At 39.7% G+C, this 57,671-nt stretch carries 61 protein-coding genes and 2 tRNA genes (1 of these 63 running past the window's edge); 19 read left to right on the top strand and 44 right to left on the bottom strand.

Annotation, left to right across the window (positions count from 1 at the left end):
- The 12 genes from CQA63_RS03835 to CQA63_RS03890 form a co-directional block, all read right to left on the bottom strand.
- A partial coding sequence (locus tag CQA63_RS03835; protein WP_115511826.1) for a glycosyltransferase occupies positions 1-2,125 on the bottom strand: 2,125 nt, incomplete at its 3' end.
- Between the two features lie 150 nt (positions 2,126-2,275).
- The gene (locus tag CQA63_RS03840) at positions 2,276-3,091 is read right to left on the bottom strand and encodes a glycosyltransferase family 2 protein (RefSeq protein WP_115511827.1); all 816 of its coding nucleotides are present in this window, start codon (positions 3,089-3,091) and stop codon (positions 2,276-2,278) included.
- Positions 3,092-3,147: 56 nt separating this feature from the next.
- Complete coding sequence (locus CQA63_RS03845) at positions 3,148-4,140, bottom strand: glycosyltransferase family 2 protein (protein WP_104699920.1); 993 nt, start codon at positions 4,138-4,140, stop codon at positions 3,148-3,150.
- Positions 4,130-6,127, bottom strand: a complete 1,998-nt coding sequence (locus tag CQA63_RS03850; RefSeq protein ID WP_170128361.1) for a glycosyltransferase family 4 protein — start codon at positions 6,125-6,127, stop codon at positions 4,130-4,132. The genes CQA63_RS03845 and CQA63_RS03850 overlap by 11 nt, the downstream gene beginning before the upstream one ends.
- Entirely contained in the window at positions 6,067-7,116 is a 1,050-nt protein-coding gene (locus tag CQA63_RS03855; protein WP_115511828.1) for a glycosyltransferase family 2 protein, read from the bottom strand. The genes CQA63_RS03850 and CQA63_RS03855 overlap by 61 nt, the downstream gene beginning before the upstream one ends.
- The gene (locus tag CQA63_RS03860) at positions 7,106-7,636 is read right to left on the bottom strand and encodes a glycosyltransferase family protein (protein ID WP_233706606.1); all 531 of its coding nucleotides are present in this window, start codon (positions 7,634-7,636) and stop codon (positions 7,106-7,108) included. The genes CQA63_RS03855 and CQA63_RS03860 overlap by 11 nt, the downstream gene beginning before the upstream one ends.
- On the bottom strand, positions 7,633-8,583 hold the full coding sequence (locus CQA63_RS03865) for a hypothetical protein (RefSeq protein WP_115511829.1): 951 nt from the start codon (positions 8,581-8,583) through the stop codon (positions 7,633-7,635). The genes CQA63_RS03860 and CQA63_RS03865 overlap by 4 nt, the downstream gene beginning before the upstream one ends.
- A gap of 64 nt (positions 8,584-8,647) precedes the next feature.
- Positions 8,648-9,121, bottom strand: coding sequence for a class I SAM-dependent methyltransferase (locus CQA63_RS10180; protein WP_233706605.1), 474 nt, complete (start codon positions 9,119-9,121; stop codon positions 8,648-8,650).
- Between the two features lie 22 nt (positions 9,122-9,143).
- On the bottom strand, positions 9,144-9,623 hold the full coding sequence (locus CQA63_RS03875; RefSeq protein ID WP_104699916.1) for a hypothetical protein: 480 nt from the start codon (positions 9,621-9,623) through the stop codon (positions 9,144-9,146).
- Between the two features lie 32 nt (positions 9,624-9,655).
- Complete coding sequence (locus CQA63_RS10185; protein WP_244916268.1) at positions 9,656-10,690, bottom strand: glycosyltransferase; 1,035 nt, start codon at positions 10,688-10,690, stop codon at positions 9,656-9,658.
- Between the two features lie 2 nt (positions 10,691-10,692).
- Entirely contained in the window at positions 10,693-11,709 is a 1,017-nt protein-coding gene (gene pyrC, locus CQA63_RS03885; protein WP_104699914.1) for a dihydroorotase, read from the bottom strand.
- Positions 11,710-13,116 (bottom strand): phosphomannomutase/phosphoglucomutase, encoded by a 1,407-nt coding sequence (locus CQA63_RS03890; RefSeq protein WP_170128362.1) that lies wholly within the window; start codon positions 13,114-13,116, stop codon positions 11,710-11,712.
- Positions 13,117-13,559: 443 nt separating this feature from the next.
- Here CQA63_RS03890 and hisC point away from each other — a divergent pair, with 443 nt between their 5' ends.
- The 7 genes from hisC to CQA63_RS10365 all read left to right on the top strand — a co-directional run bounded on the left by hisC (position 13,560) and on the right by CQA63_RS10365 (position 20,418).
- Positions 13,560-14,681: a histidinol-phosphate transaminase gene (gene hisC, locus CQA63_RS03895; protein ID WP_104699913.1), complete on the top strand. Its 1,122-nt coding sequence runs from the start codon at positions 13,560-13,562 to the stop codon at positions 14,679-14,681.
- A gap of 8 nt (positions 14,682-14,689) precedes the next feature.
- Positions 14,690-16,402, top strand: coding sequence for a flagellar basal-body MS-ring/collar protein FliF (gene fliF, locus CQA63_RS03900; protein WP_104699912.1), 1,713 nt, complete (start codon positions 14,690-14,692; stop codon positions 16,400-16,402).
- Between the two features lie 25 nt (positions 16,403-16,427).
- On the top strand, positions 16,428-17,459 hold the full coding sequence (gene fliG, locus CQA63_RS03905) for a flagellar motor switch protein FliG (RefSeq protein WP_104699911.1): 1,032 nt from the start codon (positions 16,428-16,430) through the stop codon (positions 17,457-17,459).
- Positions 17,446-18,261 (top strand): flagellar assembly protein FliH, encoded by an 816-nt coding sequence (fliH, locus tag CQA63_RS03910; protein ID WP_104699910.1) that lies wholly within the window; start codon positions 17,446-17,448, stop codon positions 18,259-18,261. Before fliG ends, fliH begins: the two co-directional genes overlap by 14 nt.
- Before the next feature lie 12 nt (positions 18,262-18,273).
- Positions 18,274-20,133, top strand: a complete 1,860-nt coding sequence (dxs, locus tag CQA63_RS03915) for a 1-deoxy-D-xylulose-5-phosphate synthase (RefSeq protein ID WP_104699909.1) — start codon at positions 18,274-18,276, stop codon at positions 20,131-20,133.
- Positions 20,134-20,168: 35 nt separating this feature from the next.
- A tRNA-Leu gene (locus tag CQA63_RS03920) sits at positions 20,169-20,253 on the top strand.
- 30 nt (positions 20,254-20,283) lie between these two features.
- Positions 20,284-20,418, top strand: a complete 135-nt coding sequence (locus CQA63_RS10365; protein WP_280524188.1) for a hypothetical protein — start codon at positions 20,284-20,286, stop codon at positions 20,416-20,418.
- A gap of 118 nt (positions 20,419-20,536) precedes the next feature.
- Here the strand turns inward: CQA63_RS10365 and CQA63_RS03925 are convergent, their stop codons facing one another.
- The 9 genes from CQA63_RS03925 to mltG all read right to left on the bottom strand — a co-directional run bounded on the left by CQA63_RS03925 (position 20,537) and on the right by mltG (position 28,866).
- Complete coding sequence (locus CQA63_RS03925) at positions 20,537-21,301, bottom strand: DUF815 domain-containing protein (RefSeq protein ID WP_104699908.1); 765 nt, start codon at positions 21,299-21,301, stop codon at positions 20,537-20,539.
- Positions 21,282-23,540: an AAA family ATPase gene (locus tag CQA63_RS03930; protein ID WP_104699907.1), complete on the bottom strand. Its 2,259-nt coding sequence runs from the start codon at positions 23,538-23,540 to the stop codon at positions 21,282-21,284. The genes CQA63_RS03925 and CQA63_RS03930 overlap by 20 nt, the downstream gene beginning before the upstream one ends.
- Positions 23,541-23,554: 14 nt before the next feature.
- Positions 23,555-23,863, bottom strand: a complete 309-nt coding sequence (locus CQA63_RS03935; RefSeq protein WP_104699906.1) for an ATP-dependent Clp protease adaptor ClpS — start codon at positions 23,861-23,863, stop codon at positions 23,555-23,557.
- A 132-nt stretch (positions 23,864-23,995) separates the two neighbouring features.
- Positions 23,996-24,553 carry a 2-oxoglutarate:acceptor oxidoreductase subunit OorC gene (locus CQA63_RS03940; RefSeq protein WP_199770691.1) on the bottom strand — a complete coding sequence of 186 codons (558 nt, stop codon included), beginning with the start codon at positions 24,551-24,553 and terminating at the stop codon, positions 23,996-23,998.
- Entirely contained in the window at positions 24,550-25,389 is an 840-nt protein-coding gene (locus tag CQA63_RS03945; RefSeq protein WP_104699905.1) for a 2-oxoglutarate ferredoxin oxidoreductase subunit beta, read from the bottom strand. Before CQA63_RS03945 ends, CQA63_RS03940 begins: the two co-directional genes overlap by 4 nt.
- Position 25,390: 1 nt before the next feature.
- Positions 25,391-26,515: a 2-oxoglutarate synthase subunit alpha gene (locus CQA63_RS03950; protein WP_104699904.1), complete on the bottom strand. Its 1,125-nt coding sequence runs from the start codon at positions 26,513-26,515 to the stop codon at positions 25,391-25,393.
- 9 nt (positions 26,516-26,524) lie between these two features.
- Positions 26,525-26,836, bottom strand: a complete 312-nt coding sequence (locus CQA63_RS03955; RefSeq protein ID WP_104699903.1) for a 4Fe-4S binding protein — start codon at positions 26,834-26,836, stop codon at positions 26,525-26,527.
- 33 nt (positions 26,837-26,869) lie between these two features.
- Positions 26,870-27,826 (bottom strand): malate dehydrogenase, encoded by a 957-nt coding sequence (locus CQA63_RS03960; protein ID WP_104699902.1) that lies wholly within the window; start codon positions 27,824-27,826, stop codon positions 26,870-26,872.
- A gap of 110 nt (positions 27,827-27,936) precedes the next feature.
- Complete coding sequence (gene mltG / locus CQA63_RS03965; protein WP_104699935.1) at positions 27,937-28,866, bottom strand: endolytic transglycosylase MltG; 930 nt, start codon at positions 28,864-28,866, stop codon at positions 27,937-27,939.
- Between the two features lies 1 nt (position 28,867).
- Between mltG and CQA63_RS03970 the strand changes: the two genes are divergently transcribed.
- The 7 genes from CQA63_RS03970 to CQA63_RS04000 all read left to right on the top strand — a co-directional run bounded on the left by CQA63_RS03970 (position 28,868) and on the right by CQA63_RS04000 (position 35,464).
- The gene (locus tag CQA63_RS03970; protein ID WP_244916269.1) at positions 28,868-31,975 is read left to right on the top strand and encodes a DUF3971 domain-containing protein; all 3,108 of its coding nucleotides are present in this window, start codon (positions 28,868-28,870) and stop codon (positions 31,973-31,975) included.
- A 93-nt stretch (positions 31,976-32,068) separates the two neighbouring features.
- Complete coding sequence (locus CQA63_RS03975) at positions 32,069-32,305, top strand: FeoA family protein (RefSeq protein ID WP_104699900.1); 237 nt, start codon at positions 32,069-32,071, stop codon at positions 32,303-32,305.
- Positions 32,306-32,316: 11 nt separating this feature from the next.
- Positions 32,317-32,982, top strand: coding sequence for an endonuclease III (gene nth / locus CQA63_RS03980; RefSeq protein ID WP_104699899.1), 666 nt, complete (start codon positions 32,317-32,319; stop codon positions 32,980-32,982).
- Between the two features lie 50 nt (positions 32,983-33,032).
- Positions 33,033-33,437, top strand: a complete 405-nt coding sequence (locus tag CQA63_RS03985) for a chemotaxis protein CheX (protein WP_104699898.1) — start codon at positions 33,033-33,035, stop codon at positions 33,435-33,437.
- Between the two features lie 32 nt (positions 33,438-33,469).
- Positions 33,470-33,820 (top strand): flagellar motor switch protein FliN, encoded by a 351-nt coding sequence (gene fliN, locus CQA63_RS03990; protein ID WP_104699897.1) that lies wholly within the window; start codon positions 33,470-33,472, stop codon positions 33,818-33,820.
- A gap of 13 nt (positions 33,821-33,833) precedes the next feature.
- Positions 33,834-34,727, top strand: coding sequence for a flagellar biosynthetic protein FliO (locus tag CQA63_RS03995; protein WP_233706603.1), 894 nt, complete (start codon positions 33,834-33,836; stop codon positions 34,725-34,727).
- A complete protein-coding gene (locus CQA63_RS04000; RefSeq protein ID WP_104699896.1) occupies positions 34,724-35,464 on the top strand; it encodes an energy transducer TonB in 741 nt (246 codons plus the stop codon). The genes CQA63_RS03995 and CQA63_RS04000 overlap by 4 nt, the downstream gene beginning before the upstream one ends.
- Before the next feature lie 286 nt (positions 35,465-35,750).
- Here CQA63_RS04000 and CQA63_RS04005 read toward each other — a convergent pair whose 3' ends face one another.
- Positions 35,751-36,047 carry a YciI family protein gene (locus CQA63_RS04005; RefSeq protein ID WP_104699895.1) on the bottom strand — a complete coding sequence of 99 codons (297 nt, stop codon included), beginning with the start codon at positions 36,045-36,047 and terminating at the stop codon, positions 35,751-35,753.
- Between the two features lie 10 nt (positions 36,048-36,057).
- Entirely contained in the window at positions 36,058-37,413 is a 1,356-nt protein-coding gene (gene thiC, locus CQA63_RS04010) for a phosphomethylpyrimidine synthase ThiC (protein WP_104699894.1), read from the bottom strand.
- A gap of 191 nt (positions 37,414-37,604) precedes the next feature.
- On the opposite strand from thiC, the gene CQA63_RS04015 reads away from it, so the two are divergent.
- From CQA63_RS04015 to CQA63_RS04025, 3 genes are read left to right on the top strand one after another with little or no spacing between them, the layout of a single operon-like run.
- Complete coding sequence (locus tag CQA63_RS04015) at positions 37,605-38,819, top strand: bifunctional 2-C-methyl-D-erythritol 4-phosphate cytidylyltransferase/2-C-methyl-D-erythritol 2,4-cyclodiphosphate synthase (RefSeq protein ID WP_104699893.1); 1,215 nt, start codon at positions 37,605-37,607, stop codon at positions 38,817-38,819.
- Between the two features lie 12 nt (positions 38,820-38,831).
- Entirely contained in the window at positions 38,832-39,737 is a 906-nt protein-coding gene (locus CQA63_RS04020; protein ID WP_104699892.1) for a response regulator, read from the top strand.
- Positions 39,738-39,758: 21 nt separating this feature from the next.
- Positions 39,759-40,253, top strand: a complete 495-nt coding sequence (locus CQA63_RS04025) for a phosphatidylglycerophosphatase A family protein (protein WP_104699891.1) — start codon at positions 39,759-39,761, stop codon at positions 40,251-40,253.
- Here the strand turns inward: CQA63_RS04025 and CQA63_RS04030 are convergent.
- From CQA63_RS04030 to secG, 7 genes are all read right to left on the bottom strand, one after another.
- The gene (locus tag CQA63_RS04030) at positions 40,224-41,387 is read right to left on the bottom strand and encodes a metallophosphoesterase (protein WP_104699890.1); all 1,164 of its coding nucleotides are present in this window, start codon (positions 41,385-41,387) and stop codon (positions 40,224-40,226) included. The two genes, CQA63_RS04025 and CQA63_RS04030, sit on opposite strands and share 30 nt — an antisense overlap.
- 125 nt (positions 41,388-41,512) lie before the next feature.
- Positions 41,513-41,869 carry a 50S ribosomal protein L20 gene (gene rplT / locus CQA63_RS04035; protein ID WP_104699889.1) on the bottom strand — a complete coding sequence of 119 codons (357 nt, stop codon included), beginning with the start codon at positions 41,867-41,869 and terminating at the stop codon, positions 41,513-41,515.
- A 75-nt stretch (positions 41,870-41,944) separates the two neighbouring features.
- Positions 41,945-42,139, bottom strand: coding sequence for a 50S ribosomal protein L35 (gene rpmI, locus CQA63_RS04040; RefSeq protein ID WP_104699888.1), 195 nt, complete (start codon positions 42,137-42,139; stop codon positions 41,945-41,947).
- A 20-nt stretch (positions 42,140-42,159) separates the two neighbouring features.
- Positions 42,160-42,684: a translation initiation factor IF-3 gene (gene infC / locus CQA63_RS04045; protein WP_104699887.1), complete on the bottom strand. Its 525-nt coding sequence runs from the start codon at positions 42,682-42,684 to the stop codon at positions 42,160-42,162.
- Entirely contained in the window at positions 42,681-44,495 is a 1,815-nt protein-coding gene (gene thrS / locus CQA63_RS04050) for a threonine--tRNA ligase (protein ID WP_104699886.1), read from the bottom strand. The genes infC and thrS overlap by 4 nt, the downstream gene beginning before the upstream one ends.
- A gap of 2 nt (positions 44,496-44,497) precedes the next feature.
- Positions 44,498-45,055: a ribosome recycling factor gene (frr, locus tag CQA63_RS04055; RefSeq protein WP_104699885.1), complete on the bottom strand. Its 558-nt coding sequence runs from the start codon at positions 45,053-45,055 to the stop codon at positions 44,498-44,500.
- Positions 45,056-45,069: 14 nt separating this feature from the next.
- Positions 45,070-45,438: a preprotein translocase subunit SecG gene (secG, locus tag CQA63_RS04060; RefSeq protein WP_104699884.1), complete on the bottom strand. Its 369-nt coding sequence runs from the start codon at positions 45,436-45,438 to the stop codon at positions 45,070-45,072.
- 172 nt (positions 45,439-45,610) lie between these two features.
- Here secG and CQA63_RS10190 point away from each other — a divergent pair, with 172 nt between their 5' ends.
- Complete coding sequence (locus tag CQA63_RS10190) at positions 45,611-46,318, top strand: hypothetical protein (protein ID WP_244916270.1); 708 nt, start codon at positions 45,611-45,613, stop codon at positions 46,316-46,318.
- Between the two features lie 34 nt (positions 46,319-46,352).
- Positions 46,353-47,603 (top strand): hypothetical protein, encoded by a 1,251-nt coding sequence (locus CQA63_RS10195; protein ID WP_104699882.1) that lies wholly within the window; start codon positions 46,353-46,355, stop codon positions 47,601-47,603.
- Here the strand turns inward: CQA63_RS10195 and CQA63_RS04070 are convergent.
- The 14 genes from CQA63_RS04070 to atpA all read right to left on the bottom strand — a co-directional run.
- Positions 47,600-48,385 (bottom strand): UDP-N-acetylmuramate dehydrogenase, encoded by a 786-nt coding sequence (locus CQA63_RS04070; RefSeq protein WP_104699881.1) that lies wholly within the window; start codon positions 48,383-48,385, stop codon positions 47,600-47,602. The genes CQA63_RS10195 and CQA63_RS04070 overlap by 4 nt on opposite strands.
- A gap of 3 nt (positions 48,386-48,388) precedes the next feature.
- The gene (gene fliQ / locus CQA63_RS04075) at positions 48,389-48,655 is read right to left on the bottom strand and encodes a flagellar biosynthesis protein FliQ (protein WP_104699880.1); all 267 of its coding nucleotides are present in this window, start codon (positions 48,653-48,655) and stop codon (positions 48,389-48,391) included.
- Between the two features lie 27 nt (positions 48,656-48,682).
- A tRNA-Sec gene (locus tag CQA63_RS09730) sits at positions 48,683-48,781 on the bottom strand.
- Between the two features lie 42 nt (positions 48,782-48,823).
- On the bottom strand, positions 48,824-49,381 hold the full coding sequence (locus CQA63_RS04080) for an FKBP-type peptidyl-prolyl cis-trans isomerase (protein WP_104699879.1): 558 nt from the start codon (positions 49,379-49,381) through the stop codon (positions 48,824-48,826).
- Positions 49,378-50,241: a tetratricopeptide repeat protein gene (locus tag CQA63_RS04085; RefSeq protein WP_244916271.1), complete on the bottom strand. Its 864-nt coding sequence runs from the start codon at positions 50,239-50,241 to the stop codon at positions 49,378-49,380. The genes CQA63_RS04080 and CQA63_RS04085 overlap by 4 nt, the downstream gene beginning before the upstream one ends.
- Positions 50,242-50,248: 7 nt before the next feature.
- Positions 50,249-50,740 (bottom strand): OmpA family protein, encoded by a 492-nt coding sequence (locus CQA63_RS04090; protein ID WP_104699877.1) that lies wholly within the window; start codon positions 50,738-50,740, stop codon positions 50,249-50,251.
- A 63-nt stretch (positions 50,741-50,803) separates the two neighbouring features.
- Positions 50,804-52,060 carry a Tol-Pal system protein TolB gene (gene tolB / locus CQA63_RS04095; protein WP_104699876.1) on the bottom strand — a complete coding sequence of 419 codons (1,257 nt, stop codon included), beginning with the start codon at positions 52,058-52,060 and terminating at the stop codon, positions 50,804-50,806.
- A gap of 23 nt (positions 52,061-52,083) precedes the next feature.
- A complete protein-coding gene (locus tag CQA63_RS04100) occupies positions 52,084-52,785 on the bottom strand; it encodes an energy transducer TonB (RefSeq protein ID WP_104699875.1) in 702 nt (233 codons plus the stop codon).
- 2 nt (positions 52,786-52,787) lie between these two features.
- A complete protein-coding gene (locus CQA63_RS04105) occupies positions 52,788-53,189 on the bottom strand; it encodes an ExbD/TolR family protein (RefSeq protein ID WP_104699874.1) in 402 nt (133 codons plus the stop codon).
- A gap of 9 nt (positions 53,190-53,198) precedes the next feature.
- Positions 53,199-53,762, bottom strand: coding sequence for a MotA/TolQ/ExbB proton channel family protein (locus tag CQA63_RS04110; RefSeq protein ID WP_104699873.1), 564 nt, complete (start codon positions 53,760-53,762; stop codon positions 53,199-53,201).
- Positions 53,763-53,771: 9 nt separating this feature from the next.
- Complete coding sequence (gene atpC / locus CQA63_RS04115) at positions 53,772-54,176, bottom strand: ATP synthase F1 subunit epsilon (protein ID WP_104699872.1); 405 nt, start codon at positions 54,174-54,176, stop codon at positions 53,772-53,774.
- 8 nt (positions 54,177-54,184) lie between these two features.
- Positions 54,185-55,585, bottom strand: coding sequence for a F0F1 ATP synthase subunit beta (atpD, locus tag CQA63_RS04120; RefSeq protein ID WP_104699871.1), 1,401 nt, complete (start codon positions 55,583-55,585; stop codon positions 54,185-54,187).
- An 18-nt stretch (positions 55,586-55,603) separates the two neighbouring features.
- Positions 55,604-56,497: an ATP synthase F1 subunit gamma gene (atpG, locus tag CQA63_RS04125; RefSeq protein ID WP_104699870.1), complete on the bottom strand. Its 894-nt coding sequence runs from the start codon at positions 56,495-56,497 to the stop codon at positions 55,604-55,606.
- 15 nt (positions 56,498-56,512) lie between these two features.
- Positions 56,513-57,671, bottom strand: partial view of a F0F1 ATP synthase subunit alpha gene (gene atpA, locus CQA63_RS04130; protein WP_104699869.1) — the 3' portion only. 356 nt of this gene lie beyond the right edge of the window; 1,159 of the gene's 1,515 nt are visible here — the last part of the coding sequence; the start codon falls outside the window, past its right edge — the gene reads right to left on this strand; its stop codon occupies positions 56,513-56,515.

Raw genomic sequence — 57,671 nt, forward strand, 5'->3', positions numbered from 1 at the left:
AGCTAGGGAGCACCACACAGCAAGCAGAGGCGATAAACTCTCGCACATCTTCAACCTGCCCTAAATAATGCACAATCCCTGCTTTTTCCCATATATCAATTTGAGCTTTGCTTATGCTACTAGGATTAGGCACATCACATGCCCCAAGGAGATAGAATCTTAATCTTTTCTTATGCCCCCCCCCCATTGCTTCTTGCTGCAAGATTCTCGCCGCTTCTACAAACTCACCCACGCCCTTATCCCATAACATACGCGCGATAAGCAAAAACGCAAATTCCTCATCTTCCTTGATTTTATTTTGCTGGATTTTACTTTCTTTAACTTTGGGGCGCTCTCTTGGGGAGAAGTAATCACAATCCACCCCCTCACTATGGAGTAAAAATGCCTGCTCTTGGGTAATGAGCTTGCGGTTTAAAAATTCGCCCATATCATCATTATTTAGAAACCACACCTTTTTTGTACCTTTAAGGGCGTGCTTATACATAGAGCATACGATGGCACGCAAGAGGGCTTTTCTCCAACTACCTTCGATAAACACATAGCCTAGCCCCGTGATAAGAGTAATATTTGTAATGCCCTTAAGATTGCAAAGCCAAGAGCTATAGATGGCAGGTTTAATCGTGTAGTTAAAAACAAGTTTAGGCTGGAGTGTGTTTAGGAGTTTATGGAGACTATAAAGCGTGCGCATATCTTTAAAGGGGTTAAGCGAGCGCGCATTAAGGGGGAGATGATAGATAGAAAATCCCTCTTTTTGTAGCTTTTCTTTACTCTCATCAAAAGGGGCGATAATAGCGATATGAAAGTCCTTTGAGAGGGCGCGGAGTACTTGCAAGCGGAAGTTGTACATCGCTTGGGCGGTGTTACTTACAAAGGCTATAGTGGGCTTACAAATTTGTAAAGATTTCTCATAATGCTTGGAGTGGGAATTTGAATTTTCTTGAGAGTGATTAAATGTGGTATGTGTGGGGTTATTGTCAGCTCTAGCGGGAGCATAAACGACTGAAGAATTGCTTTTTGGATTACGAGTAAAAGTTGTTAGCTTGTCATATCTAGTGCGAAGCGAAGAATTGCTACTTGGATTTCTAGCAGATTCTATCCCGTTGTCATTCTGAGGGCTTGTAAAGCCCGAAGAATCTCTGTCCGAGTCACTAGTCGTGCTTTTTGGTGTTTTTGAAAGCAATTCTTCGCCCTTTATTGAGGGCTCGTGATGACAAAGTGGCAGATTTTCTAGCGATTCCTTTAAGGAGTCTTTAGTAGATAAGAGAGATTCTTCGCTTTCTTGCGAAAGCTCAGAATGACAAACTAACTTCCTTTGCAAGGTAATTTTGTCTTGCGGATTGGACTCATTGTCATTCTGAACCCCTGCAAGGGGTGAAGAATCTCTGTGGGTTTTCTGTGAAGCATTGCTTTTTGGATTTCTAGTAAATGTTGTTATTTTGTCATTCTGAGGGAGTGAAACGACCGAAGAATCTCTCTTAGCGACTAGTGACTCGGGTAGAGATTCTTCGCTACGCTCGTGATGACAAAGTAACGGAGTCGCTAGTAATTCGGGCTGAGTTTCTTCACAATGCTCAGAATGATAAACTAACGGAGTCTTTGGTGATTCTAAGGAAGATTCTTTATGCTCACAATAAGGGGCTGGGAGGGTGCATTCTTGGATAGCTTGTATATATTGGGTGATAGTGTGCTTGATATGAAAGTGCTTGAGTGCGTAGATTCTGCCTCTTTTGCCCATTTCTCTTATACGTGCCTTTGTTAAGAGGCAAATAGCATTTGTGAGACTTTGGGTATCCTTTGGAGGGATAAGTATGCCATTTTGCCCCACAAGGAGGTTTTTATAGGCTTTAAGCGGTGGGGCTACGCATTCTCTTGCTCCAGCTATATTGGTAGTAATGATAGGTTTTCCCATAGCCATAGCCTCTAATAAAGAGCGAGGCACGCCCTCTTTATAAAAGCTAGGGAGCACCACACAGCAAGCAGAGGCGATAAACTCTCGCACATCTTCAACCTGCCCTAAATAATGCACAATCCCTGCTTTTTCCCATATATCAATTTGAGCTTTGCTTATGCTACTAGGATTAGGCACATCACATGCCCCAAGGAGATAGAACTTGCGTCTTTTCATACTATAGCCTTAGCCATAGTTTTACCTTGAGCTATGTAAGAGAGAAGATAAGCCAAAAGCACAAGAGGGGCAAAAGCGGTTTGTTTAAAAAAAGCAAGAGTAAGATTATAAAAATAATGAGTGTTGATGGAGGGAGAGTAGATTAGACCTTTATATGCCCCCCCCCCCACTGCTATTTGTAAAGAGCATAGTGCATTTGTCTTTAAGCTTTCTTAATACCTTAAATGCGATAAACACAGGGAATATACTTAGATGATTCACTCTCCATGCCTTAGCGCATTGGATATTAGCCTTTAAGATATTTTTAAGATTAAGGTTTGAGGCACCCCCGGTGCGCATTTTTACAAAACACTTATCAATATAAAAGCTCCTTAGTGTGTGTTTATATAAAAATCGCAGCATAAGCTCATAATCCGCGGCAATGTCAAAGGCAAGATTAAAGTTTCCATATTGCTCATAGATATGCCTTTTGACATAAAAGCTCGGGTGTGGGGGATGGTATCCACAGAGAAAGGAGAGCTTGCTAAAAGGCTTACCTTTAAGCTCCCTTAGGGGCTTGTCTTTGGCATTTATATATATAATATTTGCATAAATAGCCTCTATATTATCTGGTCTATCAAATCCCCATGCCACAAAGGCTAAAATATCCCCACAAGCAAAGAAGTCATCAGCATTTAAAAAGCCTATAATCTCGCCTTGTGCGTGTGCTAAGCCTTTATTCATACCATCATAAATGCCCTTATCTTTTTGACTTATAAGGAGGAGTTTAATGCCCTTTTTTACATAAAGTGGGCGGTAAGATTCTATAATTTGGAGCGTTTCATCACTGCTTTTTGCATCAATAATAATATGCTCAAAGTCCAAATAATCCTGCAAAAGCACAGAATCTAAAGTTTGCGCTATGGTCTTTTCAGCATTAAAGGCTGTAGTGATAAGCGAGATTCTAGGTTTAGCGTAGTGCTGCATTTGTGTGCCTTGGGAAGTGATTTTACGCACGATTATAGGAAAAATTGCTTAATAGACTATAAGCGCACAAGCCCAAAGCTACAGATAAATATAAGCCCACGTACGCAGTTTTGCCACCGAAAAGCATAGCAAAGTGAGAGGATGGTGGATTTAAGATAGGGCGAGAAATCACAAGTTTTATTGAAACCATGCTTATGGAGAAGTTGCAATGAGCTATAGAGCTCAAAGCTGCTAAAATCTCTACTCTCTATCATTAAAGTACTAGCGATTTTATGCTGGTATTTCTCAATAAGCTTTGCATGAGCGGGGTAAAGGGTGCGGAGATGGGAAGTTACACTTAAAAGCTTATCTAAATGGCTTTGCTTTTGTGCAAATCTTGCTATGCTCTTATCTTTAGTAATAGAATGTATATTGGTGTAATAATAATACAAATCTTGGTTTATCCCAAAGTAGCTTTGAGATTCAAAGCTTGCTACGAGCACCAATAAGCCATCTTCAAGCATATTTAATGGCGGAGGCATAAAAGAGAGCATAGAGAGGGCTTGGAGGAGATGTTGTCTTTTATAGATTTTATCACACAGGCTTTGGGTGTTATTTCTAGCGCTTAAAAAATAGCGCATTCTCTCTCCCTCTAGCCTGCCTTTATGCACGATAGGCTTAATGCGTTTGAAGGTTTTAGGCATATAGCTCATACCAAAATGCACAACATCAACATTATGCTTTACTATAGCCTTATATGCTATTTCACAGGCATTGGTATGGAGATAATCATCAGGGTCTAAAAACATACAATACTGCGAGCTTGCTTGAGTTATGCCCCTTTTCCTTGTGTGGAATGTCCCTAAGTTTTTGGGATTTTCAATGATTGTGATACGCCTATCATTAGTGGCAAATGTTTTGGCAATGTGGAGTGAGTTATCCCCTCCGCAATCATCAATAATGAGTATTTCAATTTCTTTCAAACTTTGATGTATGCAAGAATTGAGTGCGCGCTTTAAAAAGTCTTGTGCCTTATACACAGGGATAATGATAGAGACTTTAGGCAGCATATGCTTGCCTTAAACAATGTGGGTAAAAGAAGCGGAAATATATGTATTTTTGAATAAAAATGTTTAAAATAAGCACATAAAAATGCGCAAACTTAAGAAGACATCTTATGCCCCCCCCCCCGTTATATATCTCTATAAGCCCTTGTATATAGGCATTTTCCTGCATTGATAGGGCTTTAGCTTGGCTTAATATGGGGTAGAAATAGGATTCAAAATGCTCTAAAATATCTAAAAGTGCGCTTTGAAGTGATATAACATTTAAATCCCAATTTTCATAATACCGAAAGCTCTTCCCGCCAAAGCGCTCTATACTCTCTTGCAGTGCTCCATGTGCTGAGGCAAGCGGGATCGCCCCGGCTAGGAGTGATTCCACAATAGTAAGCCCAAAGGTTTCATACAAAAGTGAGGGCAGGGCAGAGATTTTAGCTATTTTAAGGATTTGCCTTAAATGCCCTGGGCTTTGATAATCTAAAAATTCTACTTGATTAGCGGATAGAAGCGCTTGGGCTAGCTGCATACAATGAAGCTTATCATCTCCCTCTCCTATTAAAAGCAGCTTATAATGACTAAATTTTGGTAGTGCTATGAGCTTAGCAAAGGCGCAAATAAGCAAGGGGACATTCTTTTCTGGGCTTAATCGCCCATAAAAAACAATCACATCTTGTTTATCTTTTACACTCACATGCGGGTTAAAAAAGCGCAAATCAATGGGGTTAGGGAGAATCCTTAACTTTTCTTTAGGGTAGTTGTCTTGGAGGTGTTTTTGGTATTGGAATTGCCCTACACAAATAATGCAAGAAAAGAGTGTTTTTTCATTCAGTAAAAAACTTTGGTAAAACACACTGCGCGCGGCTTTGAGGAGGGAGTAGATTCTACCGCGTCTATCGCAGTTACGCCACGCTATGGCAAATTTCGTGCTGCCTATGCAAGATTCACAAATTTTGCCTTTAGCATAGTTATATAGCCCACCATTGGCACAAGAGCCAAAGCCATGTTGGGTGTAAATAAGCTTTACATTGCCTATCTTGCGTTGGTAAGCTTTTAGCGCATAAAGCACGCTAGGGCTAAGGCGGGAGAGATAATTTTGCGTATGGATAATATCTGGCTTATGGGTAAATAAAAAGGCTTTAAGTGCAAAGTAGTTTTTGAGGTTGAAAATATATTTGAGTGCGCCTTTATATTTAGGGTAATCTCCCCAATCATCAAGCTTGATAAAAGCCTTTATGCCCTTTGGTAGGTCTTTTGGTGTATCACAGCTTGCTACATAGACATCATAGTATGGAAGGCTTTGGGCTATGGTGTTAGCAAATACGCGCTCCGCTCCCCCTTGCACGCAATCTGAGGCAAGGTGCAAGAGTTTTAGTCTTTTTGCTTGAGGGCTGGGGGTTTGCGATTCTTCATTTTGTTTATGATGAGGATTTAATACTCCTGTGTGGGTAGTAATTTTGTCGCCTCTAGAGTGGGGGCGTGAGCTTAAAAAATCTCCACCTTGAATGACTAGAGTCTCTTTTAAATTGTCAGCTCTAGCGGGAGCATAAATGACTGGAGAATTGTTTTTTGGATTACGAGTAAAAGTTGTTAGCTTGTCATATCTAGTGCGAAGCGAAGAATTGCTGCCGGAATTACTAGTAAATGCTATTAGTTTGTCATTCTGAGGGAGTGAAACGACCGAAGAATCTCTCTTGGCGACTAGTGACTCGGGTAGAGATTCTTCGGTCGGGCGTTGCCCTCCCTCAGAATGACAAAAGGATTGGGATTGTCTAGTGGCTTTGTGAAGAGTTTCTTCGCTTCGCTCAGAATGACAAACTAACGGAGTTGCTGGTAATTCGGGCGAAGTTTCTTTACAATGCTTGGAATAACAAGGGGTGGGATTATCTAGCGATTTAAATAAAGCATATATGCAATGTTTAGCATAATAAAAGGGGGTTAGATTTTTATTTTCCCTAAGGTGAGGAGTGCAAGGGCGATTCTTACATAAGTTTGCCACTTGCGATGAAAGGCAAGAGAGCCAAAGCATGAGGCAAGATAGAGGCTTAAACATCTTATGCCCCCCCCCCCGTTGCTTAATAGCCCATCATAGCGATGCTCTAATACCCGCACGCTTTTTAGGATATTTATGGTGTGTGTTTGGGCGTCTTTAAAGGCGGGGTTCGCCCTTAATATAGGCACTTCTTTGAGATTTACTATCTCATCAATCACGCGTGAAATATCTGCGATTTTTTTATCTCTTGTGTGTTGGTCAATTTTACGCGTGATAGAGACATTACTTGCGCAATATACATAAAGTTTGTCTTTAATGCCTATGCTTTTTTGCGCTAACGCGCAGAGCCAGAAGCTTTGGAGTGCATCTTCTGCCATACTTAGGCGTACATTTTCGCCCATATGTGCCACGATCAACTCGCACACAGCCACCATGTGCGAAGCTTTATAAAGCTTCGCACATATGTGCCACGGAGGTGTGGCACAATGGGCGAAAACTCTATAGAGTATCTCCTCTTGGTATAAAGGCTCGCATATCACCGGAGGAGCCATACGTTTAAAGCTTTTAGGCTCAAAGCGCATACCAAAAAACACTATATCAGGTAGGCTTTTTTCTATAACGTGGTTATTTAGAGAAGTGCTGCTAGGGTTATTAAGGCTTTGAGTTAGTGCATTTAATGCCAACTTGCAGGTATCTTGCTCTAAATAATCATCTGCATCTAAATAGCAAATATATAAGCCCTTTGCATACTTAACCCCGCTTATGCGCGCCCCAAATGTCCCAAGATTGCGTTCATTATGGATAATGTGTATGCGCTCATCAACTTTTGCATAGGCTTTAGCTATCTCTATAGCTCCATCATTGCCGCAATCATCAATAATGAGTATTTCGATTTCCTTTATGGTTTGGTTTATGCAAGATTCTAATGCACGTGAGAGATAAGGGCGGACATTATACACAGGGATAATGATAGAGACGAGCACTTTATTTGGCATTATACACACTCTGAATCTTATAGGCTAAGGTTTGAGGCAAAAGGCATTTAATGCCAAATTTAAGGAGCATAAAAAGGTATTTACATAAAAAGGGCAGGGCATAGTATGTATTGACTTTAGCAATAATCCTTAGCTCTTCTTTAAGGTAAGTGAGACTGGGCTTAGAGCTAAGCCCATGGGCGTCATATATGCTTACAATGCTATCTATATAGCAAAAGCGCACACCTGCTTTGTAAATGCTGGTAAAGAACGCATTGTCTGCACAGATTTTAAAGCTTGTATCAAAATGGTGCTGCTTTAAAAGAGCGGTTTTGACAAATACACTTTGATGACAAAAGGGCATGCGGTAGGCGGGATTTGTCTTTACTTGCACTCTTTTGCTGTGTTTGGGGCTGATGTGAAGCAAGGTATCGCCATAGATTGCACCTATATTTTGGGTGGAATGTGGGTGTTGAATAGAGCTGTGGCTTTTTATAAAAGATAAGGGATTGTTTTTTGTTGTTTGTTGTGTGTCAGTCATATTCTCACCTCTAGGAAATTGGGTATGGAGTGGAGAAATGCTATTTGATTTACTAGCGACTTTGTTAAGTTGTTATGTCTTAGCAAAGCCGAAGCATTGCTTTTTGGATTACGAGTAAATGCTGTTAGTTTGTCATTCTGAGGCTTTGTAAAAGCCGAAGAATCTCTGTGGGCGACTAGTGATTCCTTTAGAGATTCTTCGCTTCGCTCAGAATGACAAGCTAACTTCCTTTGCAAGGTAATTTTGTCTTGCGGGTTGGATTCATTGTCATGTCTTTGGGCTTCAGCCCCGAAGAATCTCTGCGGGCTTTCTAGTGATTCGTTTAAGGAGTCTTTAGTAGATAAGAGAGATTCTTCGCTTTCTTGCGAAAGCTCAGAATGACAAAATAATTTCCCTTGCGGGTAGCTAAGTTTGTCAGCTCTAGCGGGAGTGGAAACGACCGAAGAATCTCTTAAAGAATCACTAGTCGTGCCTTTTAGTGTTTTTAAAAGCGATTCTTTGCCCTTTATTGGAGGCTCGTGATGACAAACTAACTTCCCTTGTGAGGTAATTTTGTCTTGCGGGTTGGATTCATTGTCATTCTGAACCCTCGTAGAGGGTGAAGAATCTCTGTGGGTGACTAGTGATTCGTTAAGAGATTCTTCGGTCGGGCTCTGCCCTCCCTCAGAATGACAAACTAACAGAGTCGTTAGTAAATCTAAAAGAGATTCTTCGGGCATAAAGCCCTCAGAATGACAAAGGAGTTGAGTTGTGTGTGGATTTTGCAGAGATTCTTCGCCTCTACTTCGTGCTCCTAAGACGTGATAACCTAACGGAGTTGTTAGGAAATCTAATAGGGATTTTTCACAAGGCTTGTGAATATAGGAGGTGAGAGATGCTTCACTCGCTTTTTGCTTAGAATCACAAGAGGGGTAAGATATGTTCTTTGTATGTGTTTTCTCTCTCATGCTACCTCCCCTTTGAGTTTGAAGCGATTATAGCATGAGGCGTTAAATGGTCTTTAAGTCACTCTTAGAGCTTTCTTAGCCAAATGCTCCCCCCTGTGTTTTTCTGGCTTAGAGGCAGGGCTTGGGCAAATTCTTTAGGGTAGAGGTAATTTAAGCAGGTGTTGAAAAACACTATTTCAAAGGCGCTATTAAAGCTTAAAAACGCCCTTAAAAGATAGGTTTCATTCCATGAGTTTTTATCTCTAAGCCAAGAGTTTGGGTAGCTAAAAGGATAGAAAATATCGTGGAAATGCACATACACACCGCTTTTGAGATTGGGGAGAATCTCAAAGAAAATCATATTTACATCGGAATTAATTTTGCTAATATGGGTAGAATCAATAAATAAAATATCATTCGCCTCTAAATGTAAAAAGAGCTCTAAAGGCACATCTTGCAATCGCTTAGGCAAAAGCGTGGTGTTGGGTGAGGTGAGGTCTTGCTTTTTAAGGAGGCTTTGTAAAAGCGCTGGGTAGGGCTCTATATGGGTTATGTGCATAGGGTTTGCACAGAAGTTTGTGTTATGCCCCCCCCCCCATTAATACATCTCTTTGTGTAGAATCTGCCCCAAAGAAGCGCTCATTGACATCATGTATAAGTGCTGAGCTAAAGCCCGAGCCCACTTCAATAATGGATTTGGGTTTAGCATATAAAAGCATAGAAAAAAGGCAGATTCCATCGCTATGGCAATATGCGGGGTTATTGAAGTAATAGCGCAGGTTGGGGGATTTCTCCTCGCTAAAGGGTAAAAGCGCATAGAGCTTTGAGAAGTGCTCTAAGAGCGAGAGTTGGGCTTTGAGATTTAAATCTATGCCATATAAAAGTGCGGGGTCAAATTTGCGCTTTGCAATGCCCTCTTCTATCTCCTTACTATTAGCGATAGGAGAGTAGAAATGCCCGCTTGGCACGAAGTCTATTTGAGCAAAAATACTCTGAATCTTGCGATAGATTTTACGTAATTTGTCTTTGAGGGTTTTTGGCTGGTTTTGGTTAAGATACATAAAAACTCCTTGTGTGTGGTGGTTTAGCCATATTAGCTTCTTTTAGCACTAAGGCTTATTCTAGCTTTATTGCGCAAAGGCTTTGGTATGAGATTACGGATACATACGCGTGGAATGATATAAAAGCCATATTTTAGACTTAAATACAGCGGGAAGAGGTAGTTATATTTATAGCCGATTATGCAGTCTTCTTTAAACATCTGCCAAGAGAGCCGCGAGCTTACCCCAGCGATAGTAAAGCTTGAGACAACTAAGGGGATATAGGCAAAGCCTAAATTTGTCGTGTTGTATGCTTTGGTGAAAAAGTCCGTATCGCCCGCGATTTTAAAAGATGTATCATAATGCAAGGTTTTGAGCAAAAGTGATGAAATAAAGGCAGATTGATGAATGAAATGGTGGTGGTATTTATGCGAGGTAGCCTTAGCATAGAGGATTTTAGAGTGGGTGCTATCATAGATGATATGCGTATCACCATAGATAACTCCAATCCTATCCCCCCCCCCATGCCTTAATAAAAAGCCCTCAAAAAGGGCTTTTATGCTATTACTTGCATAGAATCTATCTCCACAATTCATAAAATTGCACCATGGGGCAGTGCTTAGGTCTATGCCTTTATTCATCGCGTCATAAATCCCGCTATCACTTTGGCTTAAGAATTTAAAAGAAAAGTTGGGCAGGGTTTTATGCGTAGCTTGGATATAAAGCCCGCTTTTATTCATAAGATTTGGCGGCAAGGGCGAATCTTGCGTGGGCGAATCTTGCAATGAAAAATCTTGCCTATTGCAATCTAGAGAGCTTTGCAGAGGAGATTCTAGGCTTTGGGGTGTAATCTCAAGTCTAAGGGTGATATGAGCTAGCTCTTGTATATAAGAGAGGATAAACTCTTTTGTGCCATCACTACTTGCGCCATCAATAATGATATATTCAATAAAGGGGTAATCTTGGGAGATTATAGAATCCATTGTCGCCTTGATATGCGCTAAGTCATTATAGACAATAGTAACAATGCTTACAGGGGGAAAGGTATTGTTAGGTAGGGGGGCATTGTGAGAGGTATTATCTTGCATAATTATCCTTGAATGCGCCAAGGTAAGCTATCACCTGCTAGGAGGGGTATAAGCTTGCCTAAAGGGGTATCAATATATTCAGGCACATTGTAGGGGACTCTCTTAAGGGTAATGGACTTTTGCGGGAAGTCTTTAAGCCCATAGATTGCTTGTGCATTTTGGCTAATAAAGCTCTGCACATACTCTAAGGCATTGTGAGATTCAAAAAGTGCTACTAATGAGGGGAGCAAAATAGGGCTAGAGAATATCCCCGCAGCCCCGCTAAGCTTAGCGCTCTCTGTATGAGGCGCGCTATCTGAGCCAAAGCTAAGCTTTTTATGTGCTTTGAGTGCGGCTTGGAGTAGGGCTTGCTGGTCTTTTTTGGTCTTTAGCATGGGTTTGCAGAAGAGATGAGGTTTAAGCATACCTCCGCAGAGGTCATCAAGACTAAGCGTGATATGGTGCAAAGTAAGCGTGCCATAGAGGTTATCATACTTTTCAATCAAGTCAAGCGAACGTCTATCGCTCATATGCTCAATAATCACCTTTAAACGTGGGAACATCTCTGCGATAGAGGCAAAAATGGGTAAAAACTCATATTCTCTCTCCATACAAAAGCCATTACTTTCCCCATGTATGGAGAGGATAAAGCCTAAGTCTTGGGCTAGCTCAAAGATATGCAAGGTTTTATCACAAAGTATATCCTTTACCCCATTCTCACTTCCTGTGGTAGCACCTTTGGGGTAGAGCTTTAATATCTTAATACCCGCCTTTTTTGCAAGCAAGAGCTCCTCTTTATTGAGGCTTGGCGTGAGATAAATGCTCATAATAGGCTCAAATGTGCCTTGGCTTAAGCGCAAGATTTGCTCTTTATATGAGAGGGCTAGCTCTGTTGTGGTAATAGGCGTTTTAAGATTAGGCATAACTACCCCCGCACTAAATGGAGTAGCACTAAAGGGAAGCACAGATGCTAACATCTCTGCTTCTCGCAAATGCAAGTGCATATCTAAGGGGTTTAAAAGGGTGATAGATTCAGACATTTATATATCCTTTTGTGCTTGCAAGAGTGCTAAAAGAGCCTTTTTATAAAGCTCGCAATACTCCTTGCTTGTAGCTTCAAAGCGCGTAACAAGCACGGGCGTGGTATTACTTGCCCTTATTAATCCCCAACCATGTTTAAAACACACGCGCAAGCCATCAATATCGATAATTTCTTTTAGCTCGGGGAAGTCTTTGGGCGGGTGTTGGAGTGCGGATTTTAGCTTGGAGATAAGCTTAAACTTCTCTGCCTCTGTGGTGGGGATTTTCTCTTCATCTGTGCTATAGAGTTTAGGGAGGGCATTTATGGTAGATTCTAAAGCTTCTGGGGTGTGAGTTAAGAAAAGCTCTAAAGCCCTAAAAGAGGCATAAATCGCATCATCATAGCCAAAATATCTATCATTAAAAAAGAGATGTCCGCTCATTTCTGCCCCCAAATGCGCATTGAGCTCTTTTAGCTTTGTTTTGAGATTGCTATGCCCTGTTTTATACATAATGGCTTTACCAATTTTATTAATCTCATCATACATTACAGATGAGCATTTCACTTCGCCAATGACAATGGGGGTGAGAAAATGCGCTTTCATATCTTGTGCAAATAAAATGGCTAACTCATCGCCTTTGTAGTGGTGATTACTTGTCAGTAGGGCTAGTCTATCTGCATCGCCATCAAAGGCAATGCCTATGGGGATATGTTTAGCCCTCATGCATTCTTTAAGCTGGAGGAGGTTTTTCTCTTCGCTTGGGTCAGGGTGGTGATTAGGGAACGTGCCATCTGGTTCAAAAAAAAGTGGTGTGTATTGGATATTAAGATTCTTTAAAATCTGCTCTATGCCTACGCCTCCCACGCCATTACCGCAATCATACACAATAGGATAGGGGAAGTCTTTAAGCGCGGCAAAATGCTCACTTAAATAAGCGATATAGGCTTCTTTTGCCTTTAATGGTTGCGTTTGAATATGCTGGGATTTGGGCGGAGTGAGGGTATGAATGCGAGCAGTGAGTTGCTCCCCTAATGTGCGGATTTGCTCTCCAAAAAAGGGCGCGCGGTTGCAAGTGATTTTAAAGCCATTATATTGGGGTGGATTATGCGAGCCTGTAATCATCACAGAATTTGGGCAAGTGATAGAATCTATGCTGTTAAAGGTAGCAAAATAGGCTATAGGCGTGGGGATAAGCCCAAGATTATATACACCAACCCCTGCAGATATAAAGCCTTGTGATAGCCATGTAAAAAGTGTAGGTGAGTGTGTGCGTGCATCATAGCCGATATGCACATACGGAGGGAGATTGTTTGATGTAATATACTCCCCCAATGCCTGCCCAATGCCAAAAACGACTTCATGGGTTAAATCTTGCTCAAAAATACCCCGAATATCATATTCACGGAAGATATGTTGTATCTGCATATATTGCCTTAGTGTGTGGATTGTTTGGCTTGTATTGTAGCAAATTTTCTGCAAGTTTGGCTTAGAGGCTTTAAGGCTTTAAATGGGCAGATTCTAGTGATTTGGGTAGAGACTCTTCGTGCCTAAAGCCCTGCAAGAGGCGACAAACTAATTGGGATTTTCTAGTGAATTTTTTGTGAATTCTTCGCCCTCTGCAATGAGGGCTTTAGATATGACAAAAGAACTTTCGTTACGGGTAGTTAAGATTGGTATCACAAACCATCGCTAGGGTGTGAAGAATCCCCGTGAGCTTATGTTTGCAAGCAATGTATAAGGGCAAGTTATTCTATGAAGAGCTTTTCTATAGAGTTGGCACTTTAGAAAATCTTTAAGACTTTTAAGATAGAATCATTTCTTACACACAAAGTTATATTTATTCTATAAATTCTCTCAAGGAAAAATTGGTGTTTAGAAAGGCATTAGAGCAGGTTGTAACTTATGAGGCGGGTAAGCCTATTGAGCTTGTTATGCGTGAATATGGCATAAAGCAAGAAGATGTAATTAAGCTTGGAAGTAATGAGAATCCATACGGGAGCTCCCCAAAAGTGATTCAATCCTTGCAGGAGAGCGCCCATAAAGCATATTTATACCCCGATGATTCGATGTATGAGCTTAAAAATGCCCTTGCTTCGCGCTTTAATGTAAGAAGTGAGGAGATTATTATTGGTGCGGGGAGTGATCAAATACTTGAATTTTGCATGCAGGCATTAGAGCACAAGAATGCGCGAGTGATTATGGCAAAGACTACTTTTGCTATGTATGAGGTTTATGCAAGGCTTGCAGGTGTGGAGATTTGCAAAACTCCAAGTGATGGGCATAATTTAGATGAGTTTCTTTCACTTTATAATGCAAACAGGGGAGAGAAAGATTATAAACGCGTAAGTGCGGTGTTTTTATGCGTGCCTAATAATCCTTTGGGAGAATGCTTAGATACCCAAGATGTGGAGGAGTTTATAAAAAAGCTTGATAGGGATACATTGGTCATTATTGATGGGGCATATCAAGAATATGCCGCCTTTAAAGATAAAAAGAAGGCATTTAATCCAGCAGATTTGATTAAAAAGTTTGAGAATGTGATTTATTTAGGGACATTTTCAAAGGTATATGGATTAGGCGGTATGCGTGTGGGGTATGGGATTGCAAGTAAGGGCATTATTGCTATGCTTTATAAAGTGCGCCCGCCCTTTAATGTAAGCACATTAAGCCTGCAAGCAGCCCTTGTGAGCTTAGAAGATAGTGCATTTATAGAGCAATGTATCCAAAGCAATGCCTCTGAAATGCTACGTTATGAGGCAATGGCAAGGGATAATGCCCTAGCTTTTATCCCCTCTTATGCTAATTTTATTACACTCTCTTCTCCAAGGATAGAATCTACGCATTTAGCTCAATGGCTTTTAGCTCGCGGGTTGATTGTACGTAATCTTGCCTCTTATGGGCTAAATGCCCTGCGTATTACTATTGGCACACCTTCGCAAAATACACGTGTATTTGAGTTGATACAAACATATTTAGGACTCAGTAATTAGGGGTTGGCGTGGATTTGCAGCAGTTTTTAAATCAAGTTACAAAGATTCTTAATAAACTCAACAAACGTCAACGTATCATCATACTTACGACTTTTGTTGTGCTTATTAGCTTTTTGACTTATTTAATTTTGTTTCGCGTGGAGACAAAAGATGAGTATGAGAATTATGAAGTGCTTTTTAGCAATCTTAGCCCAGAAGATAGTGCTTCAATCCTCCAAAAGCTCCAGCAAGACAAAATACCCTACAAGATTCCACAAGATAATATTATCCTTGTGCCAAAAGATAAGGTGTATGAGCAACGCATTAGTATGGGTTCGCTGGGCTTACCAAAGACAAGCAAGAATGTAGGTTTTGATATTTTACTTGAAAATAATGTGGGAGAAACGCCTTTCACGCAAGATATGAAATACCTTATAGCCAAGCAAAATGAGCTTGCAAGGACTATTGAGAGTTTAAACCCCATAGATAAGGCTATTGTGAATATATCTATGCCTAAAGAATCCCTTTTTGTGCAAGGGGGGCATCCGCCTTCTGCTTCGGTAAAGCTAAGTGTGCGTGATAATATGTTTCTCTCTCCCGAGCAGGTTATAGGGATTAAATATCTTGTAGCCGCTGCGGTAGAGAGGCTTACCCCTGAAGCGGTGAAAATTATTAATCAAGATGGTGAGCTATTAGGAGAGGATAATGAAGTAGCACAGCAGGGTGCGCGCGCGAGACAGGCGGCATTTCAAAGGAAATTCCAGCAAAATGCAGAGCATGCTATGGAGGCAAAGATTATTAAATTTTTGCAACCTAGTGTGGGCGATGGCGTGCAGGCTCAAGTAACGATGGATTATGACTTTAGCGTGCGTAAATCCACTCAAGAGGAGTTTGACCAAAATCCCGTTGTACGAGGGACAAGAGAATATGAAAAAGAGCGCAAAGGCTTTCGTCCGCCTCAAATTGGCGGTGTACCCGGTGTGGTAAGTAATATAGGTCCTGTGCAAGGGCTTAAAGATGATGAAATGATGGAGTGGGAGAAAGAGAGCGAGGTTGTTATCAATAATGAAATTGGCAAGAAAGTAAGCAATATTGATGAGCATTATGGGGTATTAAAGCGCGTGAGTGCTTCTGTGATGATTGATGGCATATATAAAGAAGTCATAGGTGAAGATGGGCAGCCGCATTTGGAGTATTCTCCGCGCTCAGAGGAGGATATGAATAAATTTTTAGAAGGTGTAAAAAAGGCTATTGGGTATAATGAGGCACGTGGCGATCAGGTAGAGGTGATTAATATGCCCTTTAGAAGCACCCAGCTTGATTACCGCCCTAAAGATTCTTGGGAGACATTCTCAGACAAAGTGGAGCGGTATTTAAGCCCATTTATGCCATTATTGAAATATGTCATCGTAGCGGTGATTATCTTTATTTTCTATAAGAAAATCGTCGCACCTTTTGCAGAACGTATGCTTGAAACACAAGAAGAGGAAGATAGTGATATAGAATCACTTATGCAAATTGATGATATTGAAGATGACACCAATAAATTTAGCGAATTGCGCAAACGTGTGGAAGACCAGCTTGGCATTAGCTCAAGCCTTGATGAGGATAATATAAAATATGAGGTTTTATTAGAAAAAATGCGTGCTGTTATTGCAGAGCGTCCTCAAGAGATTGGAGCACTTTTCCAAACGCTTATTAGAGATGAGCTTGACATTACTGAGGGTATTGGGCATAAATAGCACTATAAAGATATAAGGAGTAAAAATGGCAATTACACTAAGTCCGCGTCAGAGGGCTCAATATGATGAGCTATCAATGGCAGAGAAAATCGCCATTTTGCTTGTGCAATTAGGTGATGAGATTACTTCAGAGATTTTCCACCATCTTGATATTGATGCTATTACTGAAGTGAGTAAGCAGATAGCGCAACTAGGCGGGACAGATAAGACTATTGGGGCTGCTGTTTTAGAAGAATTTTATGTCATTTTTCAATCCAATCAATACATTAATTCAGGCGGTATGGATTATGCAAGAGATTTGTTGATTAAAGCATTAGGACCAGAGGCAGCAAAGGCGATTTTAGACAAGCTTGCCAAAACTATGCAGTCTCAAAAGAACTTTGCTTATCTCTCTAAGATTCGTCCGCAGCAGTTAGCAGATTTTATTATTAATGAGCATCCTCAAACCATTGCGCTTATTTTGGCACATATGGACGCAAGTGGGGCAGCAGAGACTTTGGGGTATTTTTCCGATGATTTGCGTGCGGAGGTGGCTATTCGTATGGCAAATCTTGGGGATATTTCACCCAGTGTGGTTAAGCGCGTAAGTGCTGTGCTGGAAAATAAGCTTGAATCACTCACAAGCTACAAGGTTGAAGTGGGTGGTACGCGCTCTGTGGCAGAAATCTTTAACCGACTAGGGCAAAAGGCAGCAAAGGCTACGATCGCCCATATTGAGCAGATTGATGAGCAATTAGCTATAGAAATTAAAGAGATGATGTTTACGTTTGAAGATATTTCTAAACTTGATAATAATGCCATTAGGGAGATTCTAAAAATTGCAGATAAAAAAGATTTGACTCTTGCGCTTAAAACTGCTCCTGATGAATTGAAGCAGAAATTTATGGGGAATATGTCTCAACGTGCGAGTGAGCAGTTTATGGAAGAAATGCAGTTTTTAGGTGCGGTGAAAGTACGTGATGTAGAAAATGCGCAAAGAAAGGTCGTAGAAGTGGTGCAAACTTTATCAGAGCAAGGCTTAATTCAATTAGGAGAGCAAGACGATGTCATTGCTTAATCAAGAAAATATTATCGGGCAAGATAGGCTTAAAAATCATAATATCAAAAAATATGAGTTTAAATCCATTACTTCAGAAATGATAGAAATAAGTAAGGATAACCCAAATGGTTATATGCAGGCAGTTACGCCCGAAAATGTGCAAAATGATCAAAATGCGATGTCTGATCAACTCCAAAAGATCGCAAGTTTAGAGCAAGAGCTAGTCGAGCGATTATTGCAAAAAACCGATGAGCTCTCTAGCTCTCTTGCGAAACTGCAGATTCAGTTTGAGAAGTTGCAAGTGGAGAGTGAGCAGCGGGTGGCAAGTGCTAGAGATGAGGGCTATAAAGATGGCTATAGAGAAGGGCAAGAGAAGCTAAAGGCAGATTTTTCTGAGCAAATTAATGCCCAAAAAAAGGCACTTGTAGATTCTGTTATTACACTTGAGAATACCCTTAAAGGTTCTCAAAAGCATTTAGAAGATTTAGAAAAGGAGTTAAGTGCGATTTCAGTGGATATTGCTAAAGAAGTGATTGTGAGTGAAGTAAGTCAAAATTCTCAAAATATCGCCCTTAATCTTACAAAAGAGCTACTTGCCTCCATTATGGAAGCGACAAATGTTAAAATTAAAGTCAATCCCAATGATTATTTATTTTTAAAAGAGCAATTAGAGGAGAATACCAAAGTGGAGATTATCTCTGATGGTGCGGTATCACTTGGAGGGGTAGTGATAATAAGCGATAGCGGGAATATTGATGGCACCATTATGTCGCGCTATAAGAATCTCAAACAATCCGTGCTTGAAAATATGCGTGATTAATGTGAGGCTTCAATGACTTGTGAAATATCTCATAACTTTAGTCAAATACACACGCTTTCCATAGAGCAGCTTAAAGAGCTAGCTACTCAGATTCGCGGGAGAATCTTAGAGGTGGTGAGCACAAATGGCGGGCATTTAAGCTCGACACTTGGGGCTGTGGATTTGATTGTGGGTATGCATGCTATTTTTGATGTGAAAACTCACCCCTTTATCTTTGATGTTTCTCATCAAGCTTATGCCCATAAGCTCCTAACGGGCAGGTGGGAGGCATTTAGCACATTGAGGCAATTTGGAGGGCTAAGCGGATTTTGCAATCCTAGGGAATCTCAAAGTGATTATTTTATCGCCGGGCATAGCTCTACTTCTATCTCGCTTGCTGTGGGAGTTGGGAGAGCTAGGGCATTGGGGGCTAAATTAGGAATGCCTGTAGTAATGATAGGTGATGGCTCAATGAGTGCGGGGCTCATATATGAGGCACTTAATGAACTAGGGGATAAAAAATATCCTATGGTGATTATCTTAAATGATAATGAAATGAGCATTGCTAAGCCTATCGGGGCTATTAGTAATTATCTCTCACAGATTTTCACCACACCTTTATATCAAAAAATGCGCGATAGCATTAAAAAAATATTAACAAAAATGCCTGATTCTGCGACTTATCTTGCAAAACGTTTTGAAGAATCGCTTAAATTAATTACCCCCGGGATTTTGTTTGAAGAATTGGGGCTAGATTATGTAGGACCCATTGATGGGCATAATATGGAGCTTATTCTTACAACCTTGCAAAAAGCTAAAGATATGAATAAACCGGTGATTATCCACGCACAAACACTCAAGGGCAAGGGCTATGAGATTGCAGAAGGGCATTTTGAGCAGTGGCATGGGGTATCGCCTTTTGATATAGCTACAGGCTCTACATTAAAAAAGAGCACTCTTGTATCGCCTACAGATGTGTTTGCCCAGAGTTTGAGTGCGTATTTAGATGATGAAAAGGTTGTGGGTGTAACGGCTGCTATGCCTAGTGGTACGGGCTTAAATAAACTCATAGCAAAAGCACCACAGAGATTTATCGATGTGGCTATTTGTGAAGCACATGCTGTTACTTCAATGGCAGCTATGGCAAAAGAGGGCTTTAAGCCATTTGTAGCCATATATTCTACATTTTTGCAACGTGCGTATGACCAAATTATCCATGATGTGGGGATTTTGAGCTTGCCTGTGCGATTTTGTATCGATAGGGCGGGGATTGTAGGTGAAGATGGCGAGACACATCAAGGGCTCTTTGATATTGCGTATTTGCGCCCTATACCTCATATGGTGATTTTTGCCCCGCGAGATAATGCCACTTTGCAAAAGGCAGTAGATTTTGCCTATCATCATAATAGCTCTCCTTGCGCGTTTCGCTACCCACGTGGTAAATTTGTGCTTGAAGATGGAATCTTCCCTGCGAGTGAGTTTGTGCTTGGGAGGGCGGAATTACTCAAAAAGGGAGAGAATCTCCTTCTTATAGGCTATGGTAATGGCGTTGGTAGGGCTTATGGAGTGTATGAGGAGCTTCTAGCTCTAGGCTTTAAGCCAAGCTTGCTTGATTTGCGCTTTGTTAAACCCTTAGATACAGCAATGCTAGGGCAGCTCTTTGCGGAGCATGAGTATGTATGCGTGATGAGTGATAGCTATTATATGGGTGGCGTGGGCAGTGCGATTTTGGAGTTTATGGCGGAGCACAATATCACAAATGTAGCCCTTAAGAGCTTTGAAATACAAGATGAGTTTATTACACATGGGGCTAGCTCTGCTATAGAATCTGCCTTAGGCTTAGCTCCGCAGGCAATGGCTAGTGCTATCGTGCAATGGGTAGATTCTAAGTAGATTTTAAAGATTAAATCAGTACAATCACATTCCACGCGGGAATGGCGAAATTGGCAGACGCACCAGACTTAGGATCTGGCGCCGCAAGGCGTGGAGGTTCAAGTCCTCTTTCCCGCACCACACTTCTTCAAACTCTTCCTTTATTTTATTATGCGTATTGTAAAAGGGACTCCATTACTTTATTTAGTCTTACTCTTCTTAATGTTTGTAGAAAAAGAATCTAAAGAATTTCTACCCGAATTACAGAAAGCCCACAGAGATTCTTCGTCTTCTATGAGGGTTTAGAATGACAAAGTATTGGAATGGCGAGTAACTCATTTAGTGATTCTTCGGGTTGCTATGTGCCACTTTGCACTAGAGGCGACAAAGTGCTAGTTTTGCTAGTGATTTTAAAGAGATATTTTTAGAGAATCTTGTTTTGATACAACGTGCAGAATTCATGGGCTATACGAGGGTTGGTAGAGCCCTTTAATGCGCTAAATTGCAAGGCTTTGTTTCGCAGGTTTTCATCAAGTGGTTTTTGCAGAAGTGATTGGAGGAGCTCTAAGTATTGTGTGCGAGAGAATGTATAGAATCCTAGCACAAGCCCAAATCTATCACTTAGGGAGAGTATTTCATCTTGGGCATCATTTAGGTGAAGGGTGTCTTGGGGGTAAGATTCCCAAATGAGGTGGCGATAGTTTGAAGTTGTGTAAAGCAAGATATTTGTAGCCTTATTTTCAAAGGAGCCATCAAGTATGCTTTTAAGGGATTTGTAGCTTTGCTCATTTTGCTCAAAGGATAAATCATCACAAATAATGATAAATTTATAGGGCAATTCCCTAATGCAGTCTTGCAAAATAGGCATAATATCAAGGGATTGCTTATTAAGCTCAATCACGCGCAAGGGTGCATTTGGGGAAAGGAGAGCGCTGAGTGTGTGCTGAAGGCATGAGCTTTTACCACAGCCTCTAGCACCCCAGAGTAAGGCGTGGGAAGCCTTGCAGCCTTGCATAAAGCTTTGGGTATTATGCGTGAGAGAGGAGATTTCTTTATCTAAGCCAAATAGAGGCGTATGCCTATGAAAGTCAGAAATGGGCTTAAAGTAGCCGCCTAAACCTTTAAGGGGAGGGCGATAGACACAAGCAAGGGTTTCTTCCCATGAGAAACTAAAGAGCGTGGGTAGCATTTTTTTTGACTTTAGCCTTATGTGCGCTATCACAGAGGAGTTTGATTTGTGGAGTGGGGGTTTTAGCAAATGTGATTCGCACATTGCCCCCCTTTTTTAATGCACCAAAAAGGATTTCATCACTTAATGGGAGCTTAATTTGGCTATCAACAAGCTTTTTAATCTCCCTAGCTCCAAGCGCTTTATCCATACTTTGAGAGGCGAGGTATTTGAGCGCTTTAGTATCTATACTTAAATGAATATGTCGCTTTTCAAGGGAGCTTGCAAGATCATTAATATATTTTTGTGCAATGAGTGTGTATTCCTTTAGTCCTAGAGGATTAAAATATATAATGCTATCAATGCGACTACGTAATTCAGGCGAAAAGAGCGTTTTTATAGCGGTATTGTTTTTAGCTTGTGTATCAGCCCTAAAGCCTAATGTATTTGATTCTTTACTGCCAGCATTACTTGTCATAATCACAATGACATTTTTAAAATCTGCCTTATTACCTGCATTGTCAGTGAGGGAGGCATAATCAAGTATCTGCAATAAGATATTGTAAATATCAGCATGGGCTTTTTCAATCTCATCAAGTAAAAGGACGCAATAAGGGTTTTTACGTATCGCATCTACAAGTAATCCCCCTTGCTCAAAGCCCACATACCCCGCAGGAGCACCAATAAGGCGAGAGATAGAATGTGCTTCCATATATTCGCTCATATCAAACTTCACAAAGCCAATGCCCAAAGTCCGAGCGAGCTCTTTAGAGAGCTCAGTTTTCCCAACGCCACTTGGACCAGCAAATACAAAGCTACCAATGGGTTTGTTACCCTCTCCTAGTCCGGCTTTGTTTGTTTTAATCACATTGCTTAGCTCATCAATAGCCTTATCTTGCGAGAATATGCGCTCTTTGAGTTTAGCAGAGAGATTAGACAATGCCTTGCCCTCATCTCTGCTCATAGAGCTTTTAGGGATATGCACACTTTTGCTCAAAATGTTTTCTATATCTTTTATAGTGATTGTGGGTGTGGGGTGATTTTGCTTGCGGTATATTTTGCTATTAGCACCAACTTCATCAAGTAAATCAATGGCTTTATCGGGGAGAAATTTATCACTCACATATCGCGCTGATAGATCCACGCATGCTTTTAGGGCATTTTTAGTGTATTTAATGTGATGATAGGATTCATAAATGGGAGCTAAGCCCTCTATGATTTTATAGCAATCCTCAATGCTAGGCTCTTTGACTTCTACTTTGCTAAAGCGGCGTACAAGGGCTTTATCTCTATCAAAATGCGTTTTAAATTCGCTAAATGTGGTCGCTCCTATGCAACGCAAGCTCCCATTTGCGAGAGCGGGCTTAAGGAGATTAGAGGCATCAAGGTTTGAGCCAGAGGTCGCCCCTGCACCTACAATGGTATGGATTTCATCGATAAAAAGCACGCTATGGGGTATATGAGAGATTTCTTTGATTACACCTTTAAGGCGCTTTTCAAAATCGCCACGATACTTGCTCCCTGAAATCATAGAACCCACATCAAGGGCAAAAACCTGTGCATTATGGAGGGCTTTGGGTAGTTTTTTATGGCAAATTTCAAGTGCTAAGCCCTCAGCTATGGCGGTTTTACCCACGCCGGGCTCGCCTACGAGAATGGGATTGTTCTTTTTGCGTCTGCATAAGATTTCACTCACGCGCCAAATTTCTTCTTCTCGTCCTATCACGGGGTCGATTTTCCCCTCTTTGGCTAAGGTAGTGAGATTTTTCGTATATTTTGCAAGATAGCTCTCCCCGGGCTGAAGTACATCTGGCTGCGTATCTTGGTGGTCTTGCTCTTGCTGGGTAATCACTTCTAATACACTCAATCTATCAATGCCTTGAGATTTGAGAATTTGAGTGCTAAAGCTTTGAGTTTCTTCCATAATGGAAGCGAGTAAATCGCCTACATCTACATTATTGCGATTGCTATTTTCAGCATGCCTCATCATTGACTCGAGGATTCTCCCAAGGGCGGGGGTTTGGCTTGGGTTTTTGCTAAGCTCATGTGAGAATGGTATAAATTTTTGCAAATATGAGCTTGTCATGCGGCGCATTTCTTCTATATTGCCCCCACATTTTTGCAGGATTGAAATGCCTTGAGCGTTGTTTAATGTGGCTAAAAACAGATGCTCTATTGTGAGGATATTATGACGCATTTCTCGGGCTATATCGATTGATTCACTAATAATAAGCGTGAGATTCTGTCCTATTTGATTCATTCATTCTCCTTAGATTAAGAAGGCATTTCTTCTGTAATCACACGTAGAGGGTATTGGTGCTCTTTTGCTCTTTGGGTAACAATTTGGCTTTTAAGCTCGGCAATATCATAGGTATAAATTCCCACATACGCCTTGCCTTCTTTGTGGATTTTAAGCGTAAGCATTTCTGCTTCATCAGCTGCTTTGTCAAATACTTCCATGAGTATCATAGTAACAAAGTCCATACTTGTGTAACTATCATTGAGCAGGCATACTCGGTAGAGTTTAGGCTCTTCTATATCTATAAATGTGTCAGTATGTGTTTCAAATGCTGTATGTGCCACATGAATCCTTTTGTGTTGAAAATACAAGTTATTCTAACATAAAATTACAATTATAAGGCTTAGGAGGGAGTTAAGTGTAGCAAGCCAAGCAAGTATATCATTGCTTGCTTGGAAGAAGTTGGCAAAGGGCTCTTATTGTTCCCCCTTTGCGAGTTTGGCGTATTTTTCACCTAACTCAAAGGCTTTTTTGTTTGCCTCTTGGACTTTAGCGGGGACCTTTTCTATCATAGTTTGGAAGACCAAATCTCTATCTACGCATTGAGTGAAAGCAGTTGTAATGGCTAGGGCTACTACAGATTGAGTAACCACATTGCCTACCTCTTCTTTTGCAATGGTGATAATGGGAATCTCATAGATTTGAAATTTCTTTTTGTCTTCCTCGCTTGGTTTCACAAGGTTTGGCTCAACTACAATCACACCCCCCTCTTTTACACCACTTTTAAATGAGTCATAGCTCACTTGCGCAGTGGAGAGCATAAATTCAATCTCGCCTTCATTGGCATAAGGATAGAGAATCTCCTCATCACTGAGTAGAATATCCACCTTTGTGGGTCCTCCACGCACTTGACTTGTATAAGTTGCAGCTTTTACACCATAGCCATTATCCTTAATTTGTGCTTCGGCGAGAATCTCACCTGCAAGAAGCACGCCTTGTCCGCCCACACCTGTAAATCGTAATTGATGCATCATTTCGCACTTCCTCCTTTGGCTTTAGCTTGAGCCTTAGCAATCACGCCATCATAAGCTTCTGTGTATTCGATTTTATCTGTTTGATGTTTGAGCACACCTGTGGGGAATTTACCTATCCGTTCTTCGGGGGAGAGTGTTTCAAATTTATTTTTAGATACAAGGCGAGATTCTATCCATTTAAGCATAGTTGTCGCTTCTCCCATTTTATTTTTACGACCTAAGTTAATATGGCAGTTGCTGTGAATGTCAAAGAAGCTAAATCCCTTATGTGTGAAGCCTTCCATCAAAACCTTTTCAAGTTTTTTGGGGGTTAGCACGCTCTCACGTGCGACAAACGTCGCTCCCGCAGCACTTGCTACTTCGCATGGGTCGAAGTTGGGGTCGATATTGCCATATTGGGCTGTTACCGTCCAAAATTCCTTAGGCGTAGTGGGGGAGGTTTGTGAATTGGTGAGCCCATAAATGAAGTTATTAATCATCACAAGGTTTAAGTCAATATTGCGTCTGCAAGCATGAATAGTGTGATTGCCGCCAATCGCCATAGAATCGCCATCACCTGAAATAACAACCACCTTTTTATCGGGGTTTGCAAGCTTAATGCCTGTAGCATAAGCCATAGTTCTTCCATGCGTAGTATGCACGGTGTTGCAATTCACATACGAGCTAAAGCGCCCAGAGCAGCCTATACCGCTTACAATGCACACATCATTCATATTCCATCCCAGTGAGTCAATGGCACGTATAACACTTTTTAAAATCACGCCATCACCACAACCCCAGCACCAAAGTGTTGGCATTTTATCCATTCGTAAATATTCTTCGTAATTAAAAGCCATCTTAGAACTCCTTGATTTTTGTAATGATTTCTGTAGGTGAGATAGTGCGCCCATTTGCCTTACCTAAAAAGGTTACATTTCTTTGTATAATGCGCTCTATTTCTTGCTTGTATTGCCCTTTATTGAGTTCAATGACTAGAATCTTATCAAACTTTTGAGCAAGAGCTTTGAGTTGTTTTGCAGGGCTAGGCCATAGCGTAATAGGGCGGAATAAGCCCACTTTGATACCATTTTTGCGTAAAGTTGCAATAGCTTCTTTCACCGAAAGTGAGACAGAACCATAGGCGATAATGACAATTTGTGCATCATCTAGTTGGTATTCTTCATACTCTACAATATCATCAACATGAGATTCTATTTTGTTAAAAAGTCTATCGATTAGGTTTTGTGAGAGTTTTTCATCTTCAGTGGGGAATCCACTTCCAGCATGATGAAGCCCTGTAATGTGGTATTTATAACCCTTGAAGAATGGATTTAAAATAGCGGGCTCATCTTGTGGAACGGCATAGGGTTGGTAATCTTTGGGGTCGCCACTAAATGCCCTGCGATTATAAATAGTAGGCTTAATTTCTTCAAAATCGGGGATAAGGGCTTTACCATGCATATGTCCCACGGTTTCATCAAGAAGCAAAAATACGGGTGTCATATATTTTTCTGCAAGATTAAACGCACGAATAGTTTGTGTATAGGCTTCTTTGAGGTTTCCTACCGCGATTGCAATAGAGCAGAAATCACCATGGCTTGGTGATTTGGCTTGATTAATATCGCCTTGTGATACGCGTGTGGGTAAGCCAGTTGAAGGTCCTCCACGCATTACATCAACCACGACAAGCGGAATCTCTGCCATAAAGCCATAGCCAATTTGTTCAGATTTTAGTGAAATACCCGGACCAGAAGTAGCTGTCATCGCTTTTGTGCCGCTCATAGAAGCTCCTAAGGCTACGGCAATACCGCTAATTTCATCCTCCATTTGAATAAATTTCCCTCCGATTTTGGGCAGCTCTACGCTCATCTCATGGGCAATTTCACTTGATGGCGTAATGGGGTATCCACCAAAAAACCGACAACCTGATTCTATCGCGGCTAACGCGACAAGCTCATTTCCTCCTGTAATTAACTCACGCATACTTTCTCCTTATATTGCCATAAATTTGTTTTCTTTGATTTTTGCTGCTCTCTCTTGTGATTCTTTGCTAACTTTTGCAAATTTAAATTCCTCTTTATCAGCAACAAAAATAGCAAAATCCGGACAATGCAACTCACATTCTCTGCAGCCTATACAGCTTTCTGGATGCACTACAGATATGATTTTGCCTAAGATTCTATGCTCATCTTTTATCATGCCTAAAACGCCACTTGGACAAAGCGATACGCATACATCACAACCCTTGCAACGTTTCTCATCAACCCATACTGGTACATTTTCTGGTGCTTTTTTAATTCCCATTTCCCTTCCTTTCTTGTCTTAAATTGAATTATCTTAGATTCTATCTTTTAACAATCCGTTATTTCTGAGAATCTCGACTTGTTTTTGGATACCTTGTGCGGAGATAATTAACATTTCCCGCTCTTGCTCATTTAATGCTAGTTCTATGATATGTTCTACTCCTTTTTTGCCAAGTTTGATAGGAAGACCAATATAGAGACCTTCTATATTGTACTCACCCTCTGCATATACGCTACATACAATCGCATTGTCATTTGGATTGATAATTTGCTCAAGCATTTTAATAACCCCGCTTGCAGGGGCGAAATACGCACTTCCTTGCTGGTAGTAATGGACGATTTTTGCTCCGCCCTCTTTGGTTTCCTTAATGAGTGCCTCTTGTGTTTTGCTATCAAAAATCTCTACAAAGCTTTTCTCATCACATGAGCAATACCGCAATAAAGGCAGCATATTATCGCCATGTGCGCCTAGGACATAAGAGCGGATATGCTTTGTAAAGTCATTTAAAATATGCTTGCCCTCATAGGCTAATCTTGCTCCATCAAGTACGCCTGCCATACCTATAACGCGATGTTTCTCAAAGCCACTCCATTGCTTTACTACAAGGCACATTACATCAAGTGGATTTGATACAACAATCACAATCGCATTTGGAGAAAATTGGGCGATATTTTGTGCGATTTCTTTTACAATTTGTGCGTTTTTAAGCAATAAATCATCGCGACTCATTTGTGGTGTGCGGGGGAATCCTGCCGTGATAATAACCACATCAGAGCCCCTTAGCTCTTCATATGATTGGCAACCTTTCACATGGATAGGATAGTCAAATATCGCTACGGCTTGGGATATGTCTAGCCCTATACCTTTGCAACGAGATGTATCTATGCTAAAAAGGAGAAATTCTCGTGCAATTTGTCGCATCGCACCTAAAAATGCAATATGCGAACCTACATTGCCAGACCCTCCTATGATAGCAACCTTATTAAACATCTTTTCCTTCCTTGAGAGAGATTTAACCCAAAAACCTGAATAGCAATAAAAAGTTAAATAAAAATTTAACTTGTAACTATGAAATATTTTAACTTAAAACTAGTTTAAAATCAGAAATGACTGCGATGTTCTTCATAGGTTTTGCTAAATTTATGCGCACCTGTCGCTTTATCCCGCACGAAATAAAGATAAGGCACTTCTGCGGGAGAAAAGACAGATTCTATAGCTTGCACGCTCACGCTTCCAGCGGGATAAGGGGGCACGCCCTTGTATTTATAGGTATTATATGGGCTTGTGTCATTGCGAATACGTTCGGGCGTTACCTTGCTATGTGAGTATTCTCCATAGTTTAATGAACCATCCATTTGTAAGGGCATATTTTGTTTTAAGCGATTAAAGATTACAGCAGCAATAATGGGCATTTCATCATTGTTTGCCGCCTCTTTTTGCACCACAGAGGCAATGGCTATATGTTTAAACCATTCTTTTTCATCATAACTCCCAACAAGCCTTGTAGCATACTCTTTATGACGTTTTATGGAAAGCCCATAGAGAAGGCTCATCATTTCATCTTCATTAATGCCTAAGGGGAGCTGATAGGTATCAGGGAATATCACTCCATCGGGGTAGGGGAAGTATTTATCATATGCACTTTGCAAGGCAATAGGCGAGAGTGAAAAGCTCTGGGCTAAAATGCGGATAAAGTAATACATTGTTTCACCCGGAATGAGTGTAACCTCTTTGGTGGCGGCTTTTGAGCTAACTAGAGCCTTAAAGAATGCCCCCCGAGGCAAGATTTCAGATTTTACATCGATAAATCCGCTTTGTGGCTGCCCTAAAAGGCGGATAAAAAGTATATCAAGCTTATTGAAATGCCCTCCATTATCGTTTAAGTATGTTATAATCTTGCTTAGCGAGCCTTGGGGCAGACTCAGTATGCGTTCAGTTTGTATGGGTTGAAGCAAATAAAACAAAATGGTTACCATAATGATCAAAATCAAATCCAAAAATATTGCAAATATTGTCATTTTTTTAGGCATTATGCTTACACTTTCGATTATGGGATACAAGATTCTCTCCAATGGCATTTATAGTCCCTCTATTAGCCTTGGGAAGATTCATATACAAGGATTTTATCTTAGATTAAATAACAAGTTTATCTTAAATATCGATGAGCTTGATTTATCTAAATTCCAATCGACACAAAAGACAGAGAAAGATTTACAAGAGGATTCTATAAAGCCCGATGAGATATTAGGGTGGATAAAGAAGTTTCTTTTTGTGATTTCATATTTTGAGAATCTCAATATCAATAATATTGTGCTAAATGACCACTTAAAGCGGAGTGTGCAATATGATGGCATAGAATACAAAATTAATCTCCCAGATCTTATAGCAAAGTTTGCCATAGAGGAGGGCAATAAAGTTACACAACTTCAAATTACCCAGCTTGAAATACTCTCTCTTGGCATACAAGTTCAAGGGAATCTCTCATATCAGGGGCTAAAGAAGACTTTGGAGGCTGATGTCGCTCTTACTCCTAAAGAAATACCCGATGAGCACGAAACGCCTACATTTTATATACGTGCCATCACGGATTTTTATAAAATTGACCTAGAAGCCTCCACATCGCGCTTGTATAATCTTGAAAGTATCAAGCCCTTTATCCTTAAGCTTAAAAACCAGACATTAAATGATTGGCTCTTTAAAAATGTGCAATATGAAGTCTTAAAGCTGCATGCCTTGAGGTTTCAAACCACGCTTGATAAGCACTTTTTGACAAAATTAGAAAAAACCCTTGAACTTGATTTGGCTATAGAATCTCCTAAAATCTATCTTGATTCACATATTCAGCCTATTGAGGCTAGGCGTATTGTTACATATATGCACAATGGAAGTTTGCATTTTGTGCCAAAAGAACCCTCCTTTGAGCAGATAAAACTTGATGGCTCAGAAGTGATACTGAGCAATATTTTTACCCAACCTCTTGGCGTAAGAGTTTCTATTAACTCTCAAAATGCCATTCTTAACGACAAACTAAGCGAGCTACTCGCACTCTACCATGTGAATCTCCCCTTAAGAAGCCCACATTCTAAAGCGCAAGTAAAGCTTGATATTGACATACAAACTAAAAATGAACATACAGATATAAGGCTAAATGGCAATATACGATCAGCAGAAATGACCTTGAGTATGGGAAATCAATCGCTTTTATTGCAGCATTTAGATTTGCGATTTGTGCATACAGATACAAAAGCCCATATAGAGATAGCTAACACAAAGCTTGATTATGCCCAAAGCATACAAGGCACCCTTAATGCTTTATGGAATCTCCAAGATGCCTCATTGCATGGGGATTTGCTGATTGATAAGTTTGCCCTTAATGCCTCTGCATTTTCCCAAAATGCAAAAGCCCCTAGCATTCCAGAGGGGAGCGATGAGCTGACAAAACGTATTATTGAGGCTATTTATGAAGATTCTCAAAAAGGTATGAGTGAGGATATTATTCATATCGATACCAATACGCTTAAAAAGATCGCTATTGTGGGAGATTTAGGAGAGAGCAAAACGATAGCGTTGCCTGATTTTGGCTTGTATATGTATATAGGGGAGGAGAGTGTGTTTGAGCTCAAAGATATTGCAAAGCTTTATGCCTACTCTCCGCTTTTGCAATATTTTGATATACCCAGTGGCTATGCCAAAATCCACACTAAAGACTTTGAAACATTCACACTGGATGGAGAAGTGGATAATCTCAACTACCCTCTTTATGATAAGAACTCTCAAAAACTCAGCCACTATAAGCTTTTAGGGACGATGAATGCAAAGGGTATTTATATTGGCTCAAATGATAAAAAGTTTTTATTTGTCAAAGAGGGGAATGTTATAAAGGTTATCATTAATGACTATAACTTGCGTATAGATGAGGTGTTTTCAAGCCCTATCCCACTCCTTGCTCAAATTAATAAAGATAATGAAACCAAAGAAACACTAAATGCCGCTCAAAGGCAAGAGCTAGAGGCATTTCTCCGCGCGAAGCAATCCTATGAACGTCGCAATAATATTTCACCTCATATTACTTATATAGAGGCAGCAAATATGGATTTTTATTTAAATGAATATGTGATTCCATCTGATTTTGCCTCAATGTCTATACGCGATGGTATTATACGCGCAGATGTTACCTATGGCAATGGAGTGGCAAACGTCGATATGGCGTATTCTCGTGCGAATTTGCGCTTAAGTAATTTTAGCGATAAGTTTCTCAATCGTGTATGGCAGAGAGATATTTTTAATGGAGGGCTTTTTAATTTTAAAGGATTCTATGATAGCGGGGCATTGCAAGGGGAAATTAGTGTGCAAAATACCATTTACAAGGATTTAGCCATTGTGCAAAATATTTTAGCCCTTATTGATACAATTCCTGCTTTGCTTACTTTCCGTAAGCCGGGGCTTGGGGCAAATGGCTATGAAGTCAAAAGTGGAAAGATAGATTTTGTGATTAATGATGAATTTTTAGTGCTTGAGAATATTCATTTAATTGGTAGCTCTATTGATGTGGAGGGTGGAGGGCTAGTGAATCTTAAAGATAAAGGGCTTGATGTTATCCTTAGGGCTTCTACATTAAAAACATTGACAGATGTAATCAGCAAGATTCCGCTTATTAATTATGTGATTTTGGGAGATGATGGGAAATTTACTACAGGTATTGTGATGAAAGGGACATTAGATGAGCCAAAAAGTGAGATAAGCGTAGCAGAAGATATTTTGCTTAGCCCATTTGAAATGGTGGGGAGAATCTTAAAACCTGTAGATAAGCTTTTAAGCGGCTTATCAGAAGCACTTGAATCAAGTGTAGAAAATCTCCCCACCACCCCAGCACAAACGCATACACAAAATGAAAATCAAGCAAATGATACCCCTAAGGCAGAGCAAGAGCAGCAAATAGAGCAGAGAGAGCAAGAGAAACAAGAGGAGCAAAAAGATAAAAAAGAAGAACAAGGAGGGGAGTCAAGAGAAGAGTTAGAGGAAGAAGAAGATTCTATTAATGAGCCTAATCTCCCGCAAGAAGAAGATTATATAGAGCAAGAGAGTATAGAAGAATATAACACAGAGGAAGAGGAGCAGGAGGATAAAGCACAGGAGTAGCCCCCAGCATAGCTTAGCTAGGGCGATGATAGGAGAGTTGTGTTATTTTATTTTGATACAATCTCTCACTTTATTTTGACATAAGGATTAGTAATGACACTCCATGAATGCGCGTTGGGAGCGAGGTGCAGGATTGTGCGCTGTGAGGCACAAGATGAGGCATTGAGGGATAGATTTATATCATTTGGTATTGTAAAAGATAGGGTATGTGAGGTTGTGAGTCATTCTATTAAACATTTGGCTGTAGCGATACTCATTAATGGCACGCAAGTGGCTTTAAGGGACAATGAGGCAAAGATGATTATAGTTGAGCCACTCTTAGATGAGTGAGTGGGTAGGCAATGGCAGAGCAAAAGCGTGCATTTAAAAAATGCAAGAAAAAGGACATTCCTGTTATTAAGGCTTTATTTTTAGAGCAATATGCCCACGCCAAGACAGAGCTTATTTACCATAATCTTTATGAACTACTCGTGTGCGTTATGCTCTCAGCCCAATGCACAGATAGACGTGTGAATATTGTTACACCTGCACTTTTTAAGGCATACCCTGATGTAGCAAGCCTAGCAGCTGCAAATGAAGATGATATAAAAGAGCTTATTAAATCTGTTTCATTTTTTAATAATAAGGCAAAGCATTTAAAGGCAATGGCAAATCAAGTAATGAATGAGTTTTGCGGGAGCATTCCTACTACACAAGAGGAGCTAAAAACACTCGCAGGTGTTGGGCAAAAGACTGCCAATGTGGTGCTCATAGAATTTTTAGAGCAAAATTATATGGCAGTAGATACGCATGTGTTTAGAGTTTCTCATCGTTTAGGTTTAAGCGGGGCTAAAAGTGCCAAGCAGACGGAAAAAGAGCTTACTGATATATTTAAAACACAGCTTGATACACTTCATCAGGCTTTTGTGCTCTTTGGTCGCTATACATGCAAGGCACTTAAACCTCTGTGTAAGGAATGCTTTGTAAGTGCATTTTGTCAAAATAAGTGCAACTTCAAGCCCGCTTGAATTAAATATAGTATAATGATATTTATTTTGCAAAATAAAGGTGGTTAGCAATGGATATTATTCATAATAGTTTTTTTGATGTGGTAAAAAACAGCATAAATGAAATCCCTAGCGATTCTATAATGCCGCTTAAAAGGGGGTATTTGAGCAAGATTAGTATGATAGGCACGCATAATGATGTGTTTTTGTGCTTTAATAAGGCGTTTTTACGCATTTTCTGCCTTGAGTTTTTAGATGATAGTAATCCCAGCGAGCAAGCACTTGAAGATATGGCGCGGGAACTTGCTAATTTGGTCGTGGGGAGGGCAAAGGTAATGACAGAAGAGCTTGGGAAAAAATTTAATATTTCTACACCTGAGTATTTGGGGCATCGTTTGATTAAAAATTATGATCATGGATTGCATTTCCGCTTAAAATCAGGACGTTGCAGTATTTATATGCGGCGTGTGTATTAAGGAGTATTCAAGGATAAATGTAAGGAGTTGTAATGACTGGTGAGAGTATTTTAGATAAACAACGTATCCATTCAGCCAAAGATATAGAGCTTGCTACTTATCTTGAAGATATGATGAAGAACTACACTGGGCTTTTAGATATGGAAGTTATTTTTAATGCTGAACTTGGTAATACAAAAATCCCCTTAGGAGAGATTTTACGTTTTGAGAAAGGCTCTATTATCGATCTTGGTAAGCCCGCAGGAGAGAGCGTTGAGATTTTTATTAATGGACGTGTGATTGGCAAGGGGGAGGTTATGGTATATGAACGTAATCTTGCTATTCGTATTAATGAAATACTTGATTCTAATGCGATTGTGTATTACCTCACACGTGAAAGATAGGTAATGAATTTGCATGAAAAGGTGTATTTTATGCTTATATCTGCTCGTTTGTTCGCTTTATGCGGATACAAAGGGCATTGATATAGAGCTAAGAGAGAGGAGTGATGTTTTAGAAATACTCCTTAAGTTTGAAAACACTTATGACAAACCCCCCTATCTTACAAAGCAAGATGCCTACAAAGGCGTTATTTTCCCTGATTTACAGATGAGGGCATATAACAAGCAGTTTAAGAATTTTTTTATCAATGAAGTGCAGATTTTTAATATCCAAAACAATCTCTATGTGCTAGGAGTAGGCGATACGCAAAATATTGATGTATCTGTAAGTAAGGCGCCATATGCGATTAAAGTTACTTTTCAAAAGGCAACTCCAATACCAAATGAGCTTGATACGCTTTTATCCACTGCCTATTCGCCAAAGCTCCCAGATGTGAGTATGCAGCCTAAAGCTACTCCATTGCAAAATGAGATTTTTAACTCACCGCTTTCTTTTAAAGATGATATGGGGATTGATACATGGCGGTATATAGCTGTGCTTGTGGTAATGGCGCTTCTTGTGCTTATATTATGGGTGGTGAAAAGATATGTTGTGCATAAAAAGCAGTTTAGGGATTATTTTACTTCAATGGCGCAAAAAAGCGAGGTGTTTAATCCTACAAAAATTGAAGTTATTGCACAAAAAGTCCTTGATAGCAAACATAAGATTCTGACTTTAGAATCAAATGGCTATCGGTATTTAATACTCATTGGTGCTACAAGCACGACACTTATTGACCGCTATCCTATCCCTCAAAATATCACCAAAGAAGAGCAATCACTCTTTAATGATCAATTTGCAAAGCTCTTAGAGCAAAAGCAAGAGCGACTCTCCAAATATCTCCACAATAACCACAATAGCAAAGAATGAAACCCACTTCCCTCCCATTTCACTCATATTTGCCCTTATGGCTATTGCTTTCATTGTGCATCCATCTGCTCGTGTGTATCGTACTTTTTGTCCGCTTTGATTCTATGCAGTTTAAAAAAGGGACTTCAACTAACCCCTATATGAAAGTAGCGGGATTTCAGATTCTAGATGGCAATGGAGATATGCAAGCTGGAGGGGAGCAAGCTTCTAAGCCTAGCACTTCTGCTGCTAAAATGCAGGCAAATAAAGAGGCGAGAGAGAACTTTGATTTAAGCTCTTTGTCTCTTTATGAGGGCAAAGCAGCAGCAAATGGTTTAAATGGAGATTCCCAATCTCCAAGCCATTTGAAAGCTTTGGCTAAATTTCCTCGTGTAGATAGCATTGCAAGAAGAGATATTGAAGAGCTTTATGGAGAAGAGTTTGGGGATTATGGTCTAGCAGAGCAGGAGTTTTTAGTCAATAATCTAAGGGATATTGGGCGTATTACAAAACGTTATTTGCAATACCCTCCAAGCGCTGCCCGATTGGGGCAAGAGGGGGTGAGTGCAGTGGAGTTTTATCTCCACCCCAATGGCGACATTAGTGGTTTGAAAATCATTCTTTCATCACAATATTTGCTTTTAGACCGCAATAGTGAGCGCACTATTGAAATCGCTTACAAAGACTATCCGCACCCAAGCACAAAGACAAAAATACGCATTTTTGTGAGCTATGGATTGTATTATTATGGATATTAAGGCTTATGCACACCCCCTAACTTTATGCTATCAATTTTGTAAAAGGCAATTCACTCTCTAAGTCTCCCATATCGGGCTTATATTCAAAGGAAGTTAGTTTGTCATATCTCTAGTCTTGTGATAGTTGGGCTCTCTATTAGAATCGCCAGCGACTTTTGCTCCTCTTGTCATCACGAACCACTGATAAGGGGTGAAGAATCTCTGTGGGAACTAGTGATTCTTGTGAAGATTTTTCGCACTAAGATATAATAAAGTTTCTAAATCCCTTTGAGATTCTATAAAAAGCTTAAGATTCTAAGAAATCTTTTAGAATCTCCGCATAAAGCACAGGCTCAAAGGGCATAATCTCATATTGAGCAACATTATGCTGCGTGAAGGGATCATTTTTAGCAAAGCTTTTGGCTGCATTTTCATCTACAAATTTGCCAATAATAATGCCTCCGGTTTTAGGAATCCTTGGACCAGAAGCAAGTAGAAAGCCCGCCTCATAACCCTTTTTAAGATATGAGCGGTGCTCATTAAGATAAAGTGATACTTCCTCAAATGGTTTTGTGTAATGTACAAGGCATACAAAAAGCTGCATATTGTCTCCTTTATTGGGCTAGGGGTTGCTTATCTTTAGCATGGGCTTTAAAAATATCTTGTGATATTTTATAGCTACAAAATTTAGGTCCGCACATAGAGCAAAACTCAGCGTCTTTAAACACTTCTTGCGGGAGGGCTTCATCATGGTATTCTCTTGCTCTATCTGGGTCTAATGCAAGCTCAAATTGTCTATTCCAATCAAAATGATACCTCGCATCACTCATTTCATCATCTCTATCTCTTGCCCCAATGCGCCCTCGAGCTATATCAGCAGCATGTGCGGCGATCTTATAGGCTAAGATTCCTTCTCTTACATCTTTAGCATTAGGTAATCCTAAATGCTCCTTTGGTGTTACATAGCAGAGCATAGCCACGCCTTTCCATGCCGCTACACACGCACCAATGGCACTTGCGATATGGTCATAACCTGCAGCAATGTCTGTAACCAATGGTCCCAACACATAAAATGGCGCTTGATTGCAATATTGCTTTTGAAGCTCTACATTTCGCTCTATTTGATTAAGCGGGACATGCCCGGGTCCTTCAATCATTACTTGCACATCAGCCTCCCATGCCCTCTGTGCAAGTTCGCCTAAGACTTTAAGCTCTGCAAATTGCGCTTCATCGCTTGCATCAGCTAGGCAGCCCGGACGCAGTGAATCGCCCAAAGAGAGGGATACATCATATTTTTGGCAAATGTTTAGAATCTCATCAAAATGCTCATAGAATGGATTTTCTTTATGATAGTGCATCATATAGCTCGCCATAAGGCTTCCTCCACGAGAGACAATGCCCATTTTGCGCTTTGCGACAAAAGGCATATGCGATAGGAGAAAGCCACAATGGATAGTGAAATAGCTTACTCCCTGCTTGGCTTGCTTTTCAAGCACGGAGAGCATGGTGTCAATATCAAGCTTTAATACATCATTATTCACATCATGGAGAATCTGATACATAGGCACGGTGCCAATAGGCACACTTGAGGCTTGCACTATAGCTTCTCTAATCTTATCTAAATCCCCACCTGTGCTTAGATCCATAACGGTGTCTGCTCCATATTTGATTGAAGTTTTGAGTTTTTGCACTTCTTCATCAATGTCTTCTACGATTTGTGAAGAGCCGATATTGGCATTAATTTTTGTCCTTGTCGCTATGCCAATGCCCATAGGCTCAAGCTGAGTGTGGTTGATATTAGCGGGGATAATTAATCGCCCGCGTTTGATTTCATCACATATAAGACTAGGACTTAGGTTTTCAACATTGGCTACATACTCCATTTCTTGGGTGATAATGCCCTTTTTTGCATAATGGAGTTGTGTGCGAATGTTATCTTGTACTCTTTGTTGTACCCAGAGTGTTCTCATAAGGTCCCCCTTAGATTTAGGTTTTTAAATTTATTACGCTATCTAAACTTGCGTAATACACATAAAGTTATTGAATAAATTAAATAATTATGGGAATTTAGGTAACAAATTTAGCTTATTTTTTGGTTTTTAGTGTTAAAATGGAATGTAAAGTTTATTGAATCTATGTTTTAAGGAATGGGTTTAGAGCTATGGTAAGGCAGCTTGATATTACGCTTGTTATGCTAGCAGCAGGGAATTCTACGCGATTTTGCAAAGACTTTAAATGCAAAAAGCAATGGCTACGAGTAGATGATAAGCCTTTGTGGTATATAGCCACTTCTAATATTTTAAAACATTGCAGTGTGAAAAAGGTAATTCTTGTCGCTTCAAGGCAGGATTATACATATATGCGCAATAGCTTTGATTGGCAAATATGGGGGCGTGATGCTTTAGTAGTGTGCGGTGGGGACACACGTGCGCAGTCTTTAGCTAATGCTTTGGCACATGTGAGCACATCTTATGTGCTTGTAAGTGATGTGGCGCGCTGGAATGTCGCAGATAATGTCATAGAAAATATGATAGAGCTTGCGACAAGAGATAAAAATATAGATTGTGTAGTGCCATTTTTAAAGGTTGCAGATACGAGCTTTTATGAGGGGAAGTATCTTAATAGAGAATCTCTAAAGCTTATCCAAACGCCGCAGTTAAGCAAGATTGAGGTTATTAGGGAGGCATTGGGGCATGGAGATTTTAGCGATGAGAGCTCAGCTATCACTGCTATGGGTGGGAAAGTCGCTTTTGTCGAGGGCAGTCATTTAATGAATAAGCTGACATATTGGAGTGATTTATCTTTGCATATTGCGAGCTTGCGTGCTCCTTCTGCAAAGGTTTTTATTGGAAGTGGCATTGATGTGCATGAATTTGAAGATGGATTCAAATCTAATAAGCCTATGATACTTGGCGGCGTGCATATACCATCTAGCCTTGCTTTTAAAGCTCATAGCGATGGTGATGTAGCTTTACACGCACTTTGTGATGCGATTTTAGGGGCTATTGGCGGAGGCGATATAGGAGAGTGGTTCCCCGATGATGATATGGCGTATAAAAATGCAGATTCAAAAATACTCTTAAAACATATTTATGATTTTGCTCAAAGTGTGGGGTATGAGATTTTTAATGTGGATTTAAGCATTATGGCACAGACCCCTAAACTTACGCCTTATAAGGCAGCAATGCGCAAATGTATAGCGGAGATTCTTCACATACCGCAAGCTTATATTAATATAAAAGCCACTACGACAGAGGGTTTAGGATTTATAGGACGTAAAGAAGGTATATGCGTTCAAGCACATGTGAGTATGGGCTTTATCAATTGGCATAAGTTTGTTTTACAAGGAGGCAAATATGAAGAGAAACTACCATAAAGAGGATTGTGTATGAAAGTATTAATTATTGAAAATGAAATTTACTTGGCTCAAAGTATCGCAAATAAACTTAGCGACTCTCGTTTGGAATGCGTTATCGCCCACTCACTCAAAGAAGTGCAAAAAGACCATTATGATGTGATTTTGGCATCATTTGGCACGATTAATGAGGGCTACACAGAATTAAGTAAAACATACCCACAGGCAATTATTATTTTAATGATTGCTTATATCAATGATGATACCGTAATCAAGCCTTTGCGTAATGGTGTTACAGATTATATTGTTAAGCCATTTATTGTCGATGAGCTTATTCGCAAGATTACACATTATAAAACCTATAGAGAGATTAATGAAGAAATTCGATTCTATAGGGATTATTTTAATTTTATTGAACGTGAGCTGGGCACACCTGAACCATTTTTGTATAATCCACCTTTTGTGATTAAGACAAACACCCAACGAGGGGCGGATATTTATGCTATGCGATATGCAAGGGAAAAACATATTCATTTTCAATTTTATTCCCTTAAAGAAGACACATGGAAAAGTATCTTTCGCGTACCGCCTAAGAAAAATGAAGTGTATTACATTACCAATGTTGAAGAGCTAAAAAAAGGCGATAGAAAGGATTTTTTAGAGGCTATCTTAAAGTATAATGTGATTGCTTCTGTTGTCTCAAATGAAAAGATAGTGTTTCCGCAAGTGGTTGATATTTCTAATCAAACCACCACAATGGAGTTAGGCGGGGAGATTCTCTCTGTGAAAGAATATGAAAAAATCATCATTAGCAAATATGAAAGCCGCTATCCGGATATAGAATTAGCCAAAAAGCTTGGAATGAGCCGTAAAAGCCTCTGGGAAAAGCGCAAGAAGTATGGCATTATGCGCAAAAATAGAAATACACCACAGACATAAAATATATCCATAAATACATCTATGAAGAAACATAAACTAATTAAAGATTTGTTTTTGAGCCTTTTTTATACGGGGTATTCCCCTAAGGCTCCGGGGACTATGGGAAGTATCCTTGCTGTAATATTGGGGGCTCCTATCGTGTATTATTCGCAGGAGACTTTATTTTTACTTAGTGTTTTTGTAGCCCTTGTAGCCATTAAGCATATTGATTTATATGAGGAGCGTACACATACGCATGATGATAAAACTATAGTGATTGATGAGCTTATTGGCGTGTGGCTTGCTATGTCAATTATAGGGTTTGGCTGGATTGAGTGCCTTATAGCCTTTGTGCTGTTTCGAATCTTTGATATTTATAAACCCTCACTGATTGGCAAAATTGATAGAGAATGTAAGGGTGGATTAGGTGTCGTGGGTGATGATGCCCTTGCGGGTGTATTAGCGGGTATTGTGGGCGTATTATTGCTTATGGGTGTGGATAATTTTTTAGTTTTTAGTGGGTTGGAGGGAGAATAGAGTAATTTCTCGCTCGCTTCCTATGCGCATAGGTGGTCCCCAAAATCCGCTGCCTTGAGAGACATAGACTTTTGTTTGATGGGCGTTGTTTAGGGTATGGAGCCCTTTAATGTATGGTTGCTGCAAGAGCATAGCTAAAGAAAAGGGAAAAATCTGCCCCCCATGTGTATGCCCGCTTAATACTAAATCAACCTTATCATAGGGTGGTGCTTTGAGATAATCAATAATTTTAGGCTGATGAGCAAGTAAAATAGTGGGGAGTTGGGGATCAATCTGTGCAAATGTTTGGCTTATATCAGGCTCTAAATACCCCACACGCCAACCCATAAAATCAGCAATACCTGCAATATTAATTATATCTTTGAATGTATAGCTTTGGTTGATTAATACATGAAAGCCTAATGATTGGAGTTTATTGATAATGTTTTCTATATCGTGGAAATATTCGTGATTCCCAAGCACGTAGAAAATGCCATTATTTGCTTGCAGATGTTGCAATTCATCAATGCTTTTTTCTACATTTTTTAACTCCGCATCGACAATATCCCCTGTAAGAACAACCATATCTGCCTTTAGGGCATTTGTCATTTCTACTATTTGTTTAATTTTGCTCTCTTCCATAAGACCGCCGATATGCACATCGCTTAGCACGGCTATATTTAAGGCTGTGCTAAGCCCTTTGATTTCTAGGGTATGATGTATGATAGCAGGCTTTTTGGTGCCATTATAAGTGCCATAGCAGAGCATAAATACACTGATAAGAAAAATCCCCACTTTTGTCCTATGGCGCCAACGAGAGCGGGCAGATTTGGTAGGTAGAGTTATGATAATAAGCGAGCAGCATTGATAAAGAAAGGCAGCCATTGTGAATAAAAATGCAATGCCTAAGCAAAGTGAGAGCAAGAAATATATCACTTGTGGGACATTGGCGCTATCGCGTAAGAAGAGATAAGCCATGCAGTTTATGGCATTAATGCAAGTAAAGAGCTTCCATATAAAGCGCACAAAAGGCTTAGTAGAGAGGGATTTAAGCAGGGCTTTGTAAATGTAAATATGAAGAATAAGGAAAAGAAGAGAGCCCATAAAGGGAAAAATAGCATTTTGCATTTGAGCAAATTGTGGTATATCTTGCATATACATTCCTTTTTGGAGAGTGGTATCGATATAGATTTAAGAAAATTTGCTTTTAAAATGCTCTGAAATCTATATGTGAGGCAATATTGCTAGAAAATATCGACCCAAATAAGATTAAGGTGTGCTTACACCTTAATCTTGTCTTTGACACTTGCAACTATCGCATTAAAGGCATTTATGTCATTCATTGCCATATCTGCAAGAATTTTTCTATCAAGGTCGATATTGGCACATTTTAGGGCATACATAAAACGTGAATAACTTATGCCATTGATTTTACATGCGGCATTAATACGGGTAATCCATAGCTGTCTAAAATTGCGCTTTTTTTGCTTCCTATCGCGGAAAGCATAGTACATACTGCGCTCAAGTTGCTCCTTTGCTTTTCTAAAATGCTTGCGTCTGCCGCTATAAAAACCTCGTGCAAGCTTTAGAATCTTCTTGTGTCTTCTTCTTCTAACAACGCCTGTTTTTACTCTCATTGTTTCTCCTTTACCTATATGAGGTGTAAGCTATTGCTTCTCTTGCCCATTGCATTAATGGGGAGCTAGATTCTCTTAAGCCATGCAAAGCAGGCTTTTTATAGAATCAACATTTGTGCTATGAACATATTTTGGTGCATTAAGGTTTGCCTTACGTTTGGGTGATTTTTTGGTCAAAATATGGCTTTTGAACGCACTGCCACGTTTAATGGCATTTTTTTTCAACTTAAAACGTTTGGCTGCACCGCGATTTGTTTTCATCTTTGGCATTATTTTCTCCTTTCGTAAGATTAGTGTTTGTCTTTTTTCTTCTGCACATAAAGGACATTAAGGTATTTGCCCTCTAATTTGGGCTCCTTCTCTGCAGTGGCGATATTTTCAAGCATTGAGGCGACTTTATTAAGCGTATCCATACCTGCTTGGGGTATCGCAAGCTCTCGTTGTTTGAGAAAAACCTTAAAGCGGACATGCTTGCCAGATTCTAAAAACTCAATGGCATGCTTTACTTTATAATTGAGATCATTTTGGGCAATCTGCGTGGAGAGCTTGATTTCTTTGATTTCAATTTGCTTTTGCTTCTTGCGTGCTTCTTTTTGCTTTTTTTCTGCTTGATAGCGGAATTTACCATAATCCATAATTTTGCATACTGGTGGCTTGGCATTAGGCGAGATAAGCACTAAATCAAGCCCTGCTTTATTGGCAAGATGTAGTGCTTCTTGGGAAGAGATAATACCATACACCGTGCCATCATCGCCTATACAGCGAACTTCTTTAAAGTTTATTTCTTCATTCAGTAATGTTTCCTCTTTGCTCAAAAGCGAACCTCTCTTATTTTTGTTTGTAACATAGCGATAAACGCATCCTCTGGGAGTTCATATTGAGTTTTCTCCCTCCTGTCCCGTATAGAAAGCACCTGAGCTTGCACTTCTTTTGCACCAATGACAACAATGAGTGGCACATGTTGCTTTTCTGCGCTTCTCACTCTTTTACTTAGGCTTTCATTTTTATCAATAATTTCAGCATAAGCGCCACTTTGAGTGAGAATCTTATGACGCAAATTTTTTGCATATTCAAGCTCTGCATTACCAATAGGAATAAGAATCACCTGAGTTGGGGCAATAAAAAGCGGAAACTCACCGCTAAAATGCTCTGTAAGAATAGCCACAAAACGTTCAAATGAGCCAAGTAATGCACGATGAATCATAACGGGTTGTACTTGCTCATTATGCTCATTGGTGTAGCTAAGGTTAAAGCGTTCGGGGAGATTCATATCAATTTGAATCGTCCCGCATTGCCATTTTCTCCCAATAGCATCAGTAATTTTAATATCAATCTTTGGACCATAAAATGCCCCACCGCCCTCATCAATGCGATATGTAATTTGATTTTGTTCTAATGCCTTTTTCAGTGCGGCTGTAGCATTCTCCCATACTTTATCATCGCCGATAGACTTTTGCGGGCGGGTGGAAAGCTCCATTTCGTATGTAAAGCCAAAGGCTTGCATAATGCTTTTACAAAAGGTAATGATAGCATTTACTTCATCACCAATTTGCTCCGTAGTGCAAAAGATATGGGCGTCATCTTGGGTAAATTCGCGCACTCGAAGCAAACCATGCAATACGCCGCTTTTTTCATGGCGATGTACAACGCCATATTCATAAAATCGCAATGGCAAATCACGATAGCTCCTTAGCGCGCTTTGATATACTTTAATATGTCCTATGCAGTTCATGGGCTTTATGCCATATTCTACATTATCAATGCTAGTAAAGTACATATTTTCACCATAGTTAGCATAATGCCCGCTTGTCTTCCAAACAGCACTTTTGAGAATCTCAGGTCCCCTCACTGGCTCATATCCATGCTTTATAAGGGCAGATGTAAGGAGATTTTCAAGGTTTCTGCGTAATCTTGCCCCTTTAGGTAGCCAAATAGGCAAGCCTGCTCCAATTTCTTCATCAAAGCTAAAAAGCTCCATTTCTTTCCCAAGTTTGCGGTGGTCGCGCTTTTTTGCTTCTTCAAGTTGAAAGAGATAGGTTTTAAGAGATGCCTTATCTGCAAAAGCAATCCCATAGATACGCGTAAGCATTTGAGCGTTTTCATCACCGCCTAAATATGCCCCTGCAATTTTTGTTAGCTTGAAATGCTCTAAAAGCGCAGTATGGGGGAGATGAGGTCCTCTACATAAATCTTCAAAATCTCCTTGTTTGTAGATACTTAATTCTTTGGCTGGGATTTTGCTCATCACAGCCATTTTGAGTTCATCTCCCTTAAATCTTTCTTCTACTTCAGAGCGGGGTAAAGTAGTCTTAATGATAGGGTAGGCATTTTTGGCAATCTCGTGCATAGCAGATTCTATACGAGGTAAATCCTCTTGACTCATTTTCGCATTGACTTTGAAGTCATAATAAAACCCCTCATCAACCACAGGTCCTACAAAGAATTGCGCTTCGGGATAAAGTGATTTAATAGCTTGAGCCATAAGGTGAGCGCAGGAATGGCGGATAATTTCTAGAGATTCATAAGAATTGTCAAAGTATATATTATCCCCCGTGATACCCAATTCTTTAGCGGTGCAGAGGTCATATATAGACTGATTATGCTTAATGCCTATTACTTCACTCATCATCACACTTTCATTATTTCTTCTTCTTTGTGCTTGACCATATCATCACATTTTTTGACAAATTCATCTGTGTATTTTTGAATCTCATCATGTGCTTTTTTGCTCTCATCTTCGGTAATGCTTTTATCTTTTTCGAGTTTTTTGATTTGATTATTAGAATCTTGGCGAATGTTGCGAATGGCGATTTTTGCCTTTTCTCCCATGGATTTTGCATTTTTGGCAATTTCTACGCGCTGCTCCTTGCTCATAGGAGGGAAGAAAAGCTTGATACACTCACTATCGCTATTGGGATTTACACCAATGTTTGCCTCTTGAATAGCTTTTTCAATATCCTTAAGAAGTGGCTTCTCCCATGGGGTAATAACCAACGTAGTTGCATCTTGGGCTATAACAGAGCCTATTTGATTAAGCGGAGTAGGCGAGCCATAATAATCTATGCGAATATTATCAAGGATATTTACATTCACTTTGCCACTGCGAAGTGTAGCAAAGTCTCTGCGAAGCGATTCTATGGTTTTATCCATATGAGATTTGGTATTTTTATAAATCTCTGCGAGCATATTTCTCCTTTATTTCACTTTGATTCTTGTGTGGGGGCAAGTAATGGCGCCGATGGTGCGGCGTTTTCATCAACTATAAATGCCTCTGCATTACTTTTTTCTTGCGAAGTTGGTGCGGAGGGAATATTTGATAGGGTATCAACTACGCTTTTTTCACTCGCTTTATTATAGCTATAGCCTAAGGCAATGGTATTTAGCATAAAAAGCAAACCTAAAAGCATGGTAAATTTCGCTAAAAACCCAGCAGGACCTCTTGCGCCAAATACAGATTCATTGCTTCCACTATACGCACCTAGCCCAATGCTTGAGCTCTTTTGCAAAAGTACGACAATAGTAATAAGCACGGCTAAAATGATTTGAATAATAAACAAGGCAGTTGTCATTAGCTCTCCACGCTATTAGATTTACATTAAACAAGCACGCGATTATAACAAAGAATTCTTATAGTAACTTGATATGCCTATGTCTAAGCGTTGATTTAAGGGCGGGGATATAAAATTGCATTTGTGATTTTTAAGTGCGAGTCTTGGGTGAGGCTTCATTGAAGGATTGTGTATGGAGAATAAGTTATATAAGTTTGGGCTTAAAGTGATAGGAATCGCCCTTGTGGTGTGTATTGTAGTGCTTGCTTTATGGGGTGCTATTTATAGTGTGCTAAAAAACGAGGCTAAGGATAAAATTTATGTTGCACAAATGCTTCTTCAGTCTGAAATGCCTAGAGAATGCCAAGATAGTAGCGCTTGTGATGAGGGTCTATATATGTATGATGTGAAATTTATATTTGATTCTCATATTTTCCGTCCGCATAAGCATCTCGCCCACATTACTCTTATAAAGCCTTATTGGGATAGGCATATCAAAGCCCTAGAGGGTGCCGCATATCATTATAGCCATGGCAATCATCTTAAACTTAGCACAAGAGATAAGTTAGCACAAGTAGGAGAGATTATAGGGAGTGTGGAATATCGTGTGGATTATCTTTTTGCCCCATTAGCATATAAGATTATCAAATATGCCGCTTTTGGTATTTTTGGAGGAGTATGTGTATTAATCTTTGCTTTATTTAGCGCTAGAATACAAGCTTTTAATGAAGCCTATCCTCGCAATCAAACATTGTCTGCCCCCCCCCCCTCTTTGCTTAAAGCCGCTCTCTCTAAAGGAGAGAGCCTTTCTCATAATAAGTGGGACTTTTATTATAGCCCTTGGTATATTTCAATTTTGGCTGGGATTTCCGGGGTATCATATTATCGGGGATACTTATAATTCTATTTTATTAGTTAAGGATAATTGGCATCCTGTGTTTATTGCATATGTTTTGGAATGCTTATATGCACTTTTTGGCAAACATCTTTATTATTTGTTTTTACTTAATCTCGCTCCTTTGTATATAGGGCTTATTTTCCTTGTATGTGGGCTTTATATACATTTTAGAAGTTTTTTTGCATTACTTCCTATTGCGGTGCTTTTTGTGGGGAATATTTATTTTCAAAATTTTGTTCAATACCATAGCTTTGCCCTGCCTATGCTGCTGTTTTGCGCTTATAGTATGCTCCTTTTTGCTATCCTTGCTCCGCAAAAGCACAAAAAGGCTAGACAGATTCTCTACTTTTGCATAGGCTTTGTGTTTTTTATCGCTATTTTATGGCGACATAATGCGATTTTTAGTGTTTTCCCCGCTGGTTTTGTGATTATTTATATGTGGCTTTCTCACAGGGAGTTAAGCAGGAAGGTATTTCTTAGGGCGTATGGGGGTGGTATCTTTATGTTTGCCTTGCTTTGTCTTAGTATTGCTCTATGCGTCCCTAAAATACTTACACAAGGCATAGCCTATCCTGCGAATGCGACATTTCTTCATCAAATCGCTGCTGCTTGTGTCCCAGCCGATGATGTGACTTGCTTTAAGGAGGAATGGTATGCTCCAAATAAGACTTGGGAGGATGTGAAAGCTTTGTATGAGAAGTATCCACTGAATGCGGACCCATTTAATGTGCCTTGGGCATATGATAACGAACGTCCATTTGTGCATACTCAGTTAAAAGGGTTAAAATCACAATGGATAAAAGCGATTGTAAAATACCCTCATAATTTTTTGCTTCATGAGCTTAGGTTTTTGAAAGCTATGTGGATTCAAAAACCCGGCTGGATTTTTAATGCTAAAGATATACAAGCCAAAGCGACACATCCATGGCATATAAGTGTAGTAGAGGGCTTTCCTCAAGATGAGAGGGCAATTCGTTTTAGCCCTAAGAGAGAGTATATTTATGATTTTTTATATCAACATCGCTTGCTTTTCAATCACCTTTGGGGTGTGCTTTTGAGCGCTTGCGTGATGATACTCAGTTTTTGTTTGTGCTGCAAAAGGAAATATCGCAATGCCTTGCTTCTTTTTAGCTTTAGTGCGGGGTTTGCGGGATTTTTTAGTGCTATTTTTATTGTGAGTTTTACACCTATGAATGAGACACGTTATATGTCGCCTATTTTGCCTCTAGGGATTATGGCTTTGATTGGGTTTGTAAGCTTTGTATGCGATAGATTGAAGCAAAATTAGTATAAGATTTGCACTTCGCATTCAAGCATAATACCGCTTGCTTCAAATACACGCTTCTTGCCAAGCTCGATTAAAGAGATGGCATCTTCAAAGCTTGCCTTGCCTTTGTTGATAAGAAAATTTGCATGCTTTTGGCTAAAGGCTGCATCACCGATACTATAGCCCTTTAAGCCTACAGATTCTAAAAGTCTGCCTGCAAAATCACCTTGTGGATTCTTAAAGCAACTGCCACAACTTGGCTCTTTGGGGTGGCTTGCACGCATAGCATTGCATTGTGCTAAAAGTTTGTGATTAAAGCCATATGTTTTATGGAATCTTGCAGCAAGGATAATACCCTCTATACCGCTATTGCGGTATGCCATAGGGAATGAGTGAATATTATGCCATATGCCATTTACATTGATTGAATGAAGACTTTGGGCCATTTCATGCTCTTTCATACCTGCATTCATCTTTACAAGCCCGCCTAGAGAGCCCGGCAAGGCTTGGAGGAATTCTACCCCTGCAAGGTTGTGAGTTTTAAAGTAGCGAAAAATACCATTTGCATTTGTCGCCGCTCCAACTTCAATGTATTTTTCTTCCTCTTTGATATAAGAGAAACTTTTATCAAGTAGTGCGAGGTTTTTTGCCTCAGGAGATATGAGCATATTGTTTGCCCTGCCAATAATACGTATATTGCTAGCATGGAGTGAATCTTGTGGTGTTTGTATGAGATACGTGTCGATAGGCGCGCCGATTTTCAGACTAGAGTAGGTTGCAAAATTAATAAGTTTAGTAAGCATAGACTAAAAGTTAATATCAGCAATCATTGTAAAAAGCATACGCGTATAGTCAGTAATCATATTTATCATCCATGGCATAGTGAAAATAATCACAGCAACAACCGCTAGGATTTTAGGCACAAAGGTAAGTGTCATTTCATTAATTTGTGTGGTAGCTTGGAAAATGCTAATAAGGAGCCCCACAATAAGCCCAGCGAGTAGCATAGGAAGCGAGAGAATGAGAGTGAGTTTGTATGTTTGGACTGCAAGTGCCATAAGCTGTGCTTCCATAATAATCCTTAGAGTAAAATCTATCATTGGCAGGAAGGCGAGAGAATCGAACTCCCCAAAGACTAGACACCTAACCTTTCTATGGGTTTGAAGCCCATGATACCCACCAGAGGTACTTGCCTTCCAAGTTTATAGAATCTGTGAGGGGAGATTCTATAAACAGATTTATTAATGGCTACAGCCACAACCTCCGCCATGGGAATGCCCACCACCTCCGCAGCAGCCCCCACCACCATGGGAATCGCCACTTCCGCAGCCACAACCTCCGCCTACGCCACCTTGTAGGATTTCCATTTCTGTAGCATCGCGCACATCAAGTACTTTTACATCAAATTGCAATGTTTTGCCAGCAAGAGGATGGTTATAGTCAATGATGACAATTTTATCATTAAAATCTTTCACGCTTACTTGCACGGTTTGTCCATCTTCACCCTGCCCAAAAAGTGTCATACCTGCTTTGAGATCTATGCCCTCAAATTGCTCTTTTGGCACTTCTTGTACAAAATCACTTTGATATGCTCCATAGGCATTTTCAGGAGTAATCGTTGCCTTAATATTATCGCCTATTTTTGCACCCATAAGCGCAGTCTCAAGACCAGTAATTACTTGCCCTGACCCAACAAGAAATTCAAGAGGAGAGCCACCTCTGTTAGAATCCAGCAAGGCATTATCTGCCTGATTAAAGACTTCATATTCAATACTGACAACTTTATTTTGTGCAATCATTTTTTTTCCTTCTTTTGGTTTTTAAGTTTTTTGGCTTCTTGTGCTTCTTTACTCGTAGGGTAGTTATCTATCACAGAATCCAAAAACTTATTATAGTTTGTTGTATCTTTGATAGCGTTGAAAGATTGGGCAGTATGAAGCAAAATTGTGGGCATATATGAGGTTTTATCATTTGCTAATGCACTTTCTTTGTAATGCTTAATCGCATTATTATATGCCTTGTTGGCAAAAGCAATTTCAGCGAGATAGAAGTGGCTATCAGCTCTTTTGTAATTAAGTTCAAGAAACCACTCAAAACGTGCTTTAGCCGAGGGATATTCTTTATTTTTAAAAAGATCTTGTGCTTGGGCGAAGATTTCTGCTTTTTTGGCTTTATCCTTTTCAAAAGCAGTGGATTTTGCTGGAGGGGTGCTTTGGGCATTTTGAGTTGGGGGAGTGCTATTAAGCGCTTTGAGTTCATTTAATATCGTTTGATTAAGGGTGATAAAACTTGCATTTAGCTCTTGAATTTGTTGTTTGAGGGCTTGAATATCTTGAGTGTTTGTATCAATTTGTTGTTTGAGGCTTTGTAGGGCTTCAACTTGGGTTTTAAGCGCTTCAATATTTTGTGTATTTTGAGTACTTTGGATAATTTGTTGTTGGATTTTTGTGCTATGGGATTGATGAAGGCTAGATATACCCTCCTGGGCTTGTCCAATAGTGTCGATTTTTTGCTGGAGATTTGTAACGAGGCTTTGTAGAGCTTTAATATCATTTTTGGTAACGCCACTCTGCTTTTCAAAAGCAGATGGCTCAGCTGCGATAGAAACTAGAGGGATAAGGGCAAGAAGAAAGCGATACTTCATCAGCCCAAAATCCATATCTTACTTATTTTGAAAGTTTAAATTCAACGCGTCTGTTTTCTTGATTACATTCTGGAGTATCAATTGTACAAGTAGGCTTGCTTTCACCATAGCTTACTGTTTTAATTTGAGAGGCATTTACACCACGTGTAGTAAGAGCATTTTTTACAGCATTTGCTCTTTTTGTACCTAAGGCATAGTTATACGCGTCTGAACCATAAGAGTCAGTATGTCCTTCAAGCACAACTTTAGCACCGGTATTTTTGAGAGCTGAAGCACTATTTTCAATACGTTCTTCCATATCACTGCGAATATTGTATTTGTCAAAGTCAAACAATACTTTAGCATAACCTTCTGCCGCGTCTGTAGCCAAATCTACAAAGTTATCTCCATTATTAGCACTCTCACCAGAGCCATTAGTAGCGGCGGTTCCACTTCCTGTGTCTGCTGCTTCAGGCTCTGAACAACCTACAGAAATAAGAGCAGCTAAAACGCCTATTGCAAGATACTTTTTCATCTCAACTCCTTAAAAATAAGATTAAAATCTATTGTAAAATACAAAAGTAAATACCATAAAACTTTACCAATCAAATGCTTGGATTTTCATTTTATTGAGTGGGAAAAAGTAATTTGTATTGTAATTTACGCGAATAATGCCCAATGCGCTTTGAGATTTATAGTGCTTGAGATACATAATACTCTCGCCATCGTTAGAATATTTAGGCATTTGATTTTTACCACTTGCTGTGAGTCTTCTAATGTAGTTTGAGCCCGGTGAAAGTGAGATAAGATAGAGATTGAACGTATTATCGCCAAATTCATTATCGCTCTCACGGCTTGTATATACAGCATATTTGCCATTTGAAGTAATGGCACTATTGTTACGTCCATGGAGTACAACCTGCTCTGTTCCTCCACCATCAAGACGCATAGCAAAGATGTTAGGATAGCCAAGCCTATCTGAGACAAATATAATTTCTTTTTCATCATTAATAAATTTGCCATCCACATCTATGCCTGAATAATTGGTAAGGCGGCGCAAATTATTACTTTTGACATTATAAAGATAGAGGTCTGAGAGTGCTGTTGGCGAGAGACTAAGGATAAGATTCTCTCCATTTTTGCTTACATCTGATACGATAGCGATACCCTCGCTTCCTATAAGCTGCTCTGTTTGTCCTGTATTGAGGTTATATTTTACGATAGTTGGCACATTGAGATATTTTGTATAATAAATGCTTTCTTGCTTTGAATCTGCCCATTTAGGGAAAATATTTAACCCACCTTTTATGAGCACTTTTTGATAAGTGAGAGTGTAATCACTGATAAGAATCTCGCTATTGCCCGGGGTTGTATAGCGGGAGAGCACGATTAGACGTTGCATCCAGTCAATCTTTGGGGCATTGATATAGCTATTAATATCAATTGCCATGCGGTGTGCGATAAAGGGGAAACGTTTAGCGTCATTTTCTGCATAGTCCTTTGTGTATATATGTTTTGAGGTATTAATATCATAAAGTGAAATATTTCCATTGAGATTGTTTGAGGACTTGCTTACTTTAATTTGCACAAGCAAATCAGTTTTTTTGTCTTTATAATCTGCATAATCGATATTTGTAGATTTTTTAACACCGCCATCATAGACTTGAAAATGCCCACTTACTTTTAAATCCGCCACTAGCATTTTAAGCACTTTGGCACCAAAGTCGGCATTATCACTATCTAGTCTTTCTACCACAATATATGGAATCTTGTTTGTATTTTTAACAATTTCTAATGTCGCATCAATGGCAAAAAGCTTGAAGCTAAGTAGTAAAATCAAGGTAATATATCTCATAAAACTCCTTTGGCTACATAAGTTTAGTTTTTAAAGGTTGTGGCAATTTCCTTTTTGCCCTTTGGGTGTGGAGGAAAATGTATTTGTGTGCATTCCTCAAGCATAGCTTTGAGGGAATCATCGAAAGTCGCATTACCAGAGTATTTTACTATTTTATAGCTAAAATTGCCATTTTCTGCGATACGAATATGCACTAATGCTTGGAGCTTTTCTTGGGCATAGAATGTCTGTTGCCATTGTTGGAGCATCATTTTTTCAATTTGGGCATACCATTGGTCATATTCCCCATCATTTTGATTTGCATTTGTGCTAATGGTGAGATTGCTTAGGGCATTGAGTTTATTTTGGAGTAATTGTGCGCTTGATTGCAATGCCTTTAGTTTTTGCTCTTTGCTATTTTGTTCTACCTTATCGCGATTATCTCCTATAGGCGTATTTTGTGGCGTTACATTGCTATCGACTTTGCTAAAAATATCTTTGATACCAGAGCCAGCCTTAGGATTATTGATGGCGGGTTGTTTATTTTGGGGTGGGGCTGGTGTAGGCTTTTCATCAATAATGGCTTCAATGCTAATGGCTTGGGTTGAAATGCTTGATTGCTTAAAAGCCGAGTAATGGGTAGGTAAAGCCTGAAAAAATGTGAAAACAAGAGTGATGATAATAAGGGCGTATATGCAAAAAGAGATAACCCCGCTAGTGATGAATAAAAGCATATTATTATTCATTGCTAACCACTAGTAATGAGAGATACTTTGAGAAACCCAGCTTCTTTGGCAGTTTTGAGAATATACATTACATCTTCATATTTGAGGTTTTTGTCGGCACGAATAAAGACATTGATATTTTTATCAAAATTTTTGCTAAAAAGTACAAAGCTATCTGCAAAATTTTTAAGCTCATAAGTTTTCTCTCGCATATGTACTTTTCTATCTGCACTTATTCGGATTTCAAGCATAGAATCTTTAGTGATTTTTTTTGACTTTGAGCCTTTGGGTAGGGTAATGTCTTCTTGGTAGGTAATCGTAGGTGTGCTTACCATAAGGATTGCCAAAAGGACAAGCATAATATCTACAAGCGGCGTGATATTAAGCTCTGGTTTTTCGTCCCAATCAAAATGGTCATTCCACATATATGAGCCTTATTTATTTGAAAGCATAAGGTCAATTTGCATTTGAATGCAGTTAATGATATGGTAGGCTTTGCGTTTAAGGAGGAGGGCAAAGGAATAAGCAGGTATTGCTACAAGAATTCCCGCTGCAGTCGCCACAAGTGCTTTTGAAATAACAGGCGCTATAATATCAAAAGAAACATTCCCACCACCTAGCACTCTAAAGGTTTCAAGAATCTCCACTACCGTTCCAAATAAGCCTATAAATGGTGCAGTAGAGGCAATGACATTTAAAACTACAAGAAAAGAAGTGGCTTTTTGGGTGGCTTTAAATTTCCATACTTGGAGGATTTCCTTAGAGATTTCTCCATTGCGCTTTTCAAGAAGTGTGTTGATAAAGGCATTTTTAGATACAGAAATACTTTGAGTAAGGAGCATATCAAGCTGATATTTTTCTGATGTAAGCCACTCGCTGAGCACAAAGCTTTTATAAATATAAATCCAAAGTGTAATAAGAAAATATGCTGATAACCATAAAAGCACGATAATGGTTACCATCGTGCTTTCTTCAAAGAAATTTTTTAAAATATCCATGTTTTATGTCTATATTCTATTTTTTGCAGCATACTCGGCATGGGCAATAACCATAGCAGCATGAGCTGTGTCTTCTGAAGCCTCTGCAATGAGTGTTTTAGCGTTATTGAGAGCTTGGGCAATTTCAGTTTCTGTATTGCCTTTAATGGCAACGGCACCATCAGCAATAATTTTTACATCTGTCTCGTTAGGAGAAGTTGAAACTTGTGCATGTCCCCAATTGATTGCGATAATTCCCTTGCCACCTTGCATATCTTCAAATTCAATAACTCCTGTTTTAAGCAATGAAAGAAGAGAGAAATGACCCGGAAAAACATCAAACTCTCCTTCTTTACCGGGCATAATCACATGCTTGACTTCTCCCTCATAGATACTACCATATGGAGTTACAATACTTAAAATGAGTTTTTCCATACTATCCCCTATGCAGTTTTAAGTTTTTGAGCTTTTTCTAGCACTTCTTGGATATTACCTACCATATAGAAAGCATTTTCTGGAATATCATCATATTTGCCCTCTAAAATACCTTTGAATCCCTCAAGTGTTTCTTCAAGGGTTACATATTTGCCCGGGCTTCCTGTAAAGATTTCTGCCACGAAAAATGGTTGTGAGAGGAATTTTTCAATTTTTCTTGCTCTATCTACAACTTGCTTATCTTCTTCGGAGAGCTCATCCATACCCAAAATAGCGATAATATCTTGCAAGTCTTTGTATTTTTGTAGTACTTGTTGAATGCCTGTAGCTATTCTGTAGTGTTCTTCTCCCACAACTTGAGGGTCAAGAATTCTTGATGTGGAATCAAGTGGATCAACCGCAGGGTAAATACCTTTTTCAGAGATTTTTCTATTTAAAACGGTTGTTGCATCAAGATGTGAAAACACAGATGCAGGGGCAGGGTCTGTCAAGTCATCAGCTGGTACATAAACTGCTTGAACAGATGTGATTGAACCCTTTTTGGTTGATGTAATACGTTCTTGAAGTTTGCCCATTTCTCCCGCAAGAGTAGGCTGATACCCCACTGCTGAAGGAATACGACCAAGAAGGGCAGACATTTCAGAACCAGATTGTGCATAGCGGAAAATATTATCAATAAACATAAGCACATCAAGTCCCTTTTCATCGCGGAAATACTCCGCCATTGTTAGTCCCGTAAAGGCAATGCGGTTTCTTGCACCCGGTGGTTCATTCATTTGCCCATAGCAGAGAGCAACTTTATCTAAAACGCCGCCTTCTTTCATTTCGTTATAAAGGTCGTTCCCCTCTCTTGTTCTTTCTCCCACACCAGCAAATACTGAATAACCGCTATGTTTATAAGCAACATTATGAATAAGCTCCATGATTACAACCGTTTTACCCACGCCTGCACCACCAAAGAGACCGACCTTACCTCCTTTTGAATAAGGTGCAAGTAAATCAACCACTTTAATGCCTGTTTCAAACATTTCTGTTCGTGTGCTTTGTTGGTCAAAACTAGGGGCTTCCCTATGAATACCCCATTTTAAGTCACTCTTAATGGGTTCGCCACCATCGATGACATCACCTATGACATTAAAGATTCTGCCCAAAACCGCTTCACCTACTGGAACTTCAATCATTTTACCTCGAGCCTTTACTTCCTGCCCACGTGTAAGACCTTCGGTCATATCCATAGCAATTGTGCGCACGCGATTATCTCCAAGATGTGCAGCAACTTCTAATACAAGTTTGTGTTCTTGCCCTTCGATATTGAACACAACATCGATTGCTTCATTAATTAATGGTAGATATGAGCTAAACTCGACATCTACTACCGGACCCATTACTTGTGTAATTTTACCTTGCATTTATTCTCCTTTAAAAATTTATTTAATCGCTTCAACACCAGCATTAATCTCAACAAGTTCTGTTGTGATTGCTTCTTGTCGTGCTTTATTGAGCGAGATAGTAAGACTTTTGACCAAATCTCCAGCATTATTTGTAGCCGCATCCATAGCTTGAATTCTAGCACTATGCTCAGCTGCGAGTGAATCTACAAGAGCATAATACATATTATATTGAACATATTTTCTTGCGAGTTCATCTAAGATTACATCTTCTTCATCATCTGGTTCAATATTAAGGATAGAAGTTTGCTTGTCTTCTTTAATATTTACGGTGAGAGGGAGAAGAACATGCGATTCAAGCTCTTGTGAAATCATATTTTTAAATCCATTATGCACAATCATAATTTCATCGGTTGCACCATTTAAGAAATCTTCCACAGCATTATTAATAAAGCTTGCAGCCTTTTCAAAAGTGGGCGCACTACTTAAGCCTGTGGCTTTGTCAAGCACTTCAATGTCATTAAATGCAAAAAATGAAATGCCTTTTTTGCCAATACCTCTAAGGCGCACTTTAATGCCTTGCTGTTTATAAAGCTCCATAAGGCGCATAACTTCTTTGATTGTAGCTGCATTAAAGCCACCACATAAGCCCTTATCTGCTGTGATAAAAATAATATCAAGCTTTTTGATTTCACGATTTTTAGATTTAGCAAAATAGTGGCTATTAATGCTATCTAGCCCTCGCAAATGGATTCTGGCTATCACATCGTGAAAAATCGCATTAAGCTGTTTGGCATAAGCCTTTGAACGTCTCGCTAATTCTTCGGCTTTTTTAAGCTTAGAGCTTGATACAAGCTTCATTGCTTTTGTCGTTTTCTGAGTGTTTTTAACACTTGTTATTTGTTTCCTTATATCTTTAAGGTTGCCTCCCATAATCTAGCTCCTTTGCTATGCTCCAAAATTTGTTTTGAACTCTTCAAGAGCTTTGCTCAATTGTGATTCTATATCTTTGTCAAGCGCCTTTTTGGAGCTAATGTCTTCAAGGACTTTAGGATATTTCGCTTCAAGGAATGGATAAAGCTCTGCTTCAAATGCAACCACTCTACTTGCTGGAATGCCATCAAGGAAGCCATTTGCACCTGCATAGATAATAATCACTTGCTTCTCAATAGGCAAGGGTGAATATGGGGGTTGCTTGAGAATCTCCACCATTCTTTGACCTCTTTCAAGTTGTTTGCGGCTTGTTTCATCTAGGTCAGAGGCGAATTGTGAAAATGCTTGAAGTTCTCTATATTGAGCCAAGTCAAGTCGTAATGTCCCTGCTACTTGTTTGGTAGCTTTAATTTGAGCAGCACCACCCACGCGTGAAACAGATAGCCCCACATTGATAGCTGGACGGATACCAGAATTAAACAAGTCAGTTTCAAGGAAGATTTGCCCATCAGTAATGGAAATGACATTTGTTGGAATATAAGCAGCGACGTCTCCTGCCTGTGTTTCAATAATAGGCAATGCAGTAAGAGAGCCTGCACCTAGCTCATCATTAAGCTTCGCTGCTCTTTCAAGAAGTCTAGAGTGGAGATAAAACACATCACCCGGGAAGGCTTCACGACCGGGAGGGCGTCTTAAGATAAGCGACATTTCACGATAAGCTACAGCATGTTTGCTCAAGTCATCATAGATAATAAGCGCATGACGTGCATTGTCTCTAAAGTATTCACCAATAGTAACGCCAGTATAAGGCGCAAGAAATTGCATTGCAGCAGAAAAAGACGCAGGGGCATTAATAACAACGGTATATTCCATTGCACCATGCTCTTCAAGTTTGCGTACAACTTGAGCTACCGTGGATTCTTTTTGTCCTATTGCGACATAAATACAGATAACATCTTGCCCTTTTTGATTGATGATTGTATCGATAGCAACGGTTGTTTTTCCGGTTTGTCTATCGCCAATGATAAGTTCTCTTTGACCTCGTCCAATTGGCACAAGCGCGTCAATTGCTTTAAGACCAGTTTGAAGTGGCTGATGTACGGATTTACGTGCCATAATGCCCGGAGCCTTTTCCTCGACAAAACGGAATTCGGTTGATTCTATAGCACCTTTG

The organism is Helicobacter marmotae (genome assembly GCF_003364255.1).
GTDB lineage: Bacteria > Campylobacterota > Campylobacteria > Campylobacterales > Helicobacteraceae > Helicobacter_C > Helicobacter_C marmotae.

Bases quoted from the DNA above. Each gene is read 5' to 3' on its own strand.
- CQA63_RS03840 (WP_115511827.1), bottom strand. From the start codon at position 3,091: ATGCAGCACTACGCTAAACCTAGAATCTCGCTTATCACTACAGCCTTT.
- CQA63_RS03845 (WP_104699920.1), bottom strand. From the start codon at position 4,140: ATGCTGCCTAAAGTCTCTATCATTATCCCTGTGTATAAGGCACAAGAC.
- CQA63_RS03855 (WP_115511828.1), bottom strand. From the start codon at position 7,116: ATGCCAAATAAAGTGCTCGTCTCTATCATTATCCCTGTGTATAATGTC.
- CQA63_RS03860 (WP_233706606.1), bottom strand. From the start codon at position 7,636: ATGACTGACACACAACAAACAACAAAAAACAATCCCTTATCTTTTATA.
- CQA63_RS03865 (WP_115511829.1), bottom strand. From the start codon at position 8,583: ATGAGAGAGAAAACACATACAAAGAACATATCTTACCCCTCTTGTGAT.
- CQA63_RS10180 (WP_233706605.1), bottom strand. From the start codon at position 9,121: ATGCACATAACCCATATAGAGCCCTACCCAGCGCTTTTACAAAGCCTC.
- CQA63_RS03875 (WP_104699916.1), bottom strand. From the start codon at position 9,623: ATGTATCTTAACCAAAACCAGCCAAAAACCCTCAAAGACAAATTACGT.
- CQA63_RS10185 (WP_244916268.1), bottom strand. From the start codon at position 10,690: ATGCAAGATAATACCTCTCACAATGCCCCCCTACCTAACAATACCTTT.
- pyrC (WP_104699914.1), bottom strand. From the start codon at position 11,709: ATGTCTGAATCTATCACCCTTTTAAACCCCTTAGATATGCACTTGCAT.
- CQA63_RS03890 (WP_170128362.1), bottom strand. From the start codon at position 13,116: ATGCAGATACAACATATCTTCCGTGAATATGATATTCGGGGTATTTTT.
- fliG (WP_104699911.1), top strand. From the start codon at position 16,428: ATGGCAATTACACTAAGTCCGCGTCAGAGGGCTCAATATGATGAGCTA.
- fliH (WP_104699910.1), top strand. From the start codon at position 17,446: ATGTCATTGCTTAATCAAGAAAATATTATCGGGCAAGATAGGCTTAAA.
- dxs (WP_104699909.1), top strand. From the start codon at position 18,274: ATGACTTGTGAAATATCTCATAACTTTAGTCAAATACACACGCTTTCC.
- CQA63_RS10365 (WP_280524188.1), top strand. From the start codon at position 20,284: ATGCGTATTGTAAAAGGGACTCCATTACTTTATTTAGTCTTACTCTTC.
- CQA63_RS03925 (WP_104699908.1), bottom strand. From the start codon at position 21,301: ATGCTACCCACGCTCTTTAGTTTCTCATGGGAAGAAACCCTTGCTTGT.
- CQA63_RS03930 (WP_104699907.1), bottom strand. From the start codon at position 23,540: ATGAATCAAATAGGACAGAATCTCACGCTTATTATTAGTGAATCAATC.
- CQA63_RS03940 (WP_199770691.1), bottom strand. From the start codon at position 24,553: ATGATGCATCAATTACGATTTACAGGTGTGGGCGGACAAGGCGTGCTT.
- CQA63_RS03945 (WP_104699905.1), bottom strand. From the start codon at position 25,389: ATGGCTTTTAATTACGAAGAATATTTACGAATGGATAAAATGCCAACA.
- CQA63_RS03950 (WP_104699904.1), bottom strand. From the start codon at position 26,515: ATGCGTGAGTTAATTACAGGAGGAAATGAGCTTGTCGCGTTAGCCGCG.
- CQA63_RS03955 (WP_104699903.1), bottom strand. From the start codon at position 26,836: ATGGGAATTAAAAAAGCACCAGAAAATGTACCAGTATGGGTTGATGAG.
- CQA63_RS03960 (WP_104699902.1), bottom strand. From the start codon at position 27,826: ATGTTTAATAAGGTTGCTATCATAGGAGGGTCTGGCAATGTAGGTTCG.
- mltG (WP_104699935.1), bottom strand. From the start codon at position 28,866: ATGCCTAAAAAAATGACAATATTTGCAATATTTTTGGATTTGATTTTG.
- CQA63_RS03970 (WP_244916269.1), top strand. From the start codon at position 28,868: ATGCTTACACTTTCGATTATGGGATACAAGATTCTCTCCAATGGCATT.
- CQA63_RS03975 (WP_104699900.1), top strand. From the start codon at position 32,069: ATGACACTCCATGAATGCGCGTTGGGAGCGAGGTGCAGGATTGTGCGC.
- nth (WP_104699899.1), top strand. From the start codon at position 32,317: ATGGCAGAGCAAAAGCGTGCATTTAAAAAATGCAAGAAAAAGGACATT.
- CQA63_RS03985 (WP_104699898.1), top strand. From the start codon at position 33,033: ATGGATATTATTCATAATAGTTTTTTTGATGTGGTAAAAAACAGCATA.
- fliN (WP_104699897.1), top strand. From the start codon at position 33,470: ATGACTGGTGAGAGTATTTTAGATAAACAACGTATCCATTCAGCCAAA.
- CQA63_RS03995 (WP_233706603.1), top strand. From the start codon at position 33,834: ATGAAAAGGTGTATTTTATGCTTATATCTGCTCGTTTGTTCGCTTTAT.
- CQA63_RS04000 (WP_104699896.1), top strand. From the start codon at position 34,724: ATGAAACCCACTTCCCTCCCATTTCACTCATATTTGCCCTTATGGCTA.
- CQA63_RS04005 (WP_104699895.1), bottom strand. From the start codon at position 36,047: ATGCAGCTTTTTGTATGCCTTGTACATTACACAAAACCATTTGAGGAA.
- thiC (WP_104699894.1), bottom strand. From the start codon at position 37,413: ATGAGAACACTCTGGGTACAACAAAGAGTACAAGATAACATTCGCACA.
- CQA63_RS04015 (WP_104699893.1), top strand. From the start codon at position 37,605: ATGGTAAGGCAGCTTGATATTACGCTTGTTATGCTAGCAGCAGGGAAT.
- CQA63_RS04020 (WP_104699892.1), top strand. From the start codon at position 38,832: ATGAAAGTATTAATTATTGAAAATGAAATTTACTTGGCTCAAAGTATC.
- CQA63_RS04025 (WP_104699891.1), top strand. From the start codon at position 39,759: ATGAAGAAACATAAACTAATTAAAGATTTGTTTTTGAGCCTTTTTTAT.
- CQA63_RS04030 (WP_104699890.1), bottom strand. From the start codon at position 41,387: ATGCAAGATATACCACAATTTGCTCAAATGCAAAATGCTATTTTTCCC.
- rplT (WP_104699889.1), bottom strand. From the start codon at position 41,869: ATGAGAGTAAAAACAGGCGTTGTTAGAAGAAGAAGACACAAGAAGATT.
- rpmI (WP_104699888.1), bottom strand. From the start codon at position 42,139: ATGCCAAAGATGAAAACAAATCGCGGTGCAGCCAAACGTTTTAAGTTG.
- thrS (WP_104699886.1), bottom strand. From the start codon at position 44,495: ATGAGTGAAGTAATAGGCATTAAGCATAATCAGTCTATATATGACCTC.
- frr (WP_104699885.1), bottom strand. From the start codon at position 45,055: ATGCTCGCAGAGATTTATAAAAATACCAAATCTCATATGGATAAAACC.
- secG (WP_104699884.1), bottom strand. From the start codon at position 45,438: ATGACAACTGCCTTGTTTATTATTCAAATCATTTTAGCCGTGCTTATT.
- CQA63_RS10190 (WP_244916270.1), top strand. From the start codon at position 45,611: ATGGAGAATAAGTTATATAAGTTTGGGCTTAAAGTGATAGGAATCGCC.
- CQA63_RS04070 (WP_104699881.1), bottom strand. From the start codon at position 48,385: ATGCTTACTAAACTTATTAATTTTGCAACCTACTCTAGTCTGAAAATC.
- fliQ (WP_104699880.1), bottom strand. From the start codon at position 48,655: ATGGAAGCACAGCTTATGGCACTTGCAGTCCAAACATACAAACTCACT.
- CQA63_RS04080 (WP_104699879.1), bottom strand. From the start codon at position 49,381: ATGATTGCACAAAATAAAGTTGTCAGTATTGAATATGAAGTCTTTAAT.
- CQA63_RS04085 (WP_244916271.1), bottom strand. From the start codon at position 50,241: ATGGATTTTGGGCTGATGAAGTATCGCTTTCTTCTTGCCCTTATCCCT.
- CQA63_RS04090 (WP_104699877.1), bottom strand. From the start codon at position 50,740: ATGAAAAAGTATCTTGCAATAGGCGTTTTAGCTGCTCTTATTTCTGTA.
- tolB (WP_104699876.1), bottom strand. From the start codon at position 52,060: ATGAGATATATTACCTTGATTTTACTACTTAGCTTCAAGCTTTTTGCC.
- CQA63_RS04100 (WP_104699875.1), bottom strand. From the start codon at position 52,785: ATGAATAATAATATGCTTTTATTCATCACTAGCGGGGTTATCTCTTTT.
- CQA63_RS04105 (WP_104699874.1), bottom strand. From the start codon at position 53,189: ATGTGGAATGACCATTTTGATTGGGACGAAAAACCAGAGCTTAATATC.
- CQA63_RS04110 (WP_104699873.1), bottom strand. From the start codon at position 53,762: ATGGATATTTTAAAAAATTTCTTTGAAGAAAGCACGATGGTAACCATT.
- atpC (WP_104699872.1), bottom strand. From the start codon at position 54,176: ATGGAAAAACTCATTTTAAGTATTGTAACTCCATATGGTAGTATCTAT.
- atpD (WP_104699871.1), bottom strand. From the start codon at position 55,585: ATGCAAGGTAAAATTACACAAGTAATGGGTCCGGTAGTAGATGTCGAG.
- atpG (WP_104699870.1), bottom strand. From the start codon at position 56,497: ATGGGAGGCAACCTTAAAGATATAAGGAAACAAATAACAAGTGTTAAA.